The organism is Rhizobium sp. BE258 (genome assembly GCF_031457345.1).
Taxonomy (GTDB): Bacteria; Pseudomonadota; Alphaproteobacteria; order Rhizobiales; family Rhizobiaceae; genus Rhizobium.
The window spans coordinates 506,114-560,753 of the sequence record NZ_JAVDWL010000003.1; the positions used below are offsets into that span (position 1 = coordinate 506,114).

Here is a 54,640-nt window from a genome sequence, read left to right on the forward strand (position 1 = left end):
GCCGAAAGCCGAACCGCCGAAGGCTGAGCAGGACGCCGCAAACACGCAGGCTGAAGGCAAGCAGGGGCAGGGTTCACCCATGCCTGTGCTTCGGCCGGTCTTCCAGTTCGGCGACAAGGATAGCGGCCCGAAGAAGTCCGATACCGGCAACAGCGCCGAGGGCGAAGCCAAGCCTGCCACCAGCGCGCCAACCCATGAGGATGCCGCGGGCGAGCCGAAGCCCAAGGCCGATGCCGGCGACAAGCCCGATGGCGCCAAGGAGCCGCCTGCCAAGCCGGTGCCCGACGATATCGATCTGCCGCAGGTGGATATTGCCGACGCGCATTCGCAGAACAACGGCCCTGAGATCGATGCTTCGGGTACGGCGATGACCAGCATCGAGCAGGCAAAGCCTGTCGAAAAGCCCGTTGACGCCGAGAAGCCGGATGCGCCGAAGGACGGCCTTGCCGAGGCAAAGACGCTGTTTTCGCAGGATGACGACGGCGATCAGGTGGCGAGTACAGCAATGAACGGTATTCCGCGCGGCCGCCGCGCTGCGCAGCTCTGCAGCACCGAACTGCGCGAGCAGCTGGTTCACGGATCGCCAGCCTATCGCCCAGTGATCGTGCCGATGTACAGGCTGTCGAAGGGCACGGTTCTTGAGGTGAAGCGTGGCGCCTTCCGCACGGCTGAAACTTGGTATGACGTGCATTTCCGCTGCGAGGTCAATGATAACGCGACTGAGGTCGTGTCTTTTGCGCTCGATGTCGGCAACGCGGTGCCACGCAGCAACTGGCGCAGCCGCGGCTTTCCCGAGTAGCGCCAGCTTTGCGCAAGACAGCCCCCGTATTCTCCCGTCATCGCCGATGTTCCGGTGAATGAAAGGACGATGATATGTCGAACGATGTCGAGCACTTCCTCGAATCCCAGGATGAAGCCGTGGCTCTGGCTTTTATCGAAAACAAGTCGGACGAATTGACCGACATCCTTGTCGCAGCCCTTGAAGATGCGCTGCATATCCTTTCCCAGGAATTTGGCCCGCAGACGGTCCATTGATCGCTTGACGCCTTGTGCCGCCATCCGGCGGCTGGCACTCTTGGCTATTGCGGAGAGTGCAGCATGGATGGCGGGTTCAGAATGTACCGCTCGGCGGTATCAGGTATCGACGCTGTCGAGGCGGTGAGCCGGCAGAGTTTCGCGCGCCATACGCATGAGCAGTTCGGGATCGGGCTGATCCATCGCGGCGCCCAGAAATCGCTGAGTGGCCGCGGCATGGTCGAGGCCGAGGCGGGCGATATCATCACCGTCAATCCCAATGAAGTGCACGACGGCATGCCGCTCGGCGAGGGCAGGGCTTGGCGTATCCTCTATTTCGATCCCGGCATCTTCGGGGATCTCGCCATCGAAGCGGCCGACGGTGGATCGCGGCGCTGCGAAATTCCGCATCCCGTGCTTCGCGACAACCGGATGGCCCAGCGCTTCCTGGCGCTGTTTTTGGCCGTCACCGGCAGCGGGGAGCCGCTACGCTCAGACGAACTTCTGGTGACGCTGACGGCCGATATTCTTCGCGAAGGGCGCCAGACAGCGGATGCCGCGCCGGTTCCAACTTCGGTCGGCCGGGCCCGGTCGCTGATCGATGACGATCCGGCAGCACCGGTATCGCTTGCCGCATTGGCGCGGGAAAGCGGGCTCAGCCGCTTTCAGCTGGTGCGGGCCTTCAGCCGCGCCACCGGTCTCACGCCGCATGCCTATCTGGTTCAGGCGCGGGTGCACCTGGCGAGGCGGTTGATCGGCCGGAAGATGCCGCTTGCCGAGGTGGCGGCGGCCAGCGGATTTGCCGATCAGAGCCATATGACGCGGGCCTTCACGGCGCGTTATGGCCTTTCACCCGGCATCTATGCCCGCGGCGCCTCCTGAGCGCCTGCAATTTCCTTCAAGACCCCGGCCTGCTTTCCCGTTCATCTGGCGTCGATCAGGGAGCAGGACATGACACGGCAGCAGCAGGGCTATCTCTATCTGACATTGGCGATGACGACGGTCGGCAGCACCGTGATCGCCAGCAAACTGATTGCGGCCGGCTTGCCGCCGTTCACGGCGACGGCGCTGCGCTTTGCCGCGGCACTGCCGTTCTTCCTGATTTTGATGCGTATAACTGGGGCCCGCTTTCCGCGGCTGCCGCGCCACGACTGGGGCATTCTCGCCATCCAGGCGGGGGCGGGCAGCGTCGGCTACACGACGTTGCTGATCTCGGGGCTGTCTATTACTTCGGCCGCCAATGCCGGGGTCATCATCGGAACACTGCCGGTCGTCTCGGCTGCTATCTCCATCCTGCTGCTCGGCGAGCGGCCGGATCGCTTTCTGCTGCTGGCGATCGGGCTTGCTGCGGCCGGCGTGCTGTCGATCGTCTTTGCGCCCGGCGCCGGTCACGGGTCTCTGATCGGTGACGTCATGATCGCCGGCGCGGTTCTCTGCGAGGGGCTGTTCATTCTGCTCAACAAGCGGCTTGCGACTGCCATTCCGCCTCTGGCGCAATCGTCGCTGATGGCGGCGATCGGCCTTGTGGCTGCTGCCATCCCGGCGCTGTTCGAAAGCCACGCGATGTCGGCGGCGTCAGGAACGGCGCTGCTTTCCGTGCTCTACTACGCTCTGGTGCCGACGGTTGCGGGGTTCATGCTGTGGTATGCCGGTGCCGAACGGGTCAGCGGCTCGGAAGCCTCGCTGTTCACGGCCGTTGCCCCGGTCTCTGCCGTCATCTTCGCCTTTGTCCTGCTCGGCGAACCCGTCAGTCTCAACCAGGTCGTCGGCATCGGCGCGGTGCTGGCGGCGGTCGCGGGGCTTGCCCTCGCTGGCCGCAGGCGCGGGGCGGCCTAGCCTTCGTCGCGGTGGAAATGGGCGCGGTAATCACGCGGCGTCATGCCCTTTTCGGCGCGGAACTGGCGATTGAAATTGGCAAGCGAGGCATAACCGACGGCATCGGCAATATGGGCAACCGGCTGGCTGGTCGAGGAGAGGCGGGCGCAGGCATCGCCGATCCGCATGCGGATCAGATAGTCGCTGACCGTCGTGCCGGTGTGGCGTCGAAACATCCGGTGCAGGCCCGAGACGCTGAGGGCGGCGATATCGGCAAGCTCGTCGAGCCCGAGCGGCCGCGCATAGTTCAGATGAAGATGGGTGAGTACCCGGTCGATGCGCTCGCGGCTTTCCTGCAGCGCCGGTTGCTGGCCGGGCGTGCTGGCAAGAACCACTGCCTGGCGGTCGGCGGCGACCTGGGCGAGGATCGACAGCAGCGAGAGCAGGCGCTCGGCGGGTGGTCGGTCGAAGATGGTTTCGAATTGGGCGCGGACGGCCATTCCGGTCTCTTTCGAAAATTGCAGGCCGTTCTGTCCACGGGCCATCAGCTGCTCGATCGGCCGAAGCTCGACCGCGCCCGCCGTCATCTGCCGCATCCAGTCCGGGTGAAACCAGAGAACCAGGGCGCGGTGCGGCGCGGCCGGATCAAGCTTTTCGCGTGACGCCCAGGTGTGGGGCAGGTTGGGGCCAACGAGAACGAGGTCGCCATCCTCATATTCGCCGGTGTGATCGCCGATGAAACGCTGGCCGACGGAATTGAGGGTGAGCGTCAGCTCGAACTCCGGATGGTGGTGCCAGACGAAGGGAATGGCATCGTCGAGCCGCCGGTTCAGCATCGGCCAGCTGACATCGGATTGGCGGGGGAGAACTTCGAGATAGGGTCTCATCGGGCGCTGATCACGTTGACGACGCCAAAATAGTATCAGAATAGGCCATAGGCAGGCAACATTGCCGCCACGCTGCAGCTACACTCTCTCCATCGCCTGAACCGACAGGGATTACCGCAATGGGAGAGAGACATGCAGCAGACAGCCATGAAGCGCGACGCGCATCCGACCGCAGGTTCGGTCACCACGCAGCTCAAGGATATCAAGAAGAGGCTTCCGCTTCGCGTGCTCTCGGAGGCCGACTGGCAGCACTGGACGAAGAAGGGCTACGTCATTGTCCGTCAGGCGGTGCCTGCGGAGAATGTCGAGCGGCTTGTGGAGGTGCTCTGGCGTTTTGACGAGAAGGATCCGAACGATCCTTCGACCTGGTACGCGCCGCAGCGCCGCGAGCACAAGATGAAGGAACTCAACAACACCGGCATGCTGGAGATCTACAATCACCAGGCGCTGTGGGACAACCGGATGGAGAAGCGCGTCTACGACGTGTTCGTTGACATCTGGGACCGCGAGGACCTGTGGGTGACGATCGACCGCGCCAACCTCAATCCGCCGAAGAAGGTCAAGGGCAATCCGAACGGCTTCATCCACTGGGACGTCGATACCTCGATCGACCCGCTGCCGATCGGCGTCCAGGCGGTTCTCAGCCTGAAGAAGCAGGACGGCGATGTCGGCGGCTTCCAGTGCGTTCCCTATCTCTTCGAGCATTACGAGGAATGGGTGAAGACGCAGCCTGCAGACCGCGATCCGATGCATCCTGACATGACCGGTCTGTCGACCGAGAATATCTCGATGGAGCCCGGCGACCTGATGATCTTCAATTCGCTGCTGGCCCATGGTGTGCGCCCGAACCATTCCGACAACCGCGTCCGCATGGCGCAGTATATCTCCATGCATCCGGCGGAATACGACAATGCCGAGGAACGCGACGAGCGCATCCGCCTGTGGCGCGAGCTCGACAGCCCGAAGCGCGACGCCTTCCCGGGCGACCCGCGCGAATGGGAGAAGAACAATGCGACGACCGCGGAACTGACGCCGCTGGGGCGGAAGTTGCTGGGGTTGGATCGCTGGGGTTGATGGGGTACCGCCACGGAGTTTGATTTTGCGGGGGGCGCCTCTTAGGTGCCCTCATTCCTGTGCTTGTCACAGGAATCCAGTCACCGTGCGTCTGCGCGGTGGGAAGAGTCTTTTCGGCCCAAGGACTTGGGCCGGCTAGATTCCTGTGACAAGCACAGGAATGAGGGGGAGGTTGGGGAGCGCTCTCCGCTCACAATCGGCGTGTCCGGCACTCCCGCCCCTTGGGCATCTCACAAGTCCTCCCTATCTCTCCATGGATCAATCTATTGGAGGCACCCATGTCAGGCAGGCCCGTCAAGATTCCCGGACCCGATCATCCGATCAGCGTCGAGCATAATCCGGCCCGTATCGTTGTGAAACTCGGCGGCAAGGTGATTGCCGATACGCATGATGCGCTGACGCTGCGCGAGGCGTCCTATCCGCCGGTGCAGTATATTCCCCGCAAGGATATCGACATGTCGCTGCTGGCGCGCACCGATCATTCGACCCATTGCCCGTATAAGGGCGATGCTTCCTATTACAGCATCGTGCTGGGTGGGGATCGCTCGAAGAATGCTATCTGGACCTATGAGACGCCGAACCCTGCGGTCAGCGAGATCAAGGACCATATGGCCTTCTATCCGGATCGCGTCGATTCCATCGAGGAGCTGCAGGTGCCCGAAGCCGGGCAGTTCTGACGCGGGGTGACGATGCGCGGCTTGGCGCCGCGCATCGCGTTCAGTTCGTCCGGACGAGACAGCGCACCAGGCCTTCCAGCGAGACGCGGCCGGCGGGTGTGCCGCTCTCGCCGATGACGGTCGCCTGCGTGGCGTTGTTTTCCGTCATCATGCGCATGGCTTCCTCGACATTGTAGCTGCCGGGGATGCGTACCGACGAGTCGCCTGCGGGGTTGCTGAGCGGCTCCATCAGCGCGTCGATGCGGATGACCCGGCCGCGGTTCACTTCCTTGACGAAGGCCTTGATGTAGTCGTCGGCGGGGCTCAGCACGATATCGGCCGCCGTGCCCTGCTGGATGACCTCGCCGTCGCGCAGGATGGCGATCTTGTCGCCCAGACGCAGCGCCTCGTCGAGATCGTGGGTGATGAAGACGACGGTCTTCTTCAGTTCCCGCTGCAGCTCGAGAAGCACAGTCTGCATGTCGACGCGGATCAGTGGATCGAGGGCCGAATAGGCTTCGTCCATGAGGAGGATGTCTGCGTCGTTGGTCAATGCGCGGGCGAGGCCGACGCGCTGCTGCATGCCGCCGGACAGCTGGTTCGGGTAGTGATTGGAAAAGCCTTCCAAACCCACCCGCTTGATCCAGATATCAGCACGGGCCTCGCGCTCGGCCTTCGCCACACCCTGGATTTCCAGGCCGTAGACGGTGTTTTGCAGCACCGTGCGGTGCGGCAGGAGGCCGAATTTCTGGAACACCATCGCCGTCTTGTGGCGGCGGAATTCGCGAAGTTCTTCCTCGTTCATCTGGCAGACGTCGGTGCCGCCATAGAGCACTTCGCCCGATGTCGGGTCGATCAGCCGGTTGATGTGGCGGATCAGCGTCGATTTGCCGGAGCCCGATAGCCCCATGATGACGGTGATGCTGCCGCCGGGGATATGGATGTTGATGTCCTTCAGACCCAGAACATGGCCGTGCTCCTTGTTGAGCTCGGTCTTCGACATCCCCTTGGTGACGGCTTCCACGAAGTCGCGGCCGCGGGGACCGAAGATCTTGTAGAGATTGCGGATTTCGATCGATTGACTAGCCATGCACGATTTCCCGGTGCTTCTGCAGGCGCAGACCATAGGCCTGGCTGATGCGGTCGAAGATGATGGCGATGCCGACGATGGCGAGACCATTGAAGACGCCGAGGGTGAAATACTGGTTGGCGATCGCCTTCAGCACCGGCTGGCCAAGGCCCTGGACGCCGATCATCGAGGCGATGACGACCATGGCGAGCGCCATCATGATGGTCTGGTTGATACCGGCCATGATGGTCGGCAGCGCTAGGGGAAGCTGGACGTTTCGCAGCTTCTGCCAGCTGGAGGAGCCGAAGGCGTCGGCGGCTTCCAGCACATCCTTGTCGACCATGCGGATGCCGAGATTGGTCAGGCGGATCATCGGGGGGAGGGCGTAGATGACGACCGCGATGACGCCGGGAACGCGGCCGATGCCGAGCAGCATGACGACGGGGATCAGGTAGACGAAGCTCGGCATGGTCTGCATGACGTCGAGCACCGGATTGACGATGTTCTGCATGCGGTTCGAGCGCGACATGCCGATGCCGATCGGAATGCCGATGACGATCGACAGAACCGTACAGACGAAGATCATCGATACCGTCTTCATCGTGTCCTGCCACATGTCGAACCAGCCGATCAGAAGCAGGGTCACCACACAGCCGGCGACGATCTTCCAGCTGCGGCTGGCCACCCAGGCAATGGCGGCAACGGCAAGGATGACCACCGGCCACGGTGCGCCGGTGAGAAGCCTTTCGGCCCAGATCAGGAAACTTTGCAGCGGGCTGAAGAGCCCTTCGATGCTGTCGCCATAGGCGCGGGTGAAGCCGCGAAAGCCTTCATCCACGGCCCTTTTCAGGTCGCGCAGCATATCGTCGTTCATCGTTGGAAATTTCCAAAGCCAATCCATGTCGGTCCCCATGGCAAAAGCAGCGGCGGCCCATTCTTCTTACGGGCGTCGCTTGAAAACATCGGGCGGGCGGCGTCCTGGTGTCAAGACGCCGCCCGCTTGCGAAATATCGGGGATCAGAGAGAAGCCTTGATCTTCTCTGCGACTTCGGGGGAGACCCACTTGGTCCAGAGATCACCGTTTTCCTTGAGGAAGTGCTTCGCACCGTCTTCACCGGTTGCCTGGTTGTCGCTCATCCAGGCGATCAGCTTGTTGACCGTATCGTTGGTCCAGGCGCGCTTGTTGAGGTAGTCCATGGCGGGACCGGCGCGGTCGGCGAAGCTCTTGCTGACGAGCGTCTGAACGTCATCCGACGGCCAGGCGTTCGGCTTCGGATCGGCGCAGTCGGCGATCGAGGTGCAGCGCTTCCATTCGGCCGCGTCATAATCGACGCCGAAGCCGAGCTTCACCATCTCATACTTGCCGAGCAGCGAGGTCGGCGCCCAGTAATAGCCAACCCACGGCTGCTTGCCTTCGTAGGCCTTGGCGATCGAGCCGTCGAGGCCGGCGGCCGAGCCGGTGTCGACGAGCGTGAAGTTTGCCTTGTCGCCGCCATTCGCCTTGAAGAGCTGCGTGGTGACAACCGTGCCGCCCCAGCCCTGCGGGCCGTTGAAGACGGCGCCCTTGCTCTTGTCTTCAGGGGCCGGGAACAGTTCCGGGTGCTTGAAGAGATCGGGAATGGTCTTGATGTCAGGATGGGCGTCGGCGACGTATTTCGGAATCCACCAGCCCTGGATGGCGCCGTCGGAAAGGATCTTGGCAGCGGCGACGACCTTGCCGCCTTCGAGGCCGCGCTTGACGAGTTCCGGCTGCAGGCTGACCCAGGCTTCCGGCGCGATATCGGGCTCGCCCTTTTCAGCCATCGAGGTCAGCGTCGGCACCGTGTCGCCGGTGACGATTTCGGCGGTGCAGCCGTAACCTGTTTCGAGAATGACCTTGTCGAGATTTGCAGCAACTTCGGCAGACTGCCAGTTCATGCTTGCGATCGTGACATTGCCGCATTCAGCAGCGGATGCTGCGCCGCCCATAGCCGACAGGCCGGCAGCAAGGACGGTAGAAGCCAAAAGTGCTTTCATTTTTTTGTTCCCTCTGGTCGCGGTGCAACGTGAACCCGGGCGCTGGCAGCACCGCGTCTGCCAGCAAGCACATTGAGCCTGCACAGGGCGTGCAAGCGCCATTCCGATTGCGTCAGAATATGGCGCAATGGCGCTTTCTTTCAACGATTGCTTAAATGCTTTGTCGCGATCGGGACAATCGTCCCGAATCCCCAAATCGGTAGTGCACTTTCGCCGCAGTTGACATCGGGTTCATAGAGGCAGAACAGGGGCTTATAAAATTCCTATCAATGGCCCGTGGGTTCCGCCGGCCGGAAGTTTCCAAATGGACACAGTTCACGCTCCCCGGGACAGCGTTCTCAAGCACCCCGGCTATCTCAATTTCGCCGCCTCGCGCGTTTTCTCGTCGCTTTCGTTCCAGTGTGCCGCAATCGCGATGGGCTGGATGATTTACGACAAGACGCATAGCGCCTTCGCACTGGCGCTGGTCGGGCTTTGCCAGTTTCTGCCGATGGTGGTGCTGACCTTCGTCGTCGGCCACGTCGCAGACTGGTTCGACCGGCGGCGGATCGGGCTGATCTGCCAGCTGATCGAGGCGGTCACCGCCGCGGTCCTGGCGATCGCCACATGGCAGGACTGGCTGACGCCGGCGGGCATTCTCGTCGCGGTGACGATCATGGGCGCGACGGTCGCCTTCGAGCGGCCGACGATGGCGGCACTGCTGCCGAACATCGTGCCTTCCTCGATGTTGCAGCGGGCGGTCGCCACCTCGACCTCGATGATGCAGACAGCGCTAATCATTGGCCCGTCGCTCGGCGGTCTGCTCTATGGCGCGCATCCGGTGGCGCCGTTTGCCGTCTCGGCGGTGATGTTCACGGCCGCCAGCATCAACGTCATCTCGATCCGCATGAGCTGGACGCCCTCGAAGCGCGAGCCGGTGACTCTCACCTCGGTGTTTGCCGGGGTGTCCTTCATCAAGAGCCGGCCGGTGATGCTGGGGACGATCTCGCTCGATCTGTTCGCGGTTCTGCTCGGCGGCGCCACGGCGCTGCTGCCTATGTTTGCCCGCGACATCCTGCATGCCGGTCCCTGGGGGCTTGGCCTCTTGCGTGCAGCACCTGCCATCGGCGCGCTTGCCATGTCGATCGTGCTGGCGCGGCGTCCGCTGAGCAGCAATGTCGGCAGGAAGATGTTCGCCGCCGTCGCCGTCTTCGGGCTGGCGACGATCGTCTTTGCCGTCTCGACCAATATCGCGCTGTCGGTGGTGGCACTGCTGGTCGTCGGTGCGTCCGATACGGTCAGCGTCGTGGTGCGCAGTTCGCTGGTGCAGCTGCTGACGCCGGACGAGATGCGCGGGCGCGTCAACGCCGTCAACTCGCTGTTCATCGGCACCTCGAACCAGCTTGGTGAATTCGAATCCGGCATGCTGGCGGGCTTCATGGGGCCGGTCGCCGCAGGGATCATCGGTGGCGTCGGCACGATCGTGGTCGTGCTGCTCTGGACGCGGCTCTTCCCCGACCTTGCCAAGGTGAAGACGCTGCAGGGATAGCCGGTCCGCGATTTTCTTTTTCCGGTCTGTCGGTTTGACGGGGCGTCAATCGTCCTATGTCCATCGACAGACGAAAAGGAGGAAGAGAAATGGCTTATGTGGATGGTTTCATCGTTCCGGTGCCGAAGGACAAGCTCGAGGCCTACAAGGAGTTCTCCGCCTATGCCGGAGCGATCTGGAAGGAATTCGGCGCCCTCGAATATGTCGAATGCGTCGGCGACGACGTGCCCTATGGCGAGGTGACGTCTTTTCCCCGGGCGGTGCATCTCAAGGAAGACGAAATCGCCGTGTTTTCCTGGATCCTCTATCCGTCCCGCGAGGTGCGCGACGAGATCAACAAGAAGGTGATGGCCGATCCCAGGCTGGAAGGCGACAAGTGGCAGATGCCATTCGACGGCAAGCGGATGATCTATGGCGGCTTCAAGGAGCTGCTGCGCCTCTAGGCGGTCATCGCAGGCATTGACTTCGGGCATGCGGCGCGACAGGTGATCCGGACGCAAGAACGGAGCCTTTCGCATGCCAGTCACGTCGATCACGGTCGCAACGCGCGGCCAGGGCCTCTATGAATTTACCGGCGAGGCCGAGGCTTTCGTGCGGGCGCAGGATGCGGAAGAGGGGTTGCTGACCGTGTTCGTGCGGCACACCTCCTGCTCGCTGCTGATCCAGGAAAATGCCGATCCCGACGTGCGCACCGACCTGAAGGCCTTCTTCGCCCGCCTCGTGCCGCCGACATCGGATCCGTCGATGCGCTGGGTCGTCCACACGATGGAAGGGCCTGACGACATGCCAGCCCATATCAAGTCGGCACTGACACAGGTGTCGATCGGCATCCCCGTGATCAATGGCCGGCTGGGGCTTGGGACATGGCAGGGGATCTATCTTTTCGAACACCGCGACCGGCCCCATCATCGCGAAATCCTGTTTCATTTCAGTGGCTGAACCGAAACTGAATGCGCAATTCGAACACCATTCAGAATTAGCTCTCTATTGTCGAATCATCACCGCAAGGGAGCTTCGACCGCCACATGAAACGAGGAAAACCCCATGACCACCTTTATTGCCAAGGCTTCCTTTGCAGCATTGCTTGCCATCGCTTCTATTCCGTTCGGCACCACGGCGGCTTCCGCAGCCGGTGCTGACCGCGCCGCTGTCGTCGATGTGCAGTATCGCCCGCCGATGCGTGGTTGCTCGCCGATGGAAGCCGTGCGCAAGGCCCGCTGGAGCGGCCTGCGCGATGTGCGCATCACTGCCGTTACGCCGCGCCGCGTCGTCGTTACCGGCCGTGACCGCCGTGGCCTTGATAGAATGACCTTTGCGAACGTTCGCGGTTGCCCGCTGATCCGTCGCTAACAGTAGCAGGCGCCGGTCTCCCCGATGCGGCGCCACAGAACCGCCCTTTGCCAAAGTCTCCCCGGATCGCGGCAAGGGCGGTTTTTTATTGCCCAAAACGAAAAAAGCCTCGCACGAGCGAGGCTGAGTTCTAGGCCGCCTCGGGGAAAAGAAGAGGCGACGGGGAGTTATCTAGTACTCCGCGGTACGGTTGCAAAGGACACTTTTGTCTATTCCGGTACGCTTTTGCTTCATTGATTCTGATGCTGGTATCAAGAATGCTGATAGCTGCCGGAATTCAGGGCTTCACGCCCGGATGAACAGGGCTCCCACGAGTCCGAAGACTGCGATCGATTGCAGGATGAACATCGGCAGCTGGTCAGACATGGTTCCCTCCCGTGGGGTGATGCGGAGATGTTCTGGTTGTCTGGAGACCCGGGCTCCGCTTCGGCCGGGCCTCCTTGCTGATTTTTAGCGGCAGTGCCTGATCGTCTTGGTGACGGTGCGCTCGCCGTCATCGCGGGTGATGCTCTTGGTGACGCAGCGATCGCGATCCCGCTCGCGGTAGGCGCCGATTGCGACACCGCGGTCGCTGATCCTGATGTCCGGGCGGACTTCGCCGCGGTCTTCGGTATAGACGCGCTTCTTGACCACGACCGTCTCGGCCATGGCAGGAACGCTGAAACTCAATGCTGCCACTGCAGCCATCATAGCACAAATCATCTTTCGCATTATCGAATACCTCCGTTTAGCGATGGAGAGGGAACGGCGGATGCAGCCAGAGGTTCCGGCCGCATCTGCGCGGCGCCGTCACCTTGCGGGACAGGCTGTTACGGAAATTTATGGTGGAGAGGACGAACAATTTCGGCCTTCGCGATGTGACGGAGCTGCCCGAAGCGCTTGTCCGGTCCGTGTTCTTGGTGATAGCGTCATATTTCTTTGAATATAACGCTTCGAGTTCACGATGCCGCCTCTGGCCGATTACAACCGACCGCAGAAGAGCTTCTCCAGCGAACTGACTCTCCTTTCGGGAGGCGATCGCTTGGTGGGTGTTTCCGTAAAGATGCAGAGGCGGAAGACCTGGGAGATTTCGCCCACCTTTCATTGCTCGATCATCGGCACATGCCTGACGGCCGGCGAATTGCGGCAGGTCATCGCCAAGCTCGGTGATATCGATGCGAAGACGGCGAGCGATCATGCGCTGCACAGCCGTGGCGTCCGCGCTGCCGGGCAGCGCGATCTGGCCGGCAAGCTGTTGAACAAGGCGCTCGACCGGCGCCATGAAGCTGTTCTGAAGCGCTTCGCGCGGCTCGGCACCGCAGCGGAGCTTCGAACACTCTGGAATACCTGCATGGAAGAGGGAGAAATTTCCGGCGCCTATTGGGCGGTGATCAGCCATCCGGCGGCCGATCACGGCTTGCTGCAGGATGTCTTCGGCGAGGTGCATATGCTGTCGCATCTCGTTGGCAGTTCCAGCCGCCTGGATATCGCCCGGCTACGCGCGCTGCAGACCGAGCTTGCCTTGAAGGACGAGAAGATTGCCCGGCAGGAAGCGCAGCTGCACCGGTCTTCTGAGGAACGGAGTGCCTTGCAGCGCCGGGTTGACGCGCTTGAGGAGGTCGTGCTTCGCGCCAGGGCCGTGAACGTGGCGGAGGAGAATGGTGATGGTGTCAATGCCGCGCTGATCGAGAAGCTCCAGGCGGCGCGTGAGCGGGCGGAGGCATTGGAACGGCGGCTTGACGAGAGCGAAGCGCAGGGGCTGGCGGCCGGCAAACGCGCGGCGGCGTTGGCCCGGGAAAATCTGGCGCTGTTGCGTGAAAATGCCGGTCTTGAGCGAGCGCTGCTCGATGACGGGGATGCAGACGCGCCGTCTGCTGCTGCGCAATCTGGCACAACGCTTCTCTATGTCGGCGGGCGGCGGAACCTTTTCGAGCGGCTGCGGCTGCTTGCCGGGCAGGCGGGCATCGAGCTGCTGTTTCACGACGGCGGCGTAGAAGAAAGCACATCGTTGCTTCCCGGGCTGATCGCACAGACGTCGGTGACGCTGTTTCCGGTCGACTGCGTCAGCCATAGCGCCGCCGGGATCGTCAAGCGGCACTGCCGGGACAGCGGCAAGCCGTTCATGCCGCTGCGCTCGGCCAGCCTTGCGAGCTTCATCGCTGCCCTCGGCGCGCTGGCCGCAACCGGGCCGCAAAGCGGGAGAGTGCCGGCATGAGCAATCTCGGGCTCAGCCTGCCGCGAAGCATCTCGCTTCGCGAACAGGTGACGGATGCGCTCCGCAACTCGATCCTTTTCGGCACGTTGAAGCCCGGTCAGAAACTGATCGAGCGGCAGATCTGCGAAGAGATGGGCATCAGCCGCACCGTGTTGCGCGAGGCGCTACAGCATCTCGATGCCGAGGGGTTGCTGATCAATGCGCGGCGCGGGCGCTCGGTGATTGCGATCGAGATGCAGGAAGCGCGGGAGATAGAAGAGACGCGCGAGGCCCTGGAACGGCTGATCGGCGAGGGTTTTACCCGCAATGCCACGAAGGCGCAGGTCCTCGACCTTCACGCCATTCTCGCCGCTCTGGAAGTTGCCGCGGACGAGCGCGATGCGCTGATGAAGGAGAGTGAGTTCTTTTCGCTGTTGGCGGCTGGATGCGGAAACAAGGTCGCAGCCGGCTTCTTCCGGCAGCTGAATGGACGCGTCATCATGCTGAGGCGGCTGTCCAGCAAGACTGGTGGCAAGCGCGGCGAGCGGCTTGCCGAGCTGCGGGCCATCACCGAGGCGATCGATGCCGGTGATGCAATCCGGACAGGCGCGCTCTGCGCTGCGCGGGCCGCAGGCGGCCGCGAGCAGGCGGGGCGCGGCAGGCAGGGCATTGCTGCCGTCTCCTAGCGGTAAAGTGGAACCTTTTGCCGCAGTTCTCCGTTTAGCGCGTACAGGAGGACACCCATGACAAATGATTTCAACAGACCAAACCCTGATTTGCGTACCACGCCGCCCGTGGCCGATCGCCGTTCGCCCTGGACGATGTGGATCGGCATTGCGGCCGTCATTGTAATTATTGCATTGGCCGCATCCTACTGGCCGCGTTCCGGCCCGGCTCCGGCAACGGCGCCTGCAGGCGAAACCAGCACCACGACGACACCGGCGGCTCCTGCTGCTCCGGCCACTCCGCCGGCAGCAACGAGTGAACCGGCTGCTCCGGCAACGCCACCGGCCGCTGCTCCGGCTCCTGCCGCACCAGCGCCAGCAACTCCGGCGCCCACAGCACCGGCTCCGGCCGCCCCTTCGGCGCAGTAAATATCAGCGGATAGTCAAAGGCCCGGCCTCAGCGCCGGGCTTTTCTTTGCGTGCTCTTCAGGTGCCTGCTAGCCGCTGGCGCCAGAAAGGCAGGATGTGGTCCGCTGTGAGTGCCGCCATCGGAAGGTCTCCCGGGTGGTGCGGATCGATCCAACACATCTCTTCGATCTCGGCGCGCGGCGCGATCGTTCCGGCCAGCTTGGCCAGCAGGAAGAGATCGGCGATAACGCGGTGATCCGGTTCGTTCGCCGCAAGCGCTTCGAACGTGCCGAGCGGTTCAAGTCGGTCTTCATGCGTTTGCAGGCCGATCTCTTCATCGAGCTCACGCACCAGCGCGGAAATCGGCGTTTCCCCGGCATCGATCTTGCCGCCCGGCTGCATGAAAACCGCGCTGCCCCGTTTGCGCACCAACAGCACGTCGCCATTCTCGCGGGCAATCAGCGCCGCTGCGATCCGTATCACCTTCACGACTACCTTCCCCTCCATGATGCCACGAGCGATCCACTGGCTATCCGCACGGCTTTTGACATGAATGGTGCGGGCCGTCTAAGGTCTCGCCAAATCAGGGAGGACATCGGATGAAAATCAGCGCGCGCAACCGTCTGAAGGGCAAGGTTGTCGAAGTCACCAAGGGCGCGACGACGGCGCATGTCCGTATCGATATCGGCAATGGCGCCATCGTTACCGCGTCGATCACCAACGAGGCCGTCGACGAGCTCGGGCTGAAGCCAGGCGCCGAGGCCTATGCTGTTGTCAAGGCTTCGGACGTCATGGTCGCCGTCGACTGACATTCGTCCGGTCACGCCTTCTGGCAGTGGGTTGCGATGCTGGTATCGCCGGTCTCGTAGTCGCCCTTCTGCGGAGGGGCGATCGGCTTGAACAGCGTCCGGTCGGGCTTGAGGTCGAGCAGCGGCGTGCCGTCGAGGCAATCCATGCCGCGCACGAAGAGCATGCCGTCTTCGACCCGCTCCAGCTTGACGATCGAGGTACCGATCGGATTGGGGCGGACGGGGGAGCGCAGTGAAAACGTGCCATGGACCTTGCCGTTGCTGGCCGGGCTCTGCAACACCAGATCGCGGCGCGAGCGGTCGAGCCAGTAGAGGACTTCCAGCCGTTCGAAGGCATCGACGCCTTTCAGCGCGGCGATCCATGGCTCGAAGATCTCGATGCGGCAGAGCGGCCCGTCGTGCCTGCCCTGGCGCGGAGTTTCCATCCGCGAGGTCCAGGGCGTGTGGACGCGGCCGATGAAGACCAGCCCGGCATCGCTTGCCTCTGGCGGCTCGATCGCCACCTCGTTTTCCCGTAATTCGTTTTCGCGGACCATGGTTCTTCCTTTCTAGGCGGGAAATTGATCGAGGCGCGGAGCGCAGATGCGGGCGCTGCCGTCGAGGGCGCCGACGACGACGTCGATATCGTAAAGCTCTTTCAGCGTCTCGGGCGTCAGCACGTCAGCCGGTGTTCCGAGCGCCGTCAGCGAACCGCCGTTCAAAAGCGCAACGCGATCGGCGGCGAGGACGGCGTGATCCGGATTGTGGGTCGACAGGACGATCGAAAGGTTCTGGCGGGCGAGCCGGCGGATATGGGCGAGAAGGCGCATCTGGTTGCCGTAGTCCAGGCTGGCGGAGGGTTCGTCCATAATCAGGATCTGCGGTTGTTGCGCCAGGGCGCGGGCGATCAGCACCAGCTGCCGCTCGCCGCCACTGATTTCGGTATAGGGCTTGGCCGCAAGCTGCGCCATACCGACGCTCTCCAGCACATCCTGGGCGATGATGCGATCCTGCCTCGAAGGCATGGCGAAGGGAGCGATGCGGGCGGCACGGCCCATCAGCACGACATCCAGCACAGCAAAGGGAAAGAGCGCGGCATGGGCTTGCGGCACATAGGCGATGCGGGCAGCGCGTTCCCGGCCTGACCAGCCGGAGAGCGGGCGGCCATCCAGCAGGATTTTACCCGCCTTGACCGGGAGCAATCCAAGCATGGTCTTGAAGAGCGTCGTCTTTCCGGCGCCGTTCGGGCCGAGCAGGGCGAGCACCTCGCCCGATCTCAGCGCGAGGTCGATGTTGCTGCCGATCGCCCTGTTTCCATAGCCGAAGGTCAGCGATTTCAGCTCGAAACTCATTGCCAGCCCCGCTTTCCCGATGTCAGCAGCCAGAGGAAGAAGGGGGCGCCGACCGCGGCCGTCAGGATGCCGAGCGGCACCTCGATGGTGGCGATGCTGCGGGCCAGCATGTCAACGATCAGCAGATAGGCGGCGCCGAGGATCATCGATGCGGGGAGGAGCCTGCGGAAGTCGGGCCCGGCAAGCATGCGGGCGACATGCGGGATGATCAGGCCGATCCAGCCGACGATACCGGTGACCGAGACGGTCGCCGCGGTAATCAGCGTGGCGCCGCAGACCAGCGCCAGCCGGGTTTTCTTGGTGTCGATGCCGAGCGTCTGCGCCTCCTCGTCGCCGAGCGTCATCACGTTCATCCGCCAGCGCAGGAGGATGAGCGGGGCGAGGCCGATCAGCACGGCGGGCAGGATGGAGAGCACGTCGAAGCGGGTGACGGCGGTCATGCTGCCGAGCAACCAATAGGTGATGGCGGGGAGCTGGTCATAGGGATCGGCGAGGATCTTGATCAGTGAAATGCCGGCACCCACCAGCGCCTGGATGGCGATGCCTGCCAGAACCAGCGTCAGCGCCGGATCGCGGTGGCGCACGGCCGCGCCGACCGCATAGACGGCGGCGACGGCGAGCAGGCCGCCCGCAAAGGCGAGCGCCTGGATGGCGAGCACCGGCAGCGACAGAAAGATGCCGAGCACCGCGCCAAGACTGGCGCCGACGGAGACACCCAAAATATCGGGTGAGACAAGCGGATTGCGAAAGATGCCCTGATAAGTGGCGCCGGCCGCTGCCAGCGCCGCGCCGACGACGATTGCGGCGGCAACGCGGGGCAGGCGGACGTTCCAGAGGACGGTTGCAAGCAGGGGATCACCGGCCTTGCCACCGGCCAGCGCCGTCAACGCCTCGATCAGCGGCCGTGGCCCGCCGCCATATTTGCCGGTCATCATCGAAAGCAAGGCGAGCAGCAGCAGACCGGCAAGTCCGGGCCAGAGCCATCGATTGCCGGGTGGCTCTGCTCCCTCGCTCTCATCCCGCGCGGCCATCATTGCGGCGAAACGCCGGAGCCCTTCAGCAGCGTTGCGAGCTGATCCTCGGTCAGGTCGACCTGATAGAAGAGCTTGAAGAAATCACGGACCTCGGCTTTGAGATCGCCGGTGAAGACTTTCGGGTAGAAGAGGCGCTCCAGCCAAGCGATGCCGATCAGCCGGTTGATGCCGGGCGGGGAATCGAACCAGCCGAAGGGCAGGCTGGGCGTGACGAAGACGCGGCCGTTCTTGACGGCATCGAGGCCGGCCCAGAGGGGATCGGTCTTGACGCTGGCCGCGAATTTTCCGGAGGCGGCGAGAATGGTGTCCGGCTTCCAGGAGAGGATCTGTTCGAGCGAAACCTGCGTCAGTCCGCCCTTGCCGGCAGCCGCCGCGACATTGGCCGCGCCGGCAGCTTCAAGGATCTCCAGATTGATCGAGCCTGCCAGGCCGGTTTCCAGACCTTCGGGGCCGCGGCCGTAATAGACGCGCGGCCGGTCGCTATGTGGAATGGCGCCCAGCCTGGCGTTCAGTCCGCCGATTGCCGTCGATGCGTAGTTGGCAAGCTTGGCGGCGCGTTCGGTGACGCCGAGAATCTCGCCGGTCTGGCGCAGCGTTTCGGCGCTTCGGGCAAAGCTGCCATCGATGAGCACATAGGGGATGCCGGTCTGGGCCTGCACCTTGTCGGCTAGCGACGCATAGGTGGGATTGACGGTGCCGACGTCGATGATGATATCGGGCTTGGCGGCCAGCACCGCTTCCATATTGGCGGTTCCGCCCTTGCCGGTCAGCTGGCCGAAAACGGGCAGATCGCGGACCGATGGCAGCAGGAAGGCCTTTTCGGCATCACTCGGCTGGCGCACCCAGCCCGTCAGCTTATCCGGCGCCAGGACGTAGATCAGGACCGATGCCGGAGGACCGGCGGCCAGCACGCGGCTCACCTTGTCCGGGATCTCGACCTTGCGGCCGGCCGCATCGGTGATGACGCGGGCCTCGGCGCCTGCGGAAAGAAGACTGAAGGCAGTGACGAGAAGGGCGGTGAAAAGCTTCATGGCAAGGGCTGGCTCGTTGGATCGGAGCCGCACTATGGCATAGCGTTATATCTGTTGGAATATCTCCGCGATGCCTGACCTTTGCTTCCTTGCCCTTGAAGCCGGGTGGTGGCCGGGACTATATCTGCGGCAACGAAAAGGCGGATTTCCCATGTTCCAGGCAGCGACGATCTACACCACCAGCAAGGCGGAATTCTACCGCGAGCTTGCGCAGCAGCTCGAGGCGCTGCTCTCGGGAGAGAGCGACATGATCGCCAATGCCGCCAACACATCAGCGCTGATCTACCAGATGATGCCTGAGTTGAACTGGGCGGGCTTCTATCTTCTGAAGCAGGAAAACGAACTGGTGCTTGGTCCCTTCCAGGGCAAGCCTGCCTGTGTGCGCATTCCTGTCGGCAAGGGTGTCTGCGGCGCAGCCGTCGAGCGCAAGGCTTCAGTGGTCGTCGAGGACGTGCATGCGTTTCCGGGGCATATCGCCTGCGATGCCGCGTCGCGTTCGGAGCTGGTCGTGCCTGTAATCCATGAGGGACGCGTGCTTGGCGTCATCGATCTCGACAGCCCGGCGCCGTCGCGCTTCGATTCCGAAGATCAGGCCGGAATCGAAAAGCTCGCGGAAATTTTCATCGCCGCGAGCTTCTGATTGTCACATCCGCCGCTGGCGGCTGAGAGAGGAGCCGGTAGCCGGTCTGGCGCCGTCAGGCGCACGAAGGCCGCGGTGCTTGCTTGTAAACACCCATTCCACATTGCCCGGCTCGAAGGGGCGGCGCGGGTTGCGTAGCGCCAGCTGGCGCTCGGCCAGGCGCCGGGGGAGGCTGTCCATCATGTCGTTGATGAAGGCATCCGGGGATTCACGCCAGCGCGGCGCGACAGCCACGTCGATGCCGCCATAACGCGAGAAGTCCGGGTGCTTCGAGGAGTAGCAGGCGCCGATCATCCACGCGTGCTGCGATTTCAAGAAACGTTCTTTCAGGGTCATTCCGTCGTCTTTTTCGGCCGAAGCCTTTTATTGATCTGCATTATGTGTCCGGCGCATCGTCGACGACATCAGCCTGCGGGCGGTCACCACCGCTCACACGCTCTGTTGCCCACGTGCCATCCGCACGCTGAAAGGTAATCTCCGCATCCTGACCGCCAAGCTGTTGCCGCTCTGCGGCTTGCTTTGCCGCGGCCAATGCGAGTTCGTGAGTTGGAAAGGCTTCTGACCAGACATCGCCCAAGCGGTAAGCCCAGGCCTCGTCATGTTCGCCGACGTGGTAGGTAATCGACATCGGTTTTTCCTTCAAGCGTTTAATATTGATTTTTTCGGGGCAGCTGCCATGCACAGGGATCAACGCTTGGCGGTGCTGCCGGTTCCTGAGGACGAGGCATGCGTGGGGCTGGACAAGCGGTGAGGGCCGTCTTGCACGGTGATGGAACGCTTCGTAGGCTGAGAGCGTTGAAAGATTCGCATCAACATATTTCGACAGGACATTTATGCGCGCTCAATCGAAGCCGTTCATCGTAGAAGTCAAATCGTCCCGCCGCGTCGATCGCAGCAAGGAAAAGTCGATCTGGGGTAACATCGATCTGTCGGCGATTGCCGGCGAGGTCACCAATAACGGCCACGTTCCGGCCGAAGACGCTGACGCCACTGCTGATCGCGTCAGCGCTCAATAGTTTTTCTCTTTCTACCGCCGGCACGTAGCAGGCTATTTCTTGTCCGACGGCTTCTTGCCGGTATGGCCGGGTGCAATCGGATCGCTGGCCGGGAAGGTTTCTTCCAAGGCTTCTTCCAGATAGTCGTCCTGCTCCTTGTCGGTCTTCTGATCTTTGCCGGATTTCTTCTTGTCGCTCATGCCGAAACTCCCGTTTTCCAATGCGGGTGAGATATCCCGTCTCGTCTGACTGCCAAGCAGGGGAGGCCGGCATTCGGCGGCCTCCCTTGTCTTCAGGTCAGTGGTCGCGGCGATAGCCTGGCGCCATCTGGTCGAAATGATAGGCGCGCACCCGCGGCGAGCTGTGATCGGGATCGCGGCTGCCGACCGGGCTTTCCTCCGGCATGGCCTGCTCTGACGTGGAAAGATCGTCGGCAGCGCGGCCGCTATTGGCGCTGCCGGCAAAGCTGCTGTTGCGGGCCTCCCAGCCGTCACTGCGCCACATGTCTGCACGTTCGTCCATGTCGATGCTGCCTTCGTCATCGAGAATGTCGTGGGCGGTGTCATAGAGCGCATCGCCGACACTGACCGAGATCAGGAAGCCGCCGCGGCGCAGGCCCTCGGCATAGGTTTCGCGATCGTCATCCGGGAAGAACCAGTCTTCGAGCGCTGCCCAGAAGCCCGAGCGTTCGCCGGCTCTGGCGGCTGCTTCCGGGTCTGCTTCGTAGCCAGGCATAAAACGGATGCTTTCATCGGCGACGCCTGCATCCTTCAGCCGCGCGACGGCGCGGTCTGCATCGGCGCGGCTGTCGAAAAAGGCCGTCAGCGTGTTGTAGGCGGAACCCAGCGTGCCAGCCGGGGCATTGTCATTGTAGAGATTTGCCATTGCCGTTTTCCTCCGTTTACCCGGTCCTGCGCGCCATGCGTGGCATCCGGGCGTTTCTTTCTCTTTCCGGCTAACGGTGCGCGTTCGGCTTTGTTCCCGGCTGCCATCTTCTGCACAAAGATGAATGCTAGATGAACGGAATGCGCCGTTGTGCGTTTCACCATCACAGGAGGAACACGACGATGTTCAGCTCATTCATTCAATCAAGCCGGCTTGTCGGCGCCACGCTCGCCGGAGCGGCCGAGAGTGTCTCTTCTGCAATCGCCTATGGCGTTGGTATGGAAGATGCCCATATCGAAGTCGTCGAAGAGGCCGGCACGATCTTTCTCGAAGGGACGGCACCAAGCACGTCGGTGATCGAAAAAGCCGGCGAAATCGCCCGATCGATCGTCGGCGCGCATGTCTGCAACCTTGTCAGAACGCTCTGAGGTTCAATGCACCGGGGACGCCGCGGGAATGCTTCCCGTGGTCACCGGGTCGCCGAGGTTGCGGCCGAAAGGGTTGAGCACGACCAGCCCCGCCATGATGATGGCCAAAACGGATATGCGGAACACCGGCGACTTTAGCAACATCTGACTATTCCCCGTTCAAGCAAAAACACATGCGGAAGCGTAAAGTTCCCGCTCAGCGCGAACCTCCGGCGATTTTCCGGTGCGCCATGGCGCGACACCATAGAGGCGATCGGCAAACGAAGCGTAAACCACACATGCTAACCGGTGAAAACCAAATGCGCGCCTGCGCCGTTAACCATGCAGGAGGTGTTCACGATGGACAAGAACTATTGGGAAAATCCGGTCGCTCTTCGCCTTCCGCATCTCGGCCTTCGCACGGTCGAGAATACCTATGACGCGGCGGCCTATCTGATGGAGGAGTGGCCAGTCGATCACGGCGAGGCCTATGACCGGGCAATCAGAATGTGCCTGCTGTCGATTCGTGGAAAGAAGCAGCCCACCACCGCGCGGCGCGCATTCATCGATGCGGCAAACGAGGCACATATCCACATAAACGTAGCGGCCTAAGCCTTCAGGTGATTGTGCGGCGCAAAAATAACCGAGTGCATTGCGAAAAACCTGCGCGGCAGAGTCGGTAATACGCCAAAAGAATCAGTGGCGAAATAACACACCTTTTTGACGGATATGTCATGTCCCCAAATTTTCCGATACCGCTCGACGGCGTAATTCGCTAATATAGCAGATAGTTTGGTACGACCCTCGACTTCGGTGAATGCACGTAAACGTGCATTGAAATGGTTGACCGTCAGGTGTCCTATCAATTCACGAAACATATTGATTCCCAATGGGATGCAAGATCACGTGTGACGTGATCGGGCACTCCGGAGGCTGTGGCACAACCCGCAATGGAGGCCCCATGCTGAATGAATCGTTGTTCGATGCGTTTGCGAGGAGTTACGAAGCGCGACGCGAAACGGATATGTCGATCGCCGACTATCTGACCCTCTGCAAGAAAGATCCGATGGCCTATGCCAACGCCACCGAGCGGCTGCTCGCGGCGATCGGCGAACCTGAGATGGTCGACAGTTCGAAGGATGCCCGCCTCGGGCGGATCTTCATGAACCGCACCATCCGAACCTATCCTGCCTTCACTGGTTTCTACGGCATGGAAGAGACGATCGAGCGGATCGTGTCCTTCTTCCGACATGCCGCCCAAGGTCTCGAAGAACGCAAGCAGATCCTCTATCTGCTCGGCCCGGTCGGCGGCGGCAAGTCGTCGCTCGCAGAGCGGCTGAAGCAGCTGATGGAAGTGCATCCGATCTATGTGCTGAAAGCCGGCGACGATGTCAGCCCGGTCTTCGAAAGCCCGCTCAACCTCTTCGATCCCGCGATCATGGGCCCGATGCTGCTGGAGCAGTACAACATCCCGACGCGGCGGCTGACCGGGCTGATGAGCCCGTGGTGCCTGAAGCGCCTCGATGAATTCGGCGGCGATATCTCCAAGTTCCGGGTGGTCCGGATGCAGCCGTCGCGGCTTCGCCAGATCGGCATCGCCAAGACGGAGCCGGGCGACGAGAACAACCAGGACATTTCCTCGCTGGTCGGCAAGGTCGATATCCGCAAGCTCGAGCACTATTCGCAGAACGACCCCGATGCTTACGCCTATTCCGGCGGCCTCAACCGGGCCAACCAGGGCATTCTCGAATTCGTCGAGATGTTCAAGGCGCCGATCAAGATGCTGCATCCGTTGCTGACGGCGACGCAGGAGGGCAACTATATCGGCACCGAGAATATCGGCGCGGTTCCGTTCTCCGGCGTCATTCTCGCCCACTCGAACGAAGCGGAATGGCAGACCTTCAAGGCGAACAAGAACAATGAGGCCTTCATCGACCGCATTTGCGTCATCAAGGTTCCCTATTGTTTACGGGTGACCGAGGAAGAGAAGATCTACGACAAGCTCATCGAGGGATCCGAACTGGCCGATGCGCCATGCGCACCCGGCACGCTCGAAATGCTGGCCCGCTTCTCGGTTCTGTCGCGGCTGCGCAAGCATGAAAACTCGACCTACTTCTCGAAGATGCGGGCCTATGACGGCGAGAGCCTGAAGGAAACAGATCCGCGCGCCAGAAGCGTCCAGGAATACAAGGATGCGGCCGGTGTCGATGAGGGCATGGATGGGGTCTCGACTCGCTTCGCCTTCAAGATCCTCGCCTCGACCTTCAACCACCATACGAGCGAGGTCGGCGCCGATCCGGTGCATCTGATGTATGTGCTGGAACAGGCGATCCGCAGGGAGCAGTTCGCTGACGATACCGAGAAACGCTACATGGAGTTCATCAAGGCCGATCTTGCGCCGCGCTATGCGGAGTTCATCGGCAACGAGATCCAGAAAGCCTATCTGGAATCCTATTCCGACTACGGCCAGAACCTTTTCGACCGATACGTCGATTATGCCGATGCCTGGATCGAGGACGTCGATTTCAAGGATCCCGACACCGGCCAGCTTCTCGACCGCGAGCTCCTGAACCAGGAGCTGACGAAGATCGAGAAGCCTGCCGGCATCGCCAATCCGAAGGACTTCCGCAACGAGATCGTCAAGTTCTGCTTGCGGTCGCGGGCGAATAACACCGGCAAGAACCCCTCCTGGACGAGCTATGAGAAGATCCGGGAAGTGATCGAGAAGCGCATGTTCTCGCAAGTCGAGGATCTGCTGCCGGTCATCTCCTTCGGCTCGAAGAAGGATGGCGAGAGCGAGAAGAAGCACAGCGAATTCGTGTCCCGGATGACGGAGCGCGGATATACCGAGCGGCAGGTGCGCCGCCTGGTGGAGTGGTACATGCGCGTCAAACAGGCGGGTTAATGTAAAACTGGAGCCAACATGCACATCGTCGACCGCCGGCTGAATCCGCGCGGTAAAAGTCTGGAAAATCGTCAACGGTTCCTGCGGCGTGCCAAGAGCGCCGTGCAGCAAGCGGTAAAACGCTCGCTGCAGAACCGGAGCATCCGTGATGTGCTCGATGGCGGCGAGATCAGCCTGCCCATCGACGGGATGACCGAGCCGAGCTTCCGGCGCGGCGAGGGCGGCATCAGCGATCAGGTGCTGCCCGGCAACAGAGCCTTCGTCGAAGGCGACATCATTCCGCGGCCGCCCGGCCGCGGCGGCGGAAAGCCGAAGGAAGCGGGCGAGGGCGAAGCGGAAGACAGTTTCCGTTTCGTGTTGACCCGCGAGGAGTTCCTCGACGTCTTCCTCGATGATCTCGAGCTTCCCGATCTCGCCAAGCGCCGCCTCAGCGAGACTGAGGAATTCAGCCCGGCGCGGGCGGGGTTCTCCGTCTCGGGCTCTCCATCCAACATCGCTGTCGGGCGCACCACGCGGCTTGCCATGATGCGCCGCATCGCGCTGAAGCGTCCGCGCACCGACGAGATCGAGGCGCTGAAGCGGGAGATCGAGGAGACCGACGACGAGGAGAAGAAGATCGCGCTGACGGCCGAGCTGAAGTCGCTCACCGAAAAGAGCAAGCGCATTCCCTATATCGATCCGCTCGACGTGCGCTACCGCCGCTTCGAGGACGAGCCGAAGCCTGTCGCGAAAGCCGTGATGTTCTGCCTGATGGACGTCTCAGGTTCGATGTCGGAACATATGAAGGATCTCGCCAAGCGCTTCTATCTGCTGCTCTATCTGTTCCTGTCGCAGCGCTACAAGAAGGTGGAGATCGTCTTCATCCGTCATACGGACCGGGCTGAGGAGGTAGACGAACAGACCTTCTTCTATGGTCCCGCGACTGGCGGCACGCTGGTCTCCAGCGCGCTCGCCTGCATGCGCCAGATCATTGCCGCCCGCTTCGATCCGGCCGAATGGAACATCTATGCCGCCCAGGCGTCCGACGGCGACAACTCCTATTCGGATGGTTCGACCACTGGGCAGCTGCTACGCCACGAGATTCTGCCGCTCTGCCAGTACTTCGCCTATATCGAGGTCGATGAGGAAAGCGGTGACTCCTCGGTGTCGCGTTCGCCTCTCTGGCAGCTTTACGACAGTATCCGCGCCGAGGCGCTGCCGCTGTCGATGCGCAAGGTCTGCCGGAAGAACGAGATCTTCCCCGTCTTCCACGATCTCTTCCAGAAACGCGAGGGCGAAAGGGTGGCGCCATGACGGCTGCGGTGAAGGAAAGGCTGCTTTTCGACGGATCGGACTGGGACTTCCCGACGCTGCAACGCATTCACGATGCCTGCGAGGAGATCGCGCTCAAGGAGCTCGGCCTCGACGTCTATCCCAACCAAATCGAGGTGATCACCTCGGAACAGATGCTGGACGCCTATTCCTCGACCGGCATGCCGCTCTTCTACCGCCACTGGTCGTTCGGCAAGCATTTTGCCCATCACGAGGCTTTCTACCGGCGCGGCATGCGGGATCTCGCCTATGAGATCGTCATCAATTCGTCTCCCTGCATCTCCTACCTGATGGAGGAGAACACGGCGACGATGCAGACGCTGGTCATCGCCCATGCCGCCTTCGGCCATAACCACTTCTTCAAAAACAACTATCTCTTCAAGCTCTGGACGGATGCCGAGGGCATTCTCGATTATCTCGATTTCGCCAAGGGCTATATCGCCCGCTGCGAGGAGCGCTATGGCGAGATCGCCGTCGAGCGGACGCTCGATGCAGCACACGCGCTGATGTCGCATGGCGTGCACCGGCATGCCGGCAAGGTGAAGCTTAACCTGCGCGAGGAGCAGAAGCGCGAGGAGGAGCGCCGGCGTCACGAAGAGCAGATCTTCAACGATCTCTGGCGCACGGTACCGGCAGGCAAGACGGCAACGGCCGCCAATGTCGATCTCGAGCGCCGGCGGGCCGCCCTTGGCCTGCCGCAGGACAATCTCCTTTATTTCCTCGAAAAATCAGCCCCGCGGCTGAAACCCTGGCAGCGCGAGATCCTGCGCATCGTCCGCCACGTGGCGCAATATTTCCACCCGCAGCGCCAGACCAAGGTGATGAACGAGGGAACCGCCACCTATGTGCACTACCGGATCATGAACCGGCTGCACGAGAAGGGGCAGCTGTCGGACGGAAATTATCTCGAGTTCCTGAAATCCCACGCCAACGTGGTGTTCCAGCCGACCTATGACGACCGCCGCTTCTCGGGCTTCAACCCCTATGCGCTCGGCTTTGCGATGATGCAGGACATCGAGCGGATCGTTACCAGTCCGACAGAGGAGGATCGCGCCTGGTTCCCCGATATTGCCGGGCGCGGCGACGTCATGGGCGTGCTGCGCGGTATCTGGGCCGATTACCGCGACGAGAGCTTCGTCAGCCAGTTCCTCAGCCCCAATCTGATCCGCCAGCTCCGGCTCTTCCATCTGTACGACGATCCAGAGCAGGAGGAGGGGATACTGGTCTCGGCGATCCACGATGAACGCGGTTACCGCCGCATTCGCCGCCAGCTCTCCCGCGAATATGATATCGGCTGGACGGATCCCGGCATCGAGATCGTCGACGTCGATCTGGCCGGCGACCGGCGCCTGCTGGTCCAGCACAAGGTCACCAACGACTGGATGCTGCAGGAGAACGACACCAAGCTCGTCCTCCAGCACCTCGCCGATCTCTGGGGCTATGATGTGCTGCTGCAGGAGATCGACGGCAGCGATGCTGTCATCGCCGAGCACCATGCAAGCCCGCGCGGCAAGCTGTTCTGAACCGGCAAGGCGATCACGTTCTCGTGATCGTGCTGCGCGTCTGCGGCCTCTGGCGGTAGCAGGCGGTTGAAATATGACAATCCATAATACGGATTAAGGGTCTGTTAGCCTTACCGGCGCTAGCTGGTCTCATGTGCGGAAAGAGGCGCGCCGGCTTCATCCTCCGCAATGTGCATAGCCCATGTCTATTATTCATGCCGTTACCTCCAGAAGTGGCCGGGTCGTCAGACTGACGTTCGGCTCCGGATCCCGCGCCAACAGCCGCGGAGCCAGCCATCGCCGGGACAAGCAGACGCGATCGCGTATCTTCACGCTCGCGGGTGCGCTGCTGCTCGTCTTTTCGACCATGTCGGGAAAGCTCGTCTATTACGCGATGCTGACCGACGACGAGACGTCGAGCATTCCGCCGAACGCCATCGTCGCCTCGCGCCCCGATATCGTCGACCGCAACGGGCAGGTGCTGGCGACCGACGTGCGCACAGTCTCGATGTTTGCCGAGCCGATCCATGTCGTCGATGCCGACGAGGCGGTGGAGAAGCTGACGCAGGTCTTTCCCGATCTCGATCGCAAGTCGCTCTATCAGCGGCTCTCCGACCGCAAATCGCATTTCACCTGGCTGCGCCGCCAGCTGACGCCGAAGCAGCAGAGCGAGGTTCTGGCGCTCGGTCTGCCGGCGATCGGCTTCCGGCCCGAGGTGAAGCGCTTCTATCCGGCGGGGCGCACGGCCGCGCATATTCTGGGCTATGTCGATATCGACAACCACGGCGTTGCCGGCATGGAGAAGTATCTCGATAACCAGGGAATGTCGGACCTCGCCTCGACCGGGCTTGCCAGCGACAACAGCTTGGAGCCGGTGAAGCTGTCGATCGATATCCGCGCCCAGAACATCGTCCATGACGTCGTTTCCGACGCGCTGACCACCTATCAGAGCAAGGCGGCAGGCGCCGTAATCCTCGATATCCATACGGGCGAGGTGATCGCCATGGCCTCGGCGCCGGATTTCGATCCGAACGATCCGAAGGCGACCGGCGGCGAGGGCTGGCTGAACCGCATGAGCAACGGCACCGACGAGATGGGCTCGGTGTTTAAGACCTTCTCGATCGCCATGGCAATCGACACCGGAACGGTGAAGCTCAGCGACAGTTTCGATGCCAGCGCGCCACTGCATTATGGCGGCTTCACCATCCATGACGACCGCGACGTGCCGCGCCGCGTGCTGTCGATCCCCGAAATCTTCCGCTACTCGTCCAACATCGGCACCGCCCGGATGATGGACAAGGTCGGCATGGATATCCAGAAAGACTACCTGACCCGCTTCGGCCTCTTGTCACGGATGCAGACCGAACTGCCCGAAGTGAAGGCGCCGAGCCAGCCGAAGGTCTGGAAGAAGATCAATTCGATCACCATCGCTTTCGGCCATGGGGTTGCGACGACGCCGATGCAGACGGCGGTCGCGGGTGCAGCGCTGATCGACGACGGCAAGCTGATCGAGCCGACCTTCTTCCCGCGCACGCAGGAGGAGGCGGAAAAGACCGAAACGCAGGTGGTCAAGAAGAGCACCAGCGACACGATCCGCTACCTGTTCCGTCTGAACGGTGAGCAGGGCACCGGCAGGGCTGCCGATGTTCCGGGCTTTCATGTGGGCGGCAAGACGGGGACGGCCAACAAGGTCATCAACGGCGTCTATTCGCACAAGCTGAGCTTCAACTCTTTCCTCGCCGCCTTCCCGATGAGCAACCCGAAATATGTCGTACTTTCTTTCATCGACCAGCCGCTGACGGGGGTGCACAACCTGAACCTCGCCGCCGAAACGGCCGCCCCGATGGTGCACGACATCATCGCGCGGACGGCACCGTTGCTCGGCGTCGAGCCGGATTTCGGGCAGAATTTGCTGGCGGGCTATTGAGGGGCTGAAGAACGGCCACGTGATCTCGTGGCAGCAGCGTGACGTCAATCGGCCGCCCGACCCCATTCTAAAGTTAATGGCAGTCGCGTTCTCAGGCAGGATTTATAGCATCTTGCCTGCGGCGCAAGGCGGGAGTGGGCGCCTGCCGAAGAAAAGTGCGGCGGGCTTCAATGCACCGAGATGTCGTTATCCTCGACGAACGAGGCGATGCCATCCCGGGCAATCGTCGCCAGAAATTCGTCGAAGGCTTCCCTGGCCGTCCGTCGCCGCGGTGACGGCCTTGTCATCGACCTTCTTACTGGGACAACGGAAAAGAGAGAACATGGTGGGCCCGGATGAACATGAAAAATGCATGTATTCAGGTACTTAAGTTTCCTAAAATCCCGATACCCGCATATATACCCCTATTTCACATACCAACCATATCAAGGGTTAGATCGACTGCTGCTCCAGTTGCACGATCAGCTTTTTGAGTTCGTCCACGGCGGTCATATCATGGGGCTTGCCAAAGACGTGTTTGAACCAGTCATTTTGCTTCTCGATATAATGAATTCGGGCTCGATAATCGGAGAGAGTTTTCGGCGGGAAGAAGCGCATAAACGACTGCCATGCTGTAATCGAAACCTGCACCAGTTCCTGAATGCATCCTTCTAGCAGGTCCGGTACGAGAAACGGCCCCATGTAGGCGTCAGCATTCGGCTCAGGACGCAGCATGGCGAAGCCAGCAAAGGTTGGGTGGCCGCATAAAACACAGAGCCGCTTATAGTGTGCTTCCCGCTTCTTCTCCGTGAACCCATCGCGCTTATCCAGTTGGTCGCGGATTTTGCCGGGCCGGAACACGCTCTGCCGCTTGTCCTCTGGGGTTGCCTTCCACTCTTGGACCAATCTCGGATCGGTCCTCAGATAATCGAGCAGCCAACCGCTCTCCATGATGAAGCGAATCTGCAGTCCGGACGACTGGTAGTAGCCTCCGAGCAGCAACTTGAATGCCGACGCCATTGAATTGAACACGCTGGCACCGATGAGCGCCACGATCACCTGGTCCTCACTCATTTCGGGCGTATTCGTGCGAACGTATTGCATCATGTCCATGCAGGTTTCGATCATCGAGACGTGTAGCGACATGTCCTCGCTGGCCTCAATAAGCGCGATAGACTTTGCTCGAAGGTCTTCTTCGCCGCTGTGAAGCAGGGTGAGATTTTCAGGAATGCATCTCATGTAGCACCATCATGGCCAGCAACACCCAAGTCAGGCAGCAAAGCCGGTATCTTTGGGTGTAAATAGAAAATTGAGAGTATCGCGGGACCCGAACCCGCAACGTTTGGGACTCGAATCCCCAACCGCTTGCACAACTTATTGAAGCGATACGCGAAGTGCGAATCGGTTGTACATCGATTAGCCAAGTAAATGAAATACATATTTGTTGCTCACAGCAATAGCCGAACCACAGCGCCGTTTTATATTAAGCCAAAGTTGTGGTGCGGGCATTTTGGACATTTTTGGCTGGGTATATGGTCGCAAAAGTACCCGCAAAACCGCCCAAAATCACTCTTTTTGAGTGATTTTGACAAAGTTAAGTCATTGATTTTATTGGATAATTTTTTGAATGGTGGGCCCGGAGGGACTCGAACCCCCAACCAAGCGGTTATGAGCCGCCGGCTCTAACCATTGAGCTACAGGCCCTGGCGCAGGTGTCTGCGCTGCTTTGGGGCAATGGTTCCCCGCAGCGGTTTCGCTCTAGCGTAATTCGGATGCAGCGACAAGACGTTGCCGCAATAGCTTCACAATCAAACGCCAAAGAAGGAAAAGGGGTAGCGACAACCAAGGAGTGAATCATGGCGCTGCGGAATTCCACAAAGCTTGTGCTCGGCCTTTTGATGACGGCGGCGGCCGTTTTGCCGGTGACGGCGGCGGCTCTGGCCGATGATTCAAAGCCGCGCGAGGCTGTTATCACCGTGTCGGGGGATGGGCAGTCTTCGGTGGCGCCCGACATGGCGGTTATCAATCTCTCGGTCGTCAAACAGGCGAAGACGGCGCGCGAGGCGCTCGACGAGAACAACAAGGCGATGACAGACGTGCTTACCGCCTTGAAGAAGGGCGGGATCGCCGAGAAGGACCTGCAGACATCGGGCTTTTCGGTGCAGCCGCAATATAACTATCCGCAGAGCAGCGACGGCCAGCCGAAGCAGGCGGAGTTGATCGGCTACCAGGTGTCGAACGGCATCACGGTGCGGGTTCGCGATCTTTCGAAACTCGGTGCCATCATCGACCAGTCGGTGACGCTCGGCATCAATCAGGGCGGCGATATCTCCTTCACCAACGACAAGCCCGAGGGCGTGATCGATGAGGCGCGCAAGGATGCTGTCGCCTCGGCGCTGAAGAAGGCGAAGACGCTGACGCAGGCGGCTGGTGTGAAGCTCGGCCGGATCATCGAAATCACGGAAAACAGCGGCCGGCCGATGCCGCAGCCGGTCTATCGCGCGGCAATGATGAAGGAAGCGGCCGATTCCTCGGTGCCGGTTCAGGGTGGCGAAAATACCTATAATGTCAGTGTCAGCGTCACCTTCGCGCTCGAGCAGTAAGCGCTAACATCGCTTTCCGATGTCAAAAAATGGCCGTTGGTATCCTGAGCGATATCAACGGCTTGTCTGTTTCCGGCAGGCGCTTGCAGAGAGCCCCGGGCATAAATAGCTTTATCACGCGACTGTTACACTATAAAATCGATCGTGTTATTCGGCCGTGCGAGGGAACCCGAGTTCTGTTTTCCGCATTATACCCGGCCGATGAGGAGGAAATGGCTTCATCCCTGCCAAGAGGAGACAGACATGACGAATGCCTTGCCGCCACTTCACAACGGACACGCCCCGTTCACCCTTCAGGAACTCTTTCGCGAGGCGCTCTATGCCTTCGAAGAATGGGATACGGAACTCACGGAACCGATCGTGACCTTCGAAGGGAAGGTCCTGCCGATCAGCATGGTGTTCGAAGCCATGCGCGAATGCGATGACATCGTGCCGCGAAATATCGTCGGCGCCGTCACCGAACGGCTCACCAAGCCTTGGGAAGGCGAGGGGCCGCTCGACCAGATGACATTTTCGACGGCGGCGCGCGTCATGCGCGTTCTCGTCCGTAAACGGCTTCTCGCCAATGGCGTGACCGATGTCGTCGCCATCGAGGGACGCGCAGCGCGCGAATCCTGCGAATAGCCTCACAAGGCTCGGGATCGCTGCCACGCGGCGATCCCATCCCTGAAACGGGAACCGCTCACGCTTCCAGCCGTTGATGGTGATAGGAAGGACGGGCATCATGCTGAAATCATTCGTACGTGAAATCATGGGAACGGCGCCGCATAAACTGCCGGCGCCGCGATGCCTCAGGCAGTTCGCCGGCAAGAAACGCGTTCTCCTGGTGTTTGCCGATGCCGAGGACGACCGCGCCAGCAGGCAGGACGACCTGCTGCGCAAGGCGCATATGCGCTTCATCGAGGAGGGCATCGAGGTTTTCAATGTCGCCGGCGGCGGGGTGTTTCCGCTGTTCGACGATCCGCACGATCTCGATGCCGACGAACTGCGCGAGGATCTCGATGGTCCGCAGCCGGGCGAGTTCGGGCTGATCCTGATCGACCGCGACGGCAAGGTGAAGCTGCGCGCCAGCGAGCCGATGCGGCCGGAAGAGATCATCGGGGCGCTTGCAACGATGCCGCATTGACGAAGGGCTTCCATGTGGCAGCGGCTGATGCCGCGCCAGCCACTATCGCCCGTGCCGCACCAACAGCTATCACTACGATTTCGCTTTACTTTTTTCCGCGGCCTGCGGATGTTCTCTTCCGATTGCTTGTTTCGGAAGAGGATTGCTTGTCATGACCATCGAGGACGATCTGGTTCGCATTGCCGAGCAGGAAAAGGTGCTGGCCTTCGACAGTTTCGACCTGACGACTGCCTGGCAGCTCGGCAAGCTCCTGCAGGAGCTGGCGACAGAGCGTGGCCTCGGCGTGGCGATCGATGTGTCGCTGCATTCCATGCCGGTGTTCTATGCGGCGCTGCCGGGCGTCACCCCTGACAACGTCCAGTGGGTGAGGCGCAAACGCAATATGGTCTTCCGCTATTCGAAGAGCAGTTATGCCTCTGGCCTGAAGCTGAAATCGGACGGCAAGACGATCGAGACCAACGGGCTTTCGAGCGCCGATTATGCCGCGCATGGCGGCAGCTTCCCGATCAATGTGAAGGGCACGGGCTGCATCGGCGCGGTGACCGTTTCCGGCCTGCCGCAGCGCGACGACCATAATCTCGCGGTCGAGGCGCTGGCGCTGATGCTCGCCAAGGACCTGGATTCGCTGCGGCTTGCCTGAGGCCGGAAAGCCATTCCCACCGGAGCGGGAATGGCAGATGCCGTTCAAATCTTGCCGCCGGCCTCGATGATGCCCTTGGTGATGCTGCCGGTTGCCGGGAAGAGCGGGATCAGGCAGGCCTGCAGGGCGTGGTAGATATCGCCCTTGCCGGGGAAGAGGCTGTGCGAGGGCACGAGGTCTTCCGTCAGTTCTTCGTGCCAGCCGCCGTTCTTGTGGTCGATGAAGCGGCGCTCGATGAGGTTCCAGACCTTGCGGTAGCTTTCCTCGTGGAAATCGCTCGGCTGATGCTCGTTGAGGAAGTGCGCCGCAGCGGCCGCTTCGCAGACCGGCCACCAGAGCTTATTGCGCTTGGCGGGCTTGTCGTCCCAGTCGAGCGTATAGAAGAAGCCGCCCTTGTCATTGTCCCAGCCGAGTGCGATCGACTGTGAGAACAGGCCGCGTGCGGCTTCCGGCATCCAGTCCTGCTTCTTGCCGCCGAGCACCCAGAGCTGCAGGATGAGGCGGCACCATTCCAGCGAATGGCCGGGCGTGGTGCCGGCAGGGCGGAACATCTCGTTCGGGTGGTAGTAATTCTTGTCGAGCTGCCAATCGGCGCCGAAATGCTCGGCAACGCGCCAGCCGACGGAACCGGCAGCGCGGCGGATGACGAGATCGGCGATGCTTTCGGCCTTGGTCAGGTATTCGCGGTCGCCGGTTGCCTCGAAAGCCGCCATCAGCGCTTCGGTCAGGTGCATGTTGGAATTCTGGCCGCGGTAGTTGCCGCCATCGAGCGGCTGCCAGTCGGCTGTGAACTCTTCGGCGATGGCGCCGTGCTTGGCTTCCCAGAAGCGGGTGTTCAGTACCTCGGTGATATCGGCGATCATGCCGTCGGCGAGCGGATGGCCGATCGTCTTGGCAGAGGAGGCGGCGAGCAGCACGAAGGCGTGGCCATAGCCCTGCTTGTTGGAATCGACAGGGCCATTGTTGTCGAGCGACCAGAAATAGCCGCCGTTCTTGCGGTCGCGGTGGTGGTTCCAGAGATAATCCATGCCGTGGTCGACGGCATCGGATGCGCCTGGACGGCCGAGTAGCGCGCCGAGGGTGAAGCAATGCACCGAGCGGGCGGCGATGTGGATGCTGCGCACCTGTCCTTCGGCATCCAGCGGCTTGCCCTGATCATCGAGATCGTAGAAGCCGCCCTTTGGATTGATGGAATTGTGCTGGAAGAAGTCGAAAAGGCCGTTTGCCTGGGCGAGAAGCCAGTTCCGGTGATAGGCCCGGTTCGTCCAATTACCGAGGGCGGTGCCGCCATTTGCGAGTGCCATGCTACTCCTCCGAATTCGTGCACAAAGCTTTGCGGAACGCCTATATAGGGGTCCGCCGAGTCTGTCATCCGCCGGGGCTTGCAAATGGCGGAATCGCGCTGCATATATTGACATAAAGATATCTTTATGTGATTTGATCGCCCTGTTCTTAGCGACGTCAAGGAGTCCGCCCGTGTTCGACAATCTTTTTGGCCCCGATGGGGTAAAACGCGACGGCAGTGAAGTGTTCGCAGCGCTGAAGAAAGCTGCCAGCGAACGCATACTCGTTCTCGACGGCGCCATGGGCACGCAGATCCAGGGGCTCGGCTATGACGAGGACCAGTTCCGCGGCGACCGGTTCATCGGCTGCGCCTGCCACCAGAAGGGCAATAACGACCTGCTGATCCTCAGCCAGCCGGATGCGATCGAAGAGATCCATTACAAATATGCCAAGGCCGGCGCCGACATTCTCGAAACCAACACCTTCTCCTCGACCCGCATCGCACAGGCCGATTACGAGATGGAAGGCGAGGTCTACGCGCTGAACAAGGAAGGTGCCGAGATCGTCCGTCGCGCGGCCATCCGCGCCGAGCGCGAAGACGGACGCCGCCGTTTCGTGGCCGGTGCCATCGGCCCGACCAACCGCACCGCCTCGATTTCGCCCGACGTCAACAATCCAGGCTACCGCGCCGTTTCCTTCGACGATCTGCGAATCGCCTATGGCGAACAGATCGACGGATTGATCGACGGCGGCGCCGACATCATCCTGATCGAGACGATCTTCGACACGCTGAATGCCAAGGCGGCGATCTTTGCCTGCGAAGAGCGTTTCGAGGCCAAGGGCATTCGTCTGCCCGTCATGATCTCCGGCACGATCACCGACCTTTCCGGCCGTACGCTGTCGGGCCAGACACCGTCGGCCTTCTGGAACTCGGTGCGCCACGCCAATCCATTCACCATCGGTCTCAACTGCGCACTCGGCGCCAATGCGATGCGCCCGCATCTGCAGGAGCTGTCGGGCGTTGCCGATACCTTCATCTGCGCCTATCCGAATGCCGGCCTGCCGAACGAATTCGGCCAGTATGACGAAACGCCGGAGCTGATGGCAGCGCAGATCGAGGGCTTCGCCCGCGAGGGCCTGGTCAATATCGTCGGCGGCTGCTGCGGCTCGACGCCGGAGCATATCCGCGTCATCGCCGAGACGGTTGCCAAGTACAAGCCGCGGCCGATCCCGGAACATCGCCCCTTCATGTCGCTGTCGGGCCTCGAGCCCTTCGAGCTCACCAAGGACATTCCGTTCGTCAATGTCGGCGAGCGCACCAACGTCACGGGTTCTGCCAAGTTCCGCAAGCTGATCACCAATGCCGATTACACCGCAGCGCTCGACGTGGCGCGCGACCAGGTGGAGAATGGCGCGCAGGTCATCGACATCAACATGGACGAAGGCCTGATCGATTCCGAGAAGGCGATGGTCGAGTTCCTGAACCTGATCGCCGCCGAGCCGGATATCGCCCGCGTGCCGGTGATGATCGATAGTTCGAAGTTCCAGATCATCGAGTCGGGCCTGAAATGCGTTCAGGGCAAGCCGATCGTCAACTCGATCTCGCTGAAGGAAGGCGAAGAGAATTTTCTGGCGCAGGCAAAGCTGCTGCATCGCTACGGCGCTGCCGTCGTCGTCATGGCTTTCGACGAAACGGGGCAGGCCGATAGCTACGATCGCAAGGTCGAAATCTGCCGACGCGCCTACAAGCTGCTGACCGAAGAGGCGGGGCTCTCGCCCGAGGACATCATCTTCGATCCGAACATCTTCGCTGTCGCGACCGGTATCGAAGAGCACAACAATTACGGCGTCGATTTCATCGAGGCGACACGGACGATCCGCAAGGAAATGCCGCTGGTGCATATTTCGGGCGGCGTCTCCAACCTGTCCTTCTCGTTCCGCGGCAACGAGCCGGTGCGCGAGGCGATGCATGCCGTGTTCCTCTACCACGCCATCCAGGCGGGCATGGACATGGGTATCGTCAATGCCGGTCAGCTGGCCGTCTATGACAACATCGATGCCGAGCTGCGCGAAGCCTGCGAAGACGTGGTGCTGAACCGCCGGTCTGACAGCACCGAGCGCCTGCTTGAGGTGGCTGAGAAGTTCCGGGGCGGGGCCGCGCGCGAAGGCCGCGTGCAGGATCTCTCCTGGCGTGAATGGCCGGTCGAGAAGCGTCTCGAGCATTCGCTGGTCAACGGCATTACCGAATATATCGAGGCCGATACGGAAGAGGCGCGACTAAAGGCTGCGCGTCCGCTGCATGTCATCGAGGGCCCGCTGATGGCCGGGATGAATGTCGTCGGCGATCTCTTCGGCTCGGGCAAGATGTTCCTGCCGCAGGTAGTCAAGTCCGCCCGTGTCATGAAGCAGGCGGTCGCCGTTCTGCTTCCCTTCATGGAGGAAGAGAAGCGGCTGAATGGCGGCAGCGAGCAGAAGTCTGCCGGCAAGATCCTGATGGCAACAGTCAAGGGCGACGTGCACGATATCGGCAAGAACATCGTCGGAGTCGTGCTCGCCTGCAACAATTACGAGATCATCGATCTCGGCGTCATGGTGCCGGCAACGAAGATCCTGGAGACGGCGGTTGCCGAGAAGGTCGATGTCATCGGCCTCTCCGGCCTGATCACACCGTCACTCGACGAGATGGTGCATGTCGCGGCCGAAATGGAGCGCCAAGGTTTCGAGATCCCGCTGCTGATCGGCGGCGCGACGACGAGCCGTGTGCACACCGCGGTGAAGATCCATCCGGGCTACAACAAGGGCCAGGCGATCTACGTGACGGATGCCAGCCGCGCAGTCGGCGTGGTGTCGTCGCTGTTGTCACCTGACAACCGGGACGGCTATGTCGCCGATATCCGCACCGAATATGCCAAGGTCGCAGCCGCGCATGCGCGCAGCGAAGCCGAGAAGGTGCGCCTGCCGCTTTCGCGTGCCCGTGAAAATGCTCACAAGGTCGACTGGACCGGTTACAAGCCGACCAGGCCGAGCTTCCTGGGAACCAAGGTTTTCGAAGACTACGATCTCGCCGATATCGCCCGCTATATCGACTGGACGCCGTTCTTCCAGACCTGGGAACTGCGCGGCCGCTATCCTGCGATTCTCGAGGACGAGAAGCAGGGCGAGGCGGCACGGGCTCTCTGGAACGATGCGCAGGCGATGCTGAAGAAGATCATCGACGAGAAATGGTTCCGGCCGCGCGCGGTGATCGGCTTCTGGCCGGCAAATGCCGTCGGCGACGATATCCGTCTCTTCACCGGCGAGGACCGCAAGCAAGAGCTCGCGACCTTCTACACGCTGCGTCAGCAGCTGTCGAAGCGGGACGGCCGTCCGAATGTGGCGCTGTCGGATTTCGTCGCGCCCGAAGCAACCGGTATCGAGGAATATGTCGGCGGCTTCGTCGTGACCGCCGGTATCGAGGAAGTGGCGATCGCCGAGCGTTTCGAGCGGGCGAACGACGACTACTCGTCGATCCTCGTCAAGGCGCTGGCAGACCGCTTCGCGGAAGCCTTTGCCGAGCGCATGCATGAGCAGGTTCGCCGCGAGTACTGGGGCTACGCCAAGGACGAGACGCTCTCCAACGACGAGCTGATCACCGAGCAATATGCCGGCATCCGCCCGGCGCCCGGCTATCCAGCGCAGCCCGATCATACCGAGAAGAAGACGCTGTTCGAACTGCTCGACGCTGAGAAGACCGCGGGCGTGACGCTGACGGAAAGCTACGCGATGTGGCCGGGTTCTTCGGTATCGGGCATCTATATTGGCCACCCCGACTCCTACTATTTCGGCGTCGCCAAGGTGGAGCGGGATCAGGTGGAAGACTACGCCGCCCGCAAAGGCATGGAGGTCACCGAGGTTGAACGCTGGCTCGGCCCGGTGCTGAACTATGTGCCTGCCAAGGTCAGCGACGAGATCGAAGACGCGGCCTGATCTCAGGGCGGCAGGTTCAGAGATTGAATCAAGAAGGGCGGAAAGTGATTCACTTTCCGCCCTTATCGTTTTGAAATGATGCTGTTTTGGGCTACCACGCATCAGTGCTCTGGAAAATTGCTGCAGTTTCGCGTATCTTAGCTAAGTTAGCTAGGGAACTGTGCGATGCGCGTGACCGTCCATGCCGCGAAGACCAATCTCTCGAAACTTATCGACGCCGCCTTGTCGGGCGAAGAGGTGGTTATCGCCAAGGGCCAGAAGCCCGCGGTCAAGCTTGTGCCGATCCCGCAAAACACATTTCAGATCGGTCTGCTGAAAGGCGAGATCACCGGCGGCGGTCCGGATTTCTTCGAGCCGCTTGATGAGGCCACCCTCGCGGATTGGGAAGGCGGCAATTGACCGCTGTCCTGCTCGATACCCATGCCTGGGCCTGGTCGTTGACCGGCGACGACCGGCTGAGCCGGAAGGCCATCCATGTCATCGGCCAGGCGGACGCAGTCTTCGTCTCGCCGATTTCCCTGTTTGAAATCGGTCAGAAGGTGCGGATCGGCAAATGGCCGGAGATGGAACCCCATGTTCTGAAGCTGGCCGATATCCTCGAACGCCAGGGCGGCAGCAGTGCCTCTCTGACGCCTGAAATCTGCCTGGATGCCTCGACGATGGATTGGCAGCATCGCGATCCTTTCGATCGGCTGATCGCCGCGACGGCTATGGCCGAGGGGCTTCCGCTTGTCTCCGCGGACACGGTTTTCGACGAGCTATCAGGTCACAGCCGGTGGCTGGCGCGGCTCTGGTAGGGAATGTAGCGCGGCTAGGCGCTGAGCTCTGCCAGTATCGCCGTTGTATCGTCGCTCTGCTTGAAGCGGGGATAGCGCAGTCCTTCGGGATCGATCTCCCGTTCCAATTGGCGGAGTTCTTCGATCATCGGGCGCAGTCCCTTGTCGAGCGCCGTCCGCACAAGACTTGCGGCGTCGTAGCGCGCGTAGAGGACGACGAGGTCGGCCAGGCCGTCGCTGCAGATGACGGCGTGCGCCCGGGTTTTGACCCTTAGCCGCTCATGGACAAGATGGTCGGCTGCCTCAAGAACGAGGCCGAGCGTCCAGATGCCGCCCGGGGTGTTCTGGCTTTCGCGGTGCCGCCGAAGTGCGGCGAGCGTCTCGGTGTCCCCGAGCGCGCCGCCGCCCTTGTTGATGCCGCCGGTGCGGGCGATGTGGCTGCGCGCGTGCTCCTGCTCGCGCGCATAGGCACCCGGTATCGCCGTGTGGAGGCTTGCCGAGCCGTCGTCTTGAAGCAGGAATACGCAGGAGTCGCCGAGACCATAGAAGTCGAAGGCATCATCCGTCGCATGAATCATGGCGAAGGCCGAGAGCGGCCAGGCATAGCGGGGGACGCCCGGGTGGCTGCCGGCGAAGTCCTTGCGGGCTTCCTTGGATACAGCGCGGGCGATATCCGGGATTGCCGTCTTGCGGGTAATGTCGCGTTGGAAACCATCCGCGAAGCGTGCGGCGATCCACGCGGCATCACTGCCGTCAGCATCGATATATTGGCGATCGCCGAGACCCGTTGCGCCGTCGATGACGAAGGCGCAGGCCTCGTTGTGACCGAAGCGGTCTTCGTTTGCCTTTGCGGGATTGCCCGGGTCGGAAACCGCGTCGAGAACGGATATTCTGGGTCCTGTGATCATGATCTCAAGGAATAGCGCCAGGCGAGCGGCTCTTCAATGCGATCCGCGTTGACTACGAGGCGATCGTTAGTTCCGCGACGAAATCATAGGCATCGCCGCGGTAGAGCGAGCGGGTGAATTCAACGGCGCGGCCGGAGGCAAGGTAGGAGATGCGCTCGATCGACAGGCCCGCGGCGCCGACGGCGACGCCGAGGAGGTGGGCGTCGGCTTCCTTCATGTTGGTGGCGGAGATGCGCTGGACGGCGCGGGTCGGGCGGACCTGGCGGCGTTCGAGTTCGGCGTAGAGCGAGGTGGTGACCACCGAAGGGTCGGGCAGGAACTCGCCTGAGACGCTGGCATTTTCGATGGCCAGCGGCTGGTCGTCGGCGATCCGCAGGCGCGACAGGCGCGAGACCTTGATGTCGGTGCCGAGGCCGAGGATCATCATTTCGTCGGGCGAGGGCGTGTGGATGCCCTTGTGCAGCCATTCGGAACGGGAGGTCATGCCGCGCCGCGCCATGTCTTCGGTAAACGAGGTCAGCTGCGACAGGCGCTGTTCGACCTTGGAAACCGGTTTGGTGACGAAGGTTCCCGAGCCGTGGCGGCGCACCAGCAGGCCATCGGCGACGAGATCGTCGATCGCCTTGCGGACGGTGACGCGGCTGACGGCGGCGAATTCGGCAATATCACGTTCCGGGGGGAGGGCATCGCCGTGACCCAGCGTGCCAGTGCGAACGGCCTCTTCCAGCGTGCGGCGAAGCTTGACGTAGAGCGGGCCGGTGCCGCCTGCCTGGACCCGTTCGGGCGAGAGGATGGCGGAGAGATCTTCGGTCATGCCGCCCCCCGCGTCTCGATGGCAAGGCGTTTGACGGCCAGTTCGACAGCCCCCTGCAGCACGTCGCCTTTCGGCTCGGTTAGCAGCGCCGCATGGCGCTCCGCGAGCCAGGGGCGATAGGCATTTGCAAGGCCACCCAGCAGGCAGATCGCCGGGCATTCCGGCCAGATCAGCGCATCGAGATTTTCGCCGATCGCGGCTGCGGCTTCGCTGACGATGCCAACTGCGACTTCGTCATTGTTGTTCGCATGGTCGAAGATGACGGGCGCGTAGCGCGCGAAATCCTTGGGCTTGGAGACATGGGCGAATTCCACCAGCTTTTCCGGATCGTTGCCGAACTCGTCCATGATCTTTTCGGTCAAGGCAGAACCGGGCCGCACCTTGTCATAAGCGAGAAGCGAGCGTTCCAGCAGGTCGCGGCCGAGGCGGGCACCGCTTGCCTGGTCGCCGACGATGAAGCCCCAGCCGCCGATGCCGCTGATCGTGCCATTGCGCCGGGCATTATAGACGGAGCCGGTGCCGAAGGCGCCGATAACACCGTCGGAATCGCCGAGTGCGCCCTGCAGCGCGATCAGGGCATCGGTCACGACCTTGCCATCGGCAAAGGGAAGGGCCTTCTCGATGCGGCTGCCGTAGTCGCCGACATTGGCGCCTGCCACGCCGACGACGGCGGAGACGCTGGAAACGGTTTCAGGCGGCAATGCGGCATCGCGCAATGCTTCTTTCGCGGCGAGAATGATGTTTTCCAGGGAACCCTGGAGATTGGACAGGATGTTGGCGGGGCCTGCGGTGCCGCGGCCCAGAATCTTGCCGCTCCGGTCTGCGACCGCGGCGCGGCAGCTTGATCCGCCGCCATCAATGCCGATTGCCAGTTCCGTCATCGGACCCCCGGATAACGCTGTTCCCGTCGTTTTTTTATTACCATACCAAAAAAATACCATTTACCAAGCAAAATTGGCTTTGAAGTTTCATATTTCTATCATGTTGATATTTAATGAAAAAAATTTTTTATGAAAATTCGGATCGCCAAAAGTTAAATTCGGCTGGACAATTGGTATTTTTTTGGCCTTAATTCTGAAAAAGGGAACAGCAAACAGGGGCAAATTTACACCGGCGTCAAAATCAAATGCCGGGACGCTCCTGAAGGTGATTGGGTTTGACGCGGAACTGCCCGTTCAGGCAATCCGCCGGCCCGTCATCATCAGCTTTTTCCTCATGAAAACACCGCGCCCCGCTTGAGTATGGGAGGGTGCAGTCCGGCCCGGAGGTTTGAAGCCTTCATGCCGGTTCGAGCTTAAGGGACCGCCAGCCCTGGCGATCCTCCAAAGGGGCGTTGGGTGTTTCCTCAGACACTCCGATTGCTTGTTTCAGAACCAAAGACGCGCCTGATGGCGCTTAAAAACAGGAGAGGGAAATGAAAAACACTGCTCTGAAAAGCTTCCTGCTGGCGTCGAGCCTGCTGACGTCGGCCGGTTTTGCCTATGGCGCCGACGTGACGCTGACGGTTGAAAGCTGGCGTAACGACGACCTGCAGATCTGGCAGGAAAAGATCATCCCGGCTTTCGAAGCCAAGAACCCGGGCATCAAGATCGTCTTCTCGCCGACCGCTCCGACTGAATACAACGCTTCGCTGAACGCCAAGCTCGATGCCGGTTCGGCTGGCGACATCATCACCTGCCGTCCGTTCGACGCATCGCTCGAGCTCTTCAACAAGAAGCAGCTGGCCGACCTGACGAGCCTGCCCGGCATGGAGAACTTCACGCCGGTCGCCAAGGCCGCCTGGTCCACCGACGACGGCAAGTCGAGCTTCTGCGTGCCGATGGCCTCCGTCATCCACGGTTTCATTTACAACAAGGATGCCTTCGACAAGCTGGGCATCGCCATTCCGAAGACGGAAGACGAGTTCTTCGCGGCCCTCGACAAGATCAAGGCCGACGGCACCTATATCCCGCTCGCCATGGGCACGAAGGATCTCTGGGAAGCCGCGACCATGGGCTACCAGAACATCGGTCCGAACTACTGGAAGGGTGAAGACGGCCGCGCCGCTCTGATCTCCGGCAAGCAGAAGCTGACGGATGCCGACTGGGTCAAGCCTTACGAAGAGCTTGCCAAGTGGAAGCCTTACCTCGGCGACGGCTTCGAGGCCCAGACCTACTCGGATAGCCAGAACCTCTTCACGCTCGGCCGCGCAGCGATCTATCCTGCCGGTTCGTGGGAAATCGCGCTGTTCAACACCCAGGCACAGTTCAAGATGGGCGCATTCCCGCCGCCGGTTCCGAAGGCTGGCGACCAGGGCTACATCTCCGACCATCCGGATATCGGCGTTGCCCTGAACGCCAAGAGCGCGCATGCCGAAGAAGCCAAGAAGTTCCTGTCTTGGGTTGCTTCCAGCGAATTCGCCGACATCTACGCGAACTCGCTGCCGGGCTTCTTCAGCCTGAACTCCAACCCGGTGAAGATGAGCGATCCGCTGGCTCAGGAATTCGTTTCCTGGCGCGGCCCGTACAAGTCGACCGTCCGCTCGACCTACCAGATCCTGTCGCGCGGCACCCCGAACCTCGAAAACGAGACCTGGGTTGAATCGGCCAACGTCATCAACGGCACCGACACGCCTGCCGTCGCCGGCGAGAAGCTCCAGAAGGGCCTCGACAGCTGGTACAAGCCGGGCGCTGCCAAGTAAGCGGTACAGCCTAAGACGGGCGGCAACTCTGTTGCCGCCCTCATTCCTGTGCTCGTCACAGGAATCTAGCCACGCGAAGTCTTTCGCGTGAATGAGTCTCCCGCGCCGCGGACGCGGCGCTGCTGGATCTCTGTGACAAGCACAGAGATGAGGGAGAGAATGATGCGAACAGCGAGCCAAGCAATGACCGACCAGACATCGGCAGACATCACCCCGATCAAGCGCCCCATACGCTGGCATATAGGCGTCTTTCTCTTTCCGGCATTCGTCGTCTATTCGGCGATCATGATCCTGCCGCTGATCGAAACGCTCAGGCTTTCGTTCTACAATCTCGTTGACGGTCAGCCGGCCTTCGTTGGTCTGGCGAATTACAAGGTGCTGTTCGGAGACGCGCGCTGGGCGCATGACTTCTGGAACGCCCTCGTCAACAACCTGATCTTCTTCGTCATTCATATGTGTGTGCAGAACCCGATCGGCATTGCGCTGGCAGCCCTGCTGTCGACGCCGCGGCTGCGGTTCGTGGCCTTCTACCGCACCGCGATGTTCCTGCCGACGCTGCTGTCTTTCGTCATCGTTGGTTTCATCTGGAAGCTGATCCTGTCGCCGATTTGGGGCGTGGCGCCCTGGCTGATGGGCCTCGTCGGGCTGAAGGGCCTCTTCGCGCCCTGGCTCGGCCAGTCCGGTCCGGCGCTGATTGCCGTGTCGCTGATTTCCAACTGGCAGTATATCGGCATACCGATGATGCTGATCTATGCGGCGCTGCTTTCGATCCCCGAAGAGGTGATCGAGGCTGCCGAATGCGACGGCATCACCGGCTGGGCGCAGTTCTGGAAGATCAAGCTGCCGCTGATCCTGCCTGCCATCGGCATCATCTCGATCCTGACCTTCGTCGGCAATTTCAACGCCTTCGACCTTGTCTACACCGTGCAGGGCGCTCTCGCGGGGCCCGACATGTCGACCGATATTCTCGGCACGCTGCTCTACCGCACCTTCTTCGGTTTCCAGCTGCAGCTCGGCGACCGCTCGATGGGGGCGACGATCGCCACCGTGATGTTCGTTATCATCCTGGCCGGCGTCTCCTTCTATCTTTTTGCCATCCAGCGGCGCATGCGCCGGTACCAGTTCTAAGGAGCGCGACATGTCCAACAAAGCACGCACGTCTCCTCTGCGCACCGGGCTCGTCCATCTGGCACTCCTAGGCTACACGCTGATCGCCATCTTCCCGGTGTTCCTGACGATCATCAACTCGTTCAAGGACCGCAACGCGATCTTCCGTTCGCCGCTGCAGATCCCGACGCCATCGACCTTCAGTCTTGTCGGCTATCAGACGGTGCTGGGGCAGGGCGATTTTGCGCTCTACTTCCAGAACAGCTTTATTGTCACCGTGGTGGCGATCTTCCTGGTGCTGCTATTCGGCGCCATGGCAGCCTTCGCGCTGTCGGAATACCGCTTCAGGGGCAATACGCTCGTCGGCCTCTACATGGCGATCGGCATCATGATCCCGATCCGTCTTGGCACGGTTGCCATCCTGCAGGGGATGGTCGCTGCCGGTCTCGTCAACACGCTGACGGCGCTTGTTCTCGTCTATACGGCGCAAGGCATTCCGCTCGCGATCTTCATTCTCTCTGAGTTCATGCGCACAGTCTCCGACGATCTAAAGAATGCCGGGCGTATCGACGGTCTCTCGGAATATGCGATCTTCTTCCGCCTGGTGCTACCGCTGGTGCGCCCGGCCATGGCAACGGTCGCCGTCTTCACCATGATCCCGATCTGGAACGACCTCTGGTTCCCGCTGATCCTGGCCCCGGCGGAGGCCACCAAGACCGTGACGCTCGGTTCGCAGATCTTCATCGGCCAGTTCGTCACCAACTGGAACGCGGTCCTTGCGGCGCTGTCGCTGGCGATCTTGCCGATCCTCGTTCTCTACGTCATCTTCTCGCGGCAGCTGATCCGCGGCATTACTTCCGGAGCAGTGAAATGACCAGTTCACAGAAGCCCGTCCGCGTCCTCGTTGCCGGTCTCGGCAATATGGGCCGCAGCCATGCGCTCGCCTATCACAACAACCCCGGCTACGAGATCGTCGGCCTCGTCAACCGCTCGGCACCGAAGCTCGATCCGGCTCTGTCGGGCTACAAGATCCATCCGGATCTCTATGCGGCCCTTGCCGAGCTGAAGCCTGATCTCTGCGCTGTCTGCACCTATTCCGACAGCCATGCCGACTACGCCGTTGCGGCATTCGAGGCGGGATGCGATGTTTTCGTCGAAAAGCCGCTGGCGACCACGGTTGCCGATGCCGAGCGCGTCGTGGCGGCTGCGAAGAAGGCTGGGCGCAAGCTCGTCATCGGCTACATCCTTCGCCATCACCCGTCCTGGATCAAGCTGATCGAGGAAGCGCGCAAGCTCGGCGGCCCCTATGTGTTCCGCATGAACCTCAATCAGCAATCCAGCGGCCCGACCTGGGAAACCCACAAGTCGCTGATGAAGACGACATCGCCGATCGTCGATTGCGGCGTGCATTATGTCGACGTCATGTGCCAGATCACCGACGCCAAGCCGGTTGAAGTGCGCGGCATGGGCCTGCGCCTCTCCAACGAGATCGCGCCTGACATGTATAATTACGGTCAGCTGCAGGTGCTGTTCGAAGACGGTTCGGTCGGCTGGTACGAAGCCGGCTGGGGGCCGATGATTTCCGAGACGGCCTTCTTCGTGAAGGACGTGATGTCGCCGAACGGTGCGGTCTCGATCGTCATGGATCCGAACGCCAAGTCCGACGATATCGACACGCATACGAAGACATCGGTCATCCGCCTGCACAACGCCGAAACCGGGCCCGATGGCAAGTTCATCACGCCGGATCAAGACATGACGATGGCGGGTGAGCCCGGCCATCAGGAACTCTGCGATTTCGAGCAGGCCTTCATGCTGAAGGCCATCCGCGAGGATATCGACCTCAACAGGCATATGGGCGATGCAGTGGCTTCGCTGCGCATCTGCCTTGCCGCCGACGAGAGCGTACGCACCGGCCAGCCGGTCAAACTGTAAGGAATTTGACCCTTGGGATCGCTTCAACTGAAATCCATCCGCAAGACCTACGGCACGCACGAAGTGCTGAAGGGCATCGACCTCGAGGTCAAGGACGGCGAATTCGTCATCTTCGTCGGCCCGTCCGGTTGCGGGAAATCGACCCTGCTTCGCAGCATTGCCGGCCTTGAGGACGTGACCTCCGGTACGGTTCTGATCAACGGCCGGGACGAAACGCTGACGCCGCCTGCCAAGCGCGGTATCGCCATGGTCTTCCAGTCCTACGCGCTCTATCCGCATCTGACCGTCAAGGACAATATGGGCCTCGGCCTGAAGCAGGCGGGCAAGCCGAAGGACGAGATCGAGAAGCGGGTGACGGATGCCTCCGGCATGCTGTCGCTGGCGCCCTATCTCGCCCGCCGCCCGGCGGAACTCTCCGGCGGCCAGCGCCAGCGCGTTGCCATCGGCCGTGCGATCGTGCGCGAACCTGAACTCTTCCTGTTCGACGAGCCGCTGTCGAACCTCGATGCTGCCTTGCGTGTCCAGACGCGTCTGGAGATCGCCAAGCTGCACCGCCAGCTGAAGGCGACGATCATCTACGTCACCCACGACCAGGTCGAGGCGATGACGCTGGCCGACAAAATCGTCGTCCTGAATGCCGGCGCGATCGAGCAGGTCGGTTCGCCGATGGAGCTCTATAACCGCCCGGCCAATGTCTTCGTCGCCGGCTTCATCGGCTCGCCGATGATGAACTTCATTGCCGCGGACAAGCTCGGTGACGCGCAAGCCAAGACCATCGGCGTGCGTCCCGAGCATTTGACGCTGTCGCGCGACAGCGGCACCTGGAAGGCGAAGATCGTCCATGTCGAGCATCTCGGCGCGGATACGATTGTCTATCTGGAATCTGACCAGTGCGGGCTGCTGACGGCGCGGCTTTTCGGCGAGCATCAGTACGAGCCGGACGAAATCGTGTATGCGACGCCGGACCGAGGGCACATGCACCGGTTTGATGGGAACGATCAGGCGATCCGGTAGGGTGTGAAGGGGTGAGGGCGTTTGCCGCCCTTCTCCGGGACGAAGCATTTGAGAATAGAAGGCGGTGTTGCTTCGCAATGCCGCCCTTTTTGCGCCAGCCGATGGAATCCCGCCGTGCATCGCGGAAATTGCACAAAGAAAAAAGGCGCCGCTGAGAGCGGCGCCTGGCAGGAGGGTATGCTTGTCCGGTCAGTCGCGGATGACGAGAAGATCCGCTGCCATGAAGCGCAGCGTCACTGTTTCGCCTGATTGAGGCGGGGTGACGCCCGGGCTGTTGAACATGTCGAAGGAGATGACGTTTCCGCCGACATTCATGCGGGTGCGGATGACCGAGCCCAGGAAGTGGGCGGACACGACCTGGCCGGTGAGGGCGGTATCGCTCTTGACGCCTTCCGCAAGCGAGCCTGCTTCCGGACGCAGTGCCAGCGAAACCGTATCGCCTGCCTTGGAGTCAGCGACCGATTGCTTCAGCGTGATGCCCTGGTCGCCGATCTGGATGCGGTTGGCCGCCGGATCGACGACCTTTGCTTCGATCAGGTTCAGCGTACCGACGAAGGAGGCGACGAAGCGGGTTGCCGGCGTGTTGTAAATTTCGAACGGGGTGCCGATCTGGTCGGCCCGGCCGGCGTTCATGACGACGATACGGTCGGAGATCGACAGCGCTTCTTCCTGATCGTGGGTCACGAAGACGGTGGTGATGCCCAGCTTCTGCTGGATGGCCCGGATTTCTTCGCGCAGCGACACGCGGATCTTGGCGTCGAGCGCCGAGAGCGGTTCGTCGAGAAGCAGGACCTGTGGCTTGACGGCAAGCGCGCGGGCGAGCGCGACGCGCTGCTGCTGGCCGCCTGACATCTGATAGGGGTAGCGGTCGGCCAGATGATCGAGGCGGATGAGCCCGAGCATCTCTTTCACGCGGGCATCAATCTCGGCCTTTGGCGCACCGGCGACCTTCAGGCCGAAAGCGACGTTGTCGTGCACGCTCATGTTCGGAAACAATGCATAGGCCTGGAAGACCATGCCGATATTGCGCTGGTTCGGCTTCAACGGGCTCTGGTCCTTGCCGTTGATATGGAGCGTGCCGCCGGTCGGCGTCTCGAAACCGGCGATCATGCGCAGGACCGTCGTCTTGCCGCAGCCCGATGGGCCGAGGAAGGAGATGAACTCGCCCTTTTCGATATTCATGTTGAAGTTATGAACGACCTGAACCTGGCCGAAGGACTTCTGAAGATTGGTCAGTGTTAGAAATGACATGGACAGATACCTTAAGCCTTCGCGGGGGCGGCTTTGCCGAAGCGGGAGATGAGATTGAGGAGGCCCATGGAGAGCCACGTGATCGAGAAGGCGATGACCGCGAGTGCCGAAGGCTCATAGGCCTTGTTGGCGCCGACGAGCTGCAGGTACGGGCCGAAGGCCGGGCGATTCAGCAGGGCGGCCATGGTGAACTCGCCCATGACGATCGCGAGCGTGATGAAGGCACCCGAAAGCACGCCGCTCATGACGTTCGGGAAGATGCAGCGGAACATGATCGTCGTCCACTTGGCACCAAGGCTTTCGGCAGCCTCCGTCAGCGTGCGGACGTCGATGGCGCGCATCGCGGTATCGACGGCACGGTACATGTAGGGGAGCGACAGTGTGATGTAGGAGCAGACGAGCAGGATGTTGGTACCCGTTGTGTAACCCGTCAGCGGCAGGATCGAAGACGAATTGTACATTCTGAGATAGCCGAAGACGATGACGATCGCTGGGATGACCAGCGGCAGCAGCGTGACGAATTCGACGACCGGGCGCATCTGCGGCAGGCGCAGGCGAACCCAGTAAGCGGTCGGCACGACGAGCAGCATGCCGAACACGATCGTCAGCAACGCCATCAGCATCGAATAGCCAAACGTGGCGCGGAACTGCTCGTCGGAAAATACCGACGCATAGGCATCCAGGCTGTAAGTGCCGCGGCGCATGCGCAGCGAGAACTCGATTGTGCCAATAAGAGGAATGACGAAATAGCTTGCGCCGATGATGACGGCGATCCAGGCGCCGAGACGTTGAGCCTTCATTTCTGCCACCGTTCAGCGCGCATGCGCAGCATGAGATAGAGGATATTGGATACGCCTGTTATGACGATCATGCCGAGGGCGATCGCATAGCCGAGGTTCGCATTGTGAAGCACGTCGCCGCGGATCTGTGCATAGAGCAGGATAGGAACGATGTTCAGCGACGAGCCGGTCAGCGCGTAGGCGGTCGCGATGGCGCCGAAGGCGTTTGCGAAGAGCAGCAGCGTGGTTCCGAGCAGGCTTGGCCACAGGATTGGGAAGGCAACCATCGTCCAGTACTGGCGGTTGGTGGCGCCGAGGATCTCGGAGGCTTCGCGCCATTCTTTCTTCATGCCGTCGAGCGCCGGCGTCAGGATCAGCACCATCAACGGGATCTGGAAGTACATGTAGGTGATGGTCAGGCCGAGGAACGACAGCAGGTTGAAGCCGGTGCCGTAGAGATTGAAGCCGAACCAGTCGCGCATGAACATGGTGACAAGGCCGGTGCGACCGAGCGTTGCCAGAAATGCGAAGGCGAGCGGAACGCCGGCGAAGTTGGATGCGACGCCGGAAAACGTCATGAGGGTCGAGCGGACCGAGGCTGGCAGACCGCCGAGCACCACGGCCCAGGCAAGGAAGAAGCCGATCAACGCGCCGCCCAGAGCAGAAGCAACGGAAACGCGGATACTGATCCAGTAGGCACTCATAATCGAGGGGGTGAACAGGTCACCGATATTCTTGAAAGTGAAGCTGCCGTCAGGCGTGAGAAACGCACCGGCGACAAGGTAGACGGTCGGGATAATCAGGAACAACAGAGAGAAGATGACGAATGGCGCAATGCCGAGCCAGTCGATCACCCGTTCCTTGTTGATCATCGAGGACGTGCCTGCGATGGGGGCAGATATTGTACTCATAGCAGGCTTCCAGTCGTATCCGAGGGGCAAAAGGCCTCCCCGCGTGAGCGGGAAGGCCGGTTCCGGTCCTGTCGATTACTTGACGGCGGCGCCGACGACGGAATCCCAGTTCTTGGTGATGGCTTCCTTGCCAGCAGCCTGTTCTTCAAGCGTCGGGAAAACAGCCTTTTCGTAGGCTGCTGCCGGAGGCAGCTTGTCGAGCAGGTCCTTCGGGATCTTGTTGTTTTTGGCAAGATCGTTGAAGCGGATCGGGTGGCAATAACCCTTCAGCCAGCCGAGCTGACCTTCGTCCGAATAGAGGTATTCCATCCAGAGCTTGGCAGCGTTCGGGTGCGGTGCGAATGCTGAGATCGCCTGAACGTAAACGCCAGCGACAACGCCCGACTTCGGAACAACGACTTCGTATGGCGGGTTGCCCTTGAGGCTCTCGCCCCACGACAGAGCATTATAGTCCCATGCGACGATGATCGGCGTGGAGCCCTGTGCGAACGGAGCCGCCTTGCCGGTTACCGGCACAAAGTTTCCAGCCTTGTTGAGCTCGGCGAAGAACTTCAGACCTTCGTCGCCAGCCTTGGCAGCGTCGCCGCCAGAAGCGGAGAGACCTGCAGCGTAAACGCCCTGAACAGCCTGGTTTGCGGTACGCGGATCGCCTGCGAGCGCAACCGAGTTAGCGTAGTCGCTCTTGAGCAGATCAGACCAGTCTGCGGGGGACTGCTTCACGAGATCCTTGTTCACGAGGAACGAGAGAACGCCGTAGTAGTCGCCGTACCAGTAGCCGTCGGCATCCTTGGCGGTATCCGGAATGGAATCCCAGGTGGAGACCTTGTAGGGCTGGATCAGGCCATCGGCCTTGGCAGACGGGCCGAAGGAGAGACCGACGTCGATGACGTCAGGAGCCTGCGGGCCGGTGTTGCCCTTGTTGGCCTTGATGGCTTCGATTTCGTCGCCCGAACCAGCGTCCGGGTTCAGTTCGTTGACTTCGAGGCCGTACTTGGCCTTGAAGCCTGCGATGACGTCGCCGTAACCGCACCAGTCGTGTGGCAGCGCGATGGTCGTCAGCGTGCCTTCCTTCTTGGCGGCAGCGATGAGTTCGGCGCTCGGCTCTGCAGCGGCAATCGCAGTCGAAGCTACGACGATCGCGGTAGAAAGCGAAAGCAGTCGAGAAATGTTAGAGATCACTGTTGTTCTCCTTCGGTTTTCAGTGGTCTGGCGAAGCTGTTACTGACGTTGCATGAAGCTTGTATGACAGCCGCGTGACGATAATTTTTCTTATGATTGCAGGTGCTTGCGGCCGCTGTCTTGTTTGCGACGCGCTATTCTATTTTATCTACGCCCTCATTGATTTCGTTTAGTCTTGCCCCTTTCCCTCTCAACTCAGCCTGCGGAAGAGCCGCGTCTGCTCGAACAGGCCCTCCAGCGTTTTCATGCGCTCCTTCGTTTCGTCCCATGTCGAGCTCTGGACGGCTTCGATCAGGGCCTCGACGATGAAAAGAGTGACGACGGAAGAGTCCCAGGCCGATGGTGCCTCGATCTGGACGCGGAACGCGTGCCTTGCGAGCTTGGCGGCGGGCGAACCCCATTGGTCGGTGAAGACGATGATTTCAGCGCCGCGCTTGCGGGCGGCCTGCGCCAGGCTCACCATCTCCTGCTCGTAGCGGCGGATATCGAAGATGATCAGCAGGTCGCCGGCATTCATGTTGAGCACGTATTGCGGCCAGCTCGACGAATTCGAGGAGAGCAGGGCGGTGTTTGGCCGAATGACCTGCATGTGAGTGAAAAAGTACTCGGCCAGCGCGCCGGTGATGCGGCCGCCGACGAAATAGAGGCCGCGCTTGCGGTCAGACAGCAGCGACGCGACGTTCTCGAAGGTTGCCGTGTCGAGATCAGTCAGCGTTTGGCGCAGGTTGCCGATGATGGCATCGGCGAAGCGGTTGAGAATATGTGTGCCCGGGGCATTCGAGGCCCAGCGGTCGTGCTTGGCGATCGGGTTGGAGATCGTCGCTTCGACCTCCTGATGCAGATGCGCCTGAAAATCCGGATAGCCTTTGAAGCCGAGCTTCTGCACCATGCGCACCACCGTCGGCGTCGAGACGCCGGCATTTTCCGCAATGGTGGTGATGCTGCCCAGCCCGGAGACTGGGTAGTTGTCCAGCAGACTTTCAGCCAACTGCTTCTCGGCGCGCGTCAGCGCGTCGAAATGCGAGTGGATGACGTCCGAGACCGTCTTCGACGCGGCGTTCACTCGATCATGCTCCCCGGGAATGGCTTGTTTTGATCCCGACGCTTTTCCTTTGCGTCAGGTGCCACTTTCCCACTCAAAGTTAACAACGCTGTCACAATCCATGTCAACTACTGTCATGAAAAGAAATTTTCAGGATGCGCTTGACAGTGTGGAGAACCTGAAGAATTCTTTTCTTATTAATTTTTTATAAAGCCATCTGGCGAGGCGCTGCCCCCGTGCTCACTGAACTGAAGGTGCTAAGCGAAGCAGAAGGAAGTTGCGTCAGCATCGAGCGGCGCGACGGCAAGAGCGCGCTGCTGATCATCTGCGAGCATGCGTCGCGAACGCTGCCTGAACGCTATGGCGATCTTGGCCTTTCGAAGGATGCGCGGGAGAGCCACATCGCCTGGGATCCGGGCGCTTTGGCGGTTGCCCGCGGTATCTCCGCTGCACTTGACGCCACGCTCGTCTCGCAGCGTTTTTCGCGCCTGATCTACGATTGCAACCGCCCGCCGGAAGCGCCGGGCGCGATGCCGGAGAAGAGCGAGATCTATCCTATTCCGGGCAACCAGAATCTCGGCGCTGACGAGCGCAAGGCTCGCACCGAAGCGCTGTACATTCCTTTTCACGATGCCGTGCGCGGGCTGATCGCGGAGCGAAAGGCGAGGGGACAGGAGACTGTCGTCGTCACAATCCACAGCTTTACGCCGGTGTTCAACGGCAAGCCGCGTGCAGTCGAGCTCGGTATCCTGCACGATGCCGACAGCCGCCTCGCGGACAAGATGCTGACGGCTGCGGCCGATGCGCCGCTCTACAAGACAGAACGCAACGAGCCCTACGGCCCTCAAGACGGCGTGACGCATACGCTGATCCTGCACGGGGTTTCCAATGGGTTCCGCAATGTAATGATCGAGGTCCGAAACGACCTCATCAAGGACGATGCCGGCCAAGGGGTCATGGCCGACTATCTCTCAGGGCTTCTCCAGCAATGTCTGGAAGGCTCACACTAAAAAGAAAAAGGCCCCAGGGAGCAGCTTTGCTGCGGACCGCCCGATGGCAAATGCCACGGGCAATTTGGCACAAGATCGACCGCAATCCCGCGGCCGATCGGGAACAGGGGGAAGTCATGTCTGACTATACCGATCTGGATAAGAAGCAGGACATGAGTGTCCTGCATTCCATGGGCTATGCCCAGGAACTTGAACGGCGCATGA

61 protein-coding genes and 1 tRNA gene (2 of these 62 cut by a window edge) are annotated in these 54,640 nt (G+C 61.2%); 35 read left to right on the forward strand and 27 right to left on the reverse strand.

The features are described from left to right. The 4 genes from J2X43_RS12980 to J2X43_RS12995 all read left to right on the forward strand — a co-directional run. A protein-coding gene (locus J2X43_RS12980) for a DUF930 domain-containing protein (RefSeq protein WP_310294484.1) crosses the window boundary here: on the forward strand, positions 1-799 show its 3' portion. 464 nt of this gene lie to the left of the window's left edge; the window shows 799 of its 1,263 coding nt (coding positions 465-1,263); the start codon falls outside the window, past its left edge; its stop codon occupies positions 797-799. A gap of 74 nt (positions 800-873) precedes the next feature. Then, positions 874-1,035: a hypothetical protein gene (locus tag J2X43_RS12985; protein ID WP_310294486.1), complete on the forward strand. Its 162-nt coding sequence runs from the start codon at positions 874-876 to the stop codon at positions 1,033-1,035. 63 nt (positions 1,036-1,098) lie between these two features. Further along, a complete protein-coding gene (locus tag J2X43_RS12990) occupies positions 1,099-1,896 on the forward strand; it encodes an AraC family transcriptional regulator (RefSeq protein ID WP_310294488.1) in 798 nt (265 codons plus the stop codon). A gap of 69 nt (positions 1,897-1,965) precedes the next feature. Beyond that, positions 1,966-2,850 carry a DMT family transporter gene (locus tag J2X43_RS12995; RefSeq protein WP_310294490.1) on the forward strand — a complete coding sequence of 295 codons (885 nt, stop codon included), beginning with the start codon at positions 1,966-1,968 and terminating at the stop codon, positions 2,848-2,850. On the opposite strand, the gene J2X43_RS13000 is transcribed toward J2X43_RS12995, so the two are convergent. Beyond that, positions 2,847-3,716, reverse strand: a complete 870-nt coding sequence (locus tag J2X43_RS13000; RefSeq protein ID WP_310294492.1) for an AraC family transcriptional regulator — start codon at positions 3,714-3,716, stop codon at positions 2,847-2,849. The two genes, J2X43_RS12995 and J2X43_RS13000, sit on opposite strands and share 4 nt — an antisense overlap. 132 nt (positions 3,717-3,848) lie before the next feature. On the opposite strand from J2X43_RS13000, the gene J2X43_RS13005 reads away from it, so the two are divergent. Both J2X43_RS13005 and J2X43_RS13010 read left to right on the forward strand, forming a co-directional pair. Next, positions 3,849-4,790: a phytanoyl-CoA dioxygenase family protein gene (locus J2X43_RS13005; protein ID WP_310294494.1), complete on the forward strand. Its 942-nt coding sequence runs from the start codon at positions 3,849-3,851 to the stop codon at positions 4,788-4,790. 278 nt (positions 4,791-5,068) lie between these two features. Next, positions 5,069-5,467 (forward strand): DUF427 domain-containing protein, encoded by a 399-nt coding sequence (locus J2X43_RS13010; protein WP_310294496.1) that lies wholly within the window; start codon positions 5,069-5,071, stop codon positions 5,465-5,467. Positions 5,468-5,507: 40 nt separating this feature from the next. Here J2X43_RS13010 and J2X43_RS13015 read toward each other — a convergent pair whose 3' ends face one another. The 3 genes from J2X43_RS13015 to J2X43_RS13025 form a co-directional block, all read right to left on the reverse strand. Next, on the reverse strand, positions 5,508-6,536 hold the full coding sequence (locus J2X43_RS13015; protein WP_112515808.1) for a glycine betaine/L-proline ABC transporter ATP-binding protein: 1,029 nt from the start codon (positions 6,534-6,536) through the stop codon (positions 5,508-5,510). Further along, the gene (locus J2X43_RS13020) at positions 6,529-7,416 is read right to left on the reverse strand and encodes a proline/glycine betaine ABC transporter permease (RefSeq protein WP_112387442.1); all 888 of its coding nucleotides are present in this window, start codon (positions 7,414-7,416) and stop codon (positions 6,529-6,531) included. Before J2X43_RS13020 ends, J2X43_RS13015 begins: the two co-directional genes overlap by 8 nt. Positions 7,417-7,532: 116 nt before the next feature. Further along, a complete protein-coding gene (locus J2X43_RS13025; protein WP_310294499.1) occupies positions 7,533-8,531 on the reverse strand; it encodes an ABC transporter substrate-binding protein in 999 nt (332 codons plus the stop codon). A gap of 304 nt (positions 8,532-8,835) precedes the next feature. Here J2X43_RS13025 and J2X43_RS13030 point away from each other — a divergent pair, with 304 nt between their 5' ends. The 4 genes from J2X43_RS13030 (at position 8,836) to J2X43_RS13045 (ending at position 11,409) form a co-directional block, all read left to right on the forward strand. Beyond that, positions 8,836-10,059, forward strand: a complete 1,224-nt coding sequence (locus tag J2X43_RS13030; protein ID WP_310294501.1) for an MFS transporter — start codon at positions 8,836-8,838, stop codon at positions 10,057-10,059. Positions 10,060-10,148: 89 nt separating this feature from the next. Next, positions 10,149-10,502: a DUF1428 domain-containing protein gene (locus J2X43_RS13035; protein ID WP_112386905.1), complete on the forward strand. Its 354-nt coding sequence runs from the start codon at positions 10,149-10,151 to the stop codon at positions 10,500-10,502. 73 nt (positions 10,503-10,575) lie between these two features. After that, the gene (locus J2X43_RS13040; RefSeq protein ID WP_112386906.1) at positions 10,576-10,998 is read left to right on the forward strand and encodes a secondary thiamine-phosphate synthase enzyme YjbQ; all 423 of its coding nucleotides are present in this window, start codon (positions 10,576-10,578) and stop codon (positions 10,996-10,998) included. Between the two features lie 105 nt (positions 10,999-11,103). Then, positions 11,104-11,409, forward strand: a complete 306-nt coding sequence (locus J2X43_RS13045; RefSeq protein ID WP_112386907.1) for a hypothetical protein — start codon at positions 11,104-11,106, stop codon at positions 11,407-11,409. Between the two features lie 450 nt (positions 11,410-11,859). Here J2X43_RS13045 and J2X43_RS13050 read toward each other — a convergent pair whose 3' ends face one another. Next, a complete protein-coding gene (locus J2X43_RS13050) occupies positions 11,860-12,120 on the reverse strand; it encodes a hypothetical protein (protein ID WP_310294506.1) in 261 nt (86 codons plus the stop codon). 313 nt (positions 12,121-12,433) lie between these two features. On the opposite strand from J2X43_RS13050, the gene J2X43_RS13055 reads away from it, so the two are divergent. Then, positions 12,434-13,603, forward strand: coding sequence for a DUF2325 domain-containing protein (locus J2X43_RS13055; protein WP_310294508.1), 1,170 nt, complete (start codon positions 12,434-12,436; stop codon positions 13,601-13,603). Beyond that, a complete protein-coding gene (locus tag J2X43_RS13060; protein ID WP_310294510.1) occupies positions 13,600-14,268 on the forward strand; it encodes a GntR family transcriptional regulator in 669 nt (222 codons plus the stop codon). Before J2X43_RS13055 ends, J2X43_RS13060 begins: the two co-directional genes overlap by 4 nt. A 185-nt stretch (positions 14,269-14,453) precedes the next feature. On the opposite strand, the gene J2X43_RS13065 is transcribed toward J2X43_RS13060, so the two are convergent. Together J2X43_RS13065 and J2X43_RS13070 are read right to left on the reverse strand one after the other, a co-directional pair. After that, a complete protein-coding gene (locus tag J2X43_RS13065; RefSeq protein ID WP_310294511.1) occupies positions 14,454-14,642 on the reverse strand; it encodes a hypothetical protein in 189 nt (62 codons plus the stop codon). 91 nt (positions 14,643-14,733) lie between these two features. Beyond that, positions 14,734-15,144: an NUDIX domain-containing protein gene (locus J2X43_RS13070; RefSeq protein ID WP_310294514.1), complete on the reverse strand. Its 411-nt coding sequence runs from the start codon at positions 15,142-15,144 to the stop codon at positions 14,734-14,736. A gap of 110 nt (positions 15,145-15,254) precedes the next feature. Between J2X43_RS13070 and J2X43_RS13075 the strand changes: the two genes are divergently transcribed. Beyond that, the gene (locus J2X43_RS13075) at positions 15,255-15,464 is read left to right on the forward strand and encodes a TOBE domain-containing protein (RefSeq protein ID WP_112386914.1); all 210 of its coding nucleotides are present in this window, start codon (positions 15,255-15,257) and stop codon (positions 15,462-15,464) included. Between the two features lie 11 nt (positions 15,465-15,475). Here the strand turns inward: J2X43_RS13075 and tsaA are convergent, their stop codons facing one another. The 4 genes from tsaA to J2X43_RS13095 are packed head-to-tail and all read right to left on the reverse strand — an operon-like array spanning position 15,476 to position 18,860. Continuing rightward, positions 15,476-16,000, reverse strand: a complete 525-nt coding sequence (gene tsaA / locus J2X43_RS13080; protein ID WP_310294517.1) for a tRNA (N6-threonylcarbamoyladenosine(37)-N6)-methyltransferase TrmO — start codon at positions 15,998-16,000, stop codon at positions 15,476-15,478. Between the two features lie 12 nt (positions 16,001-16,012). Next, positions 16,013-16,795: an ABC transporter ATP-binding protein gene (locus J2X43_RS13085; RefSeq protein ID WP_310294519.1), complete on the reverse strand. Its 783-nt coding sequence runs from the start codon at positions 16,793-16,795 to the stop codon at positions 16,013-16,015. After that, a complete protein-coding gene (locus J2X43_RS13090) occupies positions 16,792-17,826 on the reverse strand; it encodes an iron ABC transporter permease (RefSeq protein ID WP_310294521.1) in 1,035 nt (344 codons plus the stop codon). The genes J2X43_RS13085 and J2X43_RS13090 overlap by 4 nt, the downstream gene beginning before the upstream one ends. Beyond that, complete coding sequence (locus J2X43_RS13095) at positions 17,826-18,860, reverse strand: iron ABC transporter substrate-binding protein (RefSeq protein ID WP_310294523.1); 1,035 nt, start codon at positions 18,858-18,860, stop codon at positions 17,826-17,828. The genes J2X43_RS13090 and J2X43_RS13095 overlap by 1 nt, the downstream gene beginning before the upstream one ends. Positions 18,861-19,011: 151 nt before the next feature. On the opposite strand from J2X43_RS13095, the gene J2X43_RS13100 reads away from it, so the two are divergent. Continuing rightward, positions 19,012-19,500, forward strand: a complete 489-nt coding sequence (locus J2X43_RS13100; RefSeq protein WP_310294525.1) for a GAF domain-containing protein — start codon at positions 19,012-19,014, stop codon at positions 19,498-19,500. A 3-nt stretch (positions 19,501-19,503) separates the two neighbouring features. On the opposite strand, the gene J2X43_RS13105 is transcribed toward J2X43_RS13100, so the two are convergent. Together J2X43_RS13105 and J2X43_RS13110 are read right to left on the reverse strand one after the other, a co-directional pair. Next, entirely contained in the window at positions 19,504-19,836 is a 333-nt protein-coding gene (locus J2X43_RS13105; protein WP_310294527.1) for a hypothetical protein, read from the reverse strand. Positions 19,837-19,876: 40 nt separating this feature from the next. Further along, positions 19,877-20,128, reverse strand: a complete 252-nt coding sequence (locus J2X43_RS13110) for a DUF2188 domain-containing protein (RefSeq protein ID WP_112386920.1) — start codon at positions 20,126-20,128, stop codon at positions 19,877-19,879. A gap of 205 nt (positions 20,129-20,333) precedes the next feature. On the opposite strand from J2X43_RS13110, the gene J2X43_RS13115 reads away from it, so the two are divergent. After that, positions 20,334-20,516: a hypothetical protein gene (locus J2X43_RS13115; RefSeq protein WP_310294529.1), complete on the forward strand. Its 183-nt coding sequence runs from the start codon at positions 20,334-20,336 to the stop codon at positions 20,514-20,516. A gap of 32 nt (positions 20,517-20,548) precedes the next feature. On the opposite strand, the gene J2X43_RS13120 is transcribed toward J2X43_RS13115, so the two are convergent. Both J2X43_RS13120 and J2X43_RS13125 read right to left on the reverse strand, forming a co-directional pair. Beyond that, a complete protein-coding gene (locus J2X43_RS13120) occupies positions 20,549-20,695 on the reverse strand; it encodes a hypothetical protein (RefSeq protein ID WP_310294530.1) in 147 nt (48 codons plus the stop codon). Between the two features lie 97 nt (positions 20,696-20,792). Continuing rightward, on the reverse strand, positions 20,793-21,380 hold the full coding sequence (locus J2X43_RS13125; RefSeq protein WP_310294532.1) for a hypothetical protein: 588 nt from the start codon (positions 21,378-21,380) through the stop codon (positions 20,793-20,795). Positions 21,381-21,562: 182 nt separating this feature from the next. Here J2X43_RS13125 and J2X43_RS13130 point away from each other — a divergent pair, with 182 nt between their 5' ends. Next, complete coding sequence (locus tag J2X43_RS13130; RefSeq protein ID WP_162702682.1) at positions 21,563-21,808, forward strand: BON domain-containing protein; 246 nt, start codon at positions 21,563-21,565, stop codon at positions 21,806-21,808. 3 nt (positions 21,809-21,811) lie between these two features. Here J2X43_RS13130 and J2X43_RS13135 read toward each other — a convergent pair whose 3' ends face one another. Further along, on the reverse strand, positions 21,812-21,952 hold the full coding sequence (locus J2X43_RS13135; RefSeq protein WP_162698677.1) for a hypothetical protein: 141 nt from the start codon (positions 21,950-21,952) through the stop codon (positions 21,812-21,814). A 195-nt stretch (positions 21,953-22,147) separates the two neighbouring features. Between J2X43_RS13135 and J2X43_RS13140 the strand changes: the two genes are divergently transcribed. The 5 genes from J2X43_RS13140 to J2X43_RS13160 all read left to right on the forward strand — a co-directional run bounded on the left by J2X43_RS13140 (position 22,148) and on the right by J2X43_RS13160 (position 29,432). Further along, on the forward strand, positions 22,148-22,399 hold the full coding sequence (locus J2X43_RS13140; protein WP_162698676.1) for a DUF982 domain-containing protein: 252 nt from the start codon (positions 22,148-22,150) through the stop codon (positions 22,397-22,399). A gap of 349 nt (positions 22,400-22,748) precedes the next feature. Beyond that, positions 22,749-24,692 carry a PrkA family serine protein kinase gene (locus J2X43_RS13145; RefSeq protein WP_112386926.1) on the forward strand — a complete coding sequence of 648 codons (1,944 nt, stop codon included), beginning with the start codon at positions 22,749-22,751 and terminating at the stop codon, positions 24,690-24,692. 18 nt (positions 24,693-24,710) lie between these two features. Further along, complete coding sequence (locus tag J2X43_RS13150) at positions 24,711-25,985, forward strand: YeaH/YhbH family protein (protein WP_310294536.1); 1,275 nt, start codon at positions 24,711-24,713, stop codon at positions 25,983-25,985. Beyond that, positions 25,982-27,526 (forward strand): SpoVR family protein, encoded by a 1,545-nt coding sequence (locus J2X43_RS13155; RefSeq protein WP_310294538.1) that lies wholly within the window; start codon positions 25,982-25,984, stop codon positions 27,524-27,526. Before J2X43_RS13150 ends, J2X43_RS13155 begins: the two co-directional genes overlap by 4 nt. Positions 27,527-27,707: 181 nt before the next feature. Then, positions 27,708-29,432: a penicillin-binding protein 2 gene (locus J2X43_RS13160; RefSeq protein WP_310294539.1), complete on the forward strand. Its 1,725-nt coding sequence runs from the start codon at positions 27,708-27,710 to the stop codon at positions 29,430-29,432. A gap of 432 nt (positions 29,433-29,864) precedes the next feature. On the opposite strand, the gene J2X43_RS13165 is transcribed toward J2X43_RS13160, so the two are convergent. After that, positions 29,865-30,650 carry a hypothetical protein gene (locus J2X43_RS13165; protein ID WP_310294541.1) on the reverse strand — a complete coding sequence of 262 codons (786 nt, stop codon included), beginning with the start codon at positions 30,648-30,650 and terminating at the stop codon, positions 29,865-29,867. Positions 30,651-31,039: 389 nt separating this feature from the next. Beyond that, positions 31,040-31,115: transfer RNA gene (locus J2X43_RS13170), tRNA-Ile, on the reverse strand. A 152-nt stretch (positions 31,116-31,267) separates the two neighbouring features. On the opposite strand from J2X43_RS13170, the gene J2X43_RS13175 reads away from it, so the two are divergent. The 4 genes from J2X43_RS13175 to J2X43_RS13190 all read left to right on the forward strand — a co-directional run bounded on the left by J2X43_RS13175 (position 31,268) and on the right by J2X43_RS13190 (position 33,780). Then, complete coding sequence (locus J2X43_RS13175) at positions 31,268-32,014, forward strand: SIMPL domain-containing protein (protein WP_405049588.1); 747 nt, start codon at positions 31,268-31,270, stop codon at positions 32,012-32,014. A 243-nt stretch (positions 32,015-32,257) separates the two neighbouring features. Next, positions 32,258-32,638 carry a hypothetical protein gene (locus J2X43_RS13180; protein WP_112386932.1) on the forward strand — a complete coding sequence of 127 codons (381 nt, stop codon included), beginning with the start codon at positions 32,258-32,260 and terminating at the stop codon, positions 32,636-32,638. Between the two features lie 100 nt (positions 32,639-32,738). Continuing rightward, a complete protein-coding gene (locus J2X43_RS13185; protein WP_310294543.1) occupies positions 32,739-33,140 on the forward strand; it encodes a DUF4174 domain-containing protein in 402 nt (133 codons plus the stop codon). A gap of 151 nt (positions 33,141-33,291) precedes the next feature. Beyond that, complete coding sequence (locus tag J2X43_RS13190) at positions 33,292-33,780, forward strand: heme-degrading domain-containing protein (RefSeq protein ID WP_112538008.1); 489 nt, start codon at positions 33,292-33,294, stop codon at positions 33,778-33,780. Positions 33,781-33,824: 44 nt separating this feature from the next. On the opposite strand, the gene J2X43_RS13195 is transcribed toward J2X43_RS13190, so the two are convergent. After that, positions 33,825-35,084: an AGE family epimerase/isomerase gene (locus J2X43_RS13195; protein ID WP_310294545.1), complete on the reverse strand. Its 1,260-nt coding sequence runs from the start codon at positions 35,082-35,084 to the stop codon at positions 33,825-33,827. A 172-nt stretch (positions 35,085-35,256) separates the two neighbouring features. Between J2X43_RS13195 and metH the strand changes: the two genes are divergently transcribed. From metH to J2X43_RS13210, 3 genes are all read left to right on the forward strand, one after another. Next, positions 35,257-39,030 carry a methionine synthase gene (gene metH, locus J2X43_RS13200; RefSeq protein WP_310294547.1) on the forward strand — a complete coding sequence of 1,258 codons (3,774 nt, stop codon included), beginning with the start codon at positions 35,257-35,259 and terminating at the stop codon, positions 39,028-39,030. Positions 39,031-39,195: 165 nt separating this feature from the next. Beyond that, positions 39,196-39,429, forward strand: coding sequence for a type II toxin-antitoxin system prevent-host-death family antitoxin (locus J2X43_RS13205; RefSeq protein WP_310294549.1), 234 nt, complete (start codon positions 39,196-39,198; stop codon positions 39,427-39,429). After that, positions 39,426-39,827: a type II toxin-antitoxin system VapC family toxin gene (locus J2X43_RS13210; protein ID WP_310294551.1), complete on the forward strand. Its 402-nt coding sequence runs from the start codon at positions 39,426-39,428 to the stop codon at positions 39,825-39,827. Before J2X43_RS13205 ends, J2X43_RS13210 begins: the two co-directional genes overlap by 4 nt. Before the next feature lie 14 nt (positions 39,828-39,841). Here J2X43_RS13210 and J2X43_RS13215 read toward each other — a convergent pair whose 3' ends face one another. From J2X43_RS13215 to J2X43_RS13225, 3 genes are read right to left on the reverse strand one after another with little or no spacing between them, the layout of a single operon-like run. Then, complete coding sequence (locus tag J2X43_RS13215; RefSeq protein ID WP_310294553.1) at positions 39,842-40,714, reverse strand: protein phosphatase 2C domain-containing protein; 873 nt, start codon at positions 40,712-40,714, stop codon at positions 39,842-39,844. Positions 40,715-40,766: 52 nt separating this feature from the next. After that, positions 40,767-41,528, reverse strand: a complete 762-nt coding sequence (locus J2X43_RS13220) for a GntR family transcriptional regulator (RefSeq protein WP_112515842.1) — start codon at positions 41,526-41,528, stop codon at positions 40,767-40,769. Further along, complete coding sequence (locus J2X43_RS13225; RefSeq protein WP_310294556.1) at positions 41,525-42,409, reverse strand: BadF/BadG/BcrA/BcrD ATPase family protein; 885 nt, start codon at positions 42,407-42,409, stop codon at positions 41,525-41,527. The genes J2X43_RS13220 and J2X43_RS13225 overlap by 4 nt, the downstream gene beginning before the upstream one ends. A gap of 533 nt (positions 42,410-42,942) precedes the next feature. Between J2X43_RS13225 and J2X43_RS13230 the strand changes: the two genes are divergently transcribed. The 5 genes from J2X43_RS13230 to J2X43_RS13250 all read left to right on the forward strand — a co-directional run bounded on the left by J2X43_RS13230 (position 42,943) and on the right by J2X43_RS13250 (position 48,264). Then, a complete protein-coding gene (locus J2X43_RS13230) occupies positions 42,943-44,208 on the forward strand; it encodes an ABC transporter substrate-binding protein (RefSeq protein WP_310294558.1) in 1,266 nt (421 codons plus the stop codon). Positions 44,209-44,391: 183 nt separating this feature from the next. Then, on the forward strand, positions 44,392-45,336 hold the full coding sequence (locus tag J2X43_RS13235; RefSeq protein ID WP_112443991.1) for a carbohydrate ABC transporter permease: 945 nt from the start codon (positions 44,392-44,394) through the stop codon (positions 45,334-45,336). A gap of 10 nt (positions 45,337-45,346) precedes the next feature. Beyond that, complete coding sequence (locus J2X43_RS13240) at positions 45,347-46,189, forward strand: carbohydrate ABC transporter permease (protein ID WP_112386942.1); 843 nt, start codon at positions 45,347-45,349, stop codon at positions 46,187-46,189. Beyond that, complete coding sequence (locus tag J2X43_RS13245; RefSeq protein ID WP_310294560.1) at positions 46,186-47,250, forward strand: Gfo/Idh/MocA family oxidoreductase; 1,065 nt, start codon at positions 46,186-46,188, stop codon at positions 47,248-47,250. The genes J2X43_RS13240 and J2X43_RS13245 overlap by 4 nt, the downstream gene beginning before the upstream one ends. Positions 47,251-47,262: 12 nt before the next feature. After that, positions 47,263-48,264 carry an ATP-binding cassette domain-containing protein gene (locus tag J2X43_RS13250; protein WP_310294561.1) on the forward strand — a complete coding sequence of 334 codons (1,002 nt, stop codon included), beginning with the start codon at positions 47,263-47,265 and terminating at the stop codon, positions 48,262-48,264. 189 nt (positions 48,265-48,453) lie between these two features. Here J2X43_RS13250 and J2X43_RS13255 read toward each other — a convergent pair whose 3' ends face one another. The 5 genes from J2X43_RS13255 to J2X43_RS13275 all read right to left on the reverse strand — a co-directional run bounded on the left by J2X43_RS13255 (position 48,454) and on the right by J2X43_RS13275 (position 53,447). After that, the gene (locus J2X43_RS13255; protein ID WP_112537778.1) at positions 48,454-49,515 is read right to left on the reverse strand and encodes an ABC transporter ATP-binding protein; all 1,062 of its coding nucleotides are present in this window, start codon (positions 49,513-49,515) and stop codon (positions 48,454-48,456) included. An 11-nt stretch (positions 49,516-49,526) separates the two neighbouring features. Beyond that, complete coding sequence (locus tag J2X43_RS13260) at positions 49,527-50,315, reverse strand: ABC transporter permease (RefSeq protein WP_112537777.1); 789 nt, start codon at positions 50,313-50,315, stop codon at positions 49,527-49,529. Continuing rightward, on the reverse strand, positions 50,312-51,205 hold the full coding sequence (locus J2X43_RS13265) for an ABC transporter permease subunit (protein ID WP_112537776.1): 894 nt from the start codon (positions 51,203-51,205) through the stop codon (positions 50,312-50,314). Before J2X43_RS13265 ends, J2X43_RS13260 begins: the two co-directional genes overlap by 4 nt. Positions 51,206-51,280: 75 nt before the next feature. Further along, positions 51,281-52,384, reverse strand: coding sequence for an ABC transporter substrate-binding protein (locus tag J2X43_RS13270; RefSeq protein ID WP_310294564.1), 1,104 nt, complete (start codon positions 52,382-52,384; stop codon positions 51,281-51,283). Between the two features lie 190 nt (positions 52,385-52,574). Then, positions 52,575-53,447 (reverse strand): MurR/RpiR family transcriptional regulator, encoded by an 873-nt coding sequence (locus J2X43_RS13275; RefSeq protein WP_112537774.1) that lies wholly within the window; start codon positions 53,445-53,447, stop codon positions 52,575-52,577. A 215-nt stretch (positions 53,448-53,662) separates the two neighbouring features. Between J2X43_RS13275 and J2X43_RS13280 the strand changes: the two genes are divergently transcribed. Beyond that, positions 53,663-54,436, forward strand: coding sequence for an N-formylglutamate amidohydrolase (locus J2X43_RS13280; protein WP_112515851.1), 774 nt, complete (start codon positions 53,663-53,665; stop codon positions 54,434-54,436). 116 nt (positions 54,437-54,552) lie between these two features. Next, a protein-coding gene (locus tag J2X43_RS13285; protein WP_310294566.1) for an amino acid permease crosses the window boundary here: on the forward strand, positions 54,553-54,640 show its start. 1,460 nt of this gene lie beyond the right edge of the window; 88 of the gene's 1,548 nt are visible here — the first part of the coding sequence; its start codon is at positions 54,553-54,555; its stop codon lies off the right edge, out of view.

Coding starts and splice junctions, on each gene's coding strand:
- J2X43_RS12985 (WP_310294486.1), top strand. CDS start 874: ATGTCGAACGATGTCGAGCACTTCCTCGAATCCCAGGATGAAGCCGTG.
- J2X43_RS12990 (WP_310294488.1), top strand. CDS start 1,099: ATGGATGGCGGGTTCAGAATGTACCGCTCGGCGGTATCAGGTATCGAC.
- J2X43_RS12995 (WP_310294490.1), top strand. CDS start 1,966: ATGACACGGCAGCAGCAGGGCTATCTCTATCTGACATTGGCGATGACG.
- J2X43_RS13000 (WP_310294492.1), bottom strand. CDS start 3,716: ATGAGACCCTATCTCGAAGTTCTCCCCCGCCAATCCGATGTCAGCTGG.
- J2X43_RS13005 (WP_310294494.1), top strand. CDS start 3,849: ATGCAGCAGACAGCCATGAAGCGCGACGCGCATCCGACCGCAGGTTCG.
- J2X43_RS13010 (WP_310294496.1), top strand. CDS start 5,069: ATGTCAGGCAGGCCCGTCAAGATTCCCGGACCCGATCATCCGATCAGC.
- J2X43_RS13015 (WP_112515808.1), bottom strand. CDS start 6,536: ATGGCTAGTCAATCGATCGAAATCCGCAATCTCTACAAGATCTTCGGT.
- J2X43_RS13020 (WP_112387442.1), bottom strand. CDS start 7,416: ATGGATTGGCTTTGGAAATTTCCAACGATGAACGACGATATGCTGCGC.
- J2X43_RS13025 (WP_310294499.1), bottom strand. CDS start 8,531: ATGAAAGCACTTTTGGCTTCTACCGTCCTTGCTGCCGGCCTGTCGGCT.
- J2X43_RS13030 (WP_310294501.1), top strand. CDS start 8,836: ATGGACACAGTTCACGCTCCCCGGGACAGCGTTCTCAAGCACCCCGGC.
- J2X43_RS13035 (WP_112386905.1), top strand. CDS start 10,149: ATGGCTTATGTGGATGGTTTCATCGTTCCGGTGCCGAAGGACAAGCTC.
- J2X43_RS13040 (WP_112386906.1), top strand. CDS start 10,576: ATGCCAGTCACGTCGATCACGGTCGCAACGCGCGGCCAGGGCCTCTAT.
- J2X43_RS13045 (WP_112386907.1), top strand. CDS start 11,104: ATGACCACCTTTATTGCCAAGGCTTCCTTTGCAGCATTGCTTGCCATC.
- J2X43_RS13050 (WP_310294506.1), bottom strand. CDS start 12,120: ATGCGAAAGATGATTTGTGCTATGATGGCTGCAGTGGCAGCATTGAGT.
- J2X43_RS13060 (WP_310294510.1), top strand. CDS start 13,600: ATGAGCAATCTCGGGCTCAGCCTGCCGCGAAGCATCTCGCTTCGCGAA.
- J2X43_RS13075 (WP_112386914.1), top strand. CDS start 15,255: ATGAAAATCAGCGCGCGCAACCGTCTGAAGGGCAAGGTTGTCGAAGTC.
- tsaA (WP_310294517.1), bottom strand. CDS start 16,000: ATGGTCCGCGAAAACGAATTACGGGAAAACGAGGTGGCGATCGAGCCG.
- J2X43_RS13085 (WP_310294519.1), bottom strand. CDS start 16,795: ATGAGTTTCGAGCTGAAATCGCTGACCTTCGGCTATGGAAACAGGGCG.
- J2X43_RS13090 (WP_310294521.1), bottom strand. CDS start 17,826: ATGGCCGCGCGGGATGAGAGCGAGGGAGCAGAGCCACCCGGCAATCGA.
- J2X43_RS13095 (WP_310294523.1), bottom strand. CDS start 18,860: ATGAAGCTTTTCACCGCCCTTCTCGTCACTGCCTTCAGTCTTCTTTCC.
- J2X43_RS13100 (WP_310294525.1), top strand. CDS start 19,012: ATGTTCCAGGCAGCGACGATCTACACCACCAGCAAGGCGGAATTCTAC.
- J2X43_RS13105 (WP_310294527.1), bottom strand. CDS start 19,836: ATGACCCTGAAAGAACGTTTCTTGAAATCGCAGCACGCGTGGATGATC.
- J2X43_RS13110 (WP_112386920.1), bottom strand. CDS start 20,128: ATGTCGATTACCTACCACGTCGGCGAACATGACGAGGCCTGGGCTTAC.
- J2X43_RS13115 (WP_310294529.1), top strand. CDS start 20,334: ATGCGCGCTCAATCGAAGCCGTTCATCGTAGAAGTCAAATCGTCCCGC.
- J2X43_RS13120 (WP_310294530.1), bottom strand. CDS start 20,695: ATGAGCGACAAGAAGAAATCCGGCAAAGATCAGAAGACCGACAAGGAG.
- J2X43_RS13125 (WP_310294532.1), bottom strand. CDS start 21,380: ATGGCAAATCTCTACAATGACAATGCCCCGGCTGGCACGCTGGGTTCC.
- J2X43_RS13130 (WP_162702682.1), top strand. CDS start 21,563: ATGTTCAGCTCATTCATTCAATCAAGCCGGCTTGTCGGCGCCACGCTC.
- J2X43_RS13135 (WP_162698677.1), bottom strand. CDS start 21,952: ATGTTGCTAAAGTCGCCGGTGTTCCGCATATCCGTTTTGGCCATCATC.
- J2X43_RS13140 (WP_162698676.1), top strand. CDS start 22,148: ATGGACAAGAACTATTGGGAAAATCCGGTCGCTCTTCGCCTTCCGCAT.
- J2X43_RS13145 (WP_112386926.1), top strand. CDS start 22,749: ATGCTGAATGAATCGTTGTTCGATGCGTTTGCGAGGAGTTACGAAGCG.
- J2X43_RS13150 (WP_310294536.1), top strand. CDS start 24,711: ATGCACATCGTCGACCGCCGGCTGAATCCGCGCGGTAAAAGTCTGGAA.
- J2X43_RS13155 (WP_310294538.1), top strand. CDS start 25,982: ATGACGGCTGCGGTGAAGGAAAGGCTGCTTTTCGACGGATCGGACTGG.
- J2X43_RS13160 (WP_310294539.1), top strand. CDS start 27,708: ATGTCTATTATTCATGCCGTTACCTCCAGAAGTGGCCGGGTCGTCAGA.
- J2X43_RS13165 (WP_310294541.1), bottom strand. CDS start 30,650: ATGAGATGCATTCCTGAAAATCTCACCCTGCTTCACAGCGGCGAAGAA.
- J2X43_RS13175 (WP_405049588.1), top strand. CDS start 31,268: ATGGCGCTGCGGAATTCCACAAAGCTTGTGCTCGGCCTTTTGATGACG.
- J2X43_RS13180 (WP_112386932.1), top strand. CDS start 32,258: ATGACGAATGCCTTGCCGCCACTTCACAACGGACACGCCCCGTTCACC.
- J2X43_RS13185 (WP_310294543.1), top strand. CDS start 32,739: ATGCTGAAATCATTCGTACGTGAAATCATGGGAACGGCGCCGCATAAA.
- J2X43_RS13190 (WP_112538008.1), top strand. CDS start 33,292: ATGACCATCGAGGACGATCTGGTTCGCATTGCCGAGCAGGAAAAGGTG.
- J2X43_RS13195 (WP_310294545.1), bottom strand. CDS start 35,084: ATGGCACTCGCAAATGGCGGCACCGCCCTCGGTAATTGGACGAACCGG.
- J2X43_RS13205 (WP_310294549.1), top strand. CDS start 39,196: ATGCGCGTGACCGTCCATGCCGCGAAGACCAATCTCTCGAAACTTATC.
- J2X43_RS13215 (WP_310294553.1), bottom strand. CDS start 40,714: ATGATCACAGGACCCAGAATATCCGTTCTCGACGCGGTTTCCGACCCG.
- J2X43_RS13220 (WP_112515842.1), bottom strand. CDS start 41,528: ATGACCGAAGATCTCTCCGCCATCCTCTCGCCCGAACGGGTCCAGGCA.
- J2X43_RS13225 (WP_310294556.1), bottom strand. CDS start 42,409: ATGACGGAACTGGCAATCGGCATTGATGGCGGCGGATCAAGCTGCCGC.
- J2X43_RS13230 (WP_310294558.1), top strand. CDS start 42,943: ATGAAAAACACTGCTCTGAAAAGCTTCCTGCTGGCGTCGAGCCTGCTG.
- J2X43_RS13235 (WP_112443991.1), top strand. CDS start 44,392: ATGACCGACCAGACATCGGCAGACATCACCCCGATCAAGCGCCCCATA.
- J2X43_RS13240 (WP_112386942.1), top strand. CDS start 45,347: ATGTCCAACAAAGCACGCACGTCTCCTCTGCGCACCGGGCTCGTCCAT.
- J2X43_RS13245 (WP_310294560.1), top strand. CDS start 46,186: ATGACCAGTTCACAGAAGCCCGTCCGCGTCCTCGTTGCCGGTCTCGGC.
- J2X43_RS13255 (WP_112537778.1), bottom strand. CDS start 49,515: ATGTCATTTCTAACACTGACCAATCTTCAGAAGTCCTTCGGCCAGGTT.
- J2X43_RS13260 (WP_112537777.1), bottom strand. CDS start 50,315: ATGAAGGCTCAACGTCTCGGCGCCTGGATCGCCGTCATCATCGGCGCA.
- J2X43_RS13265 (WP_112537776.1), bottom strand. CDS start 51,205: ATGAGTACAATATCTGCCCCCATCGCAGGCACGTCCTCGATGATCAAC.